The organism is Vibrio sp. HS-50-1, assembly GCF_024747315.1.
Classification (GTDB): Bacteria; Pseudomonadota; Gammaproteobacteria; order Enterobacterales; family Vibrionaceae; genus Vibrio; species Vibrio diabolicus.
The window spans coordinates 115,344-173,014 of sequence record NZ_JAMPZF010000042.1; the positions used below are offsets into that span (position 1 = coordinate 115,344).

Annotated in this window: 48 protein-coding genes, 5 tRNA genes and 1 pseudogene (2 of these 54 cut by a window edge); 19 read left to right on the forward strand and 35 right to left on the reverse strand. The window is 45.4% G+C overall.

Annotation, left to right across the window (positions count from 1 at the left end):
• The 3 genes and pseudogenes from NDJ01_RS18080 to istB form a co-directional block, all read left to right on the forward strand.
• Positions 1–305, forward strand: the end of a protein-coding gene (locus NDJ01_RS18080; protein WP_048624593.1) for a sigma-54-dependent Fis family transcriptional regulator. The gene continues 1,039 nt to the left of window position 1, outside the view; the window shows 305 of its 1,344 coding nt (coding positions 1,040–1,344); its start codon lies off the left edge, out of view; it ends in the stop codon at positions 303–305.
• A 256-nt stretch (positions 306–561) separates the two neighbouring features.
• A pseudogene (gene istA, locus NDJ01_RS18085) lies at positions 562–1,581 on the forward strand (IS21 family transposase).
• The gene (istB, locus tag NDJ01_RS18090) at positions 1,578–2,372 is read left to right on the forward strand and encodes an IS21-like element helper ATPase IstB (RefSeq protein WP_258587087.1); all 795 of its coding nucleotides are present in this window, start codon (positions 1,578–1,580) and stop codon (positions 2,370–2,372) included. Before istA ends, istB begins: the two are co-directional and overlap by 4 nt.
• Before the next feature lie 69 nt (positions 2,373–2,441).
• Here istB and NDJ01_RS18095 read toward each other — a convergent pair whose 3' ends face one another.
• The 14 genes from NDJ01_RS18095 to ftnA form a co-directional block, all read right to left on the reverse strand.
• Positions 2,442–3,824, reverse strand: a complete 1,383-nt coding sequence (locus tag NDJ01_RS18095; RefSeq protein ID WP_258587088.1) for a DUF4071 domain-containing protein — start codon at positions 3,822–3,824, stop codon at positions 2,442–2,444.
• Between the two features lie 63 nt (positions 3,825–3,887).
• Positions 3,888–4,352 carry a TIR domain-containing protein gene (locus tag NDJ01_RS18100; RefSeq protein WP_258587089.1) on the reverse strand — a complete coding sequence of 155 codons (465 nt, stop codon included), beginning with the start codon at positions 4,350–4,352 and terminating at the stop codon, positions 3,888–3,890.
• Between the two features lie 2 nt (positions 4,353–4,354).
• Entirely contained in the window at positions 4,355–4,945 is a 591-nt protein-coding gene (locus NDJ01_RS18105) for a 7-cyano-7-deazaguanine synthase (RefSeq protein WP_258587090.1), read from the reverse strand.
• Positions 4,942–5,574: a hypothetical protein gene (locus NDJ01_RS18110; RefSeq protein ID WP_258587091.1), complete on the reverse strand. Its 633-nt coding sequence runs from the start codon at positions 5,572–5,574 to the stop codon at positions 4,942–4,944. The genes NDJ01_RS18105 and NDJ01_RS18110 overlap by 4 nt, the downstream gene beginning before the upstream one ends.
• Before the next feature lie 68 nt (positions 5,575–5,642).
• Complete coding sequence (locus NDJ01_RS18115) at positions 5,643–7,004, reverse strand: toll/interleukin-1 receptor domain-containing protein (protein WP_258587092.1); 1,362 nt, start codon at positions 7,002–7,004, stop codon at positions 5,643–5,645.
• Positions 7,005–7,064: 60 nt separating this feature from the next.
• Positions 7,065–8,198, reverse strand: coding sequence for a PfkB family carbohydrate kinase (locus tag NDJ01_RS18120; protein ID WP_258587093.1), 1,134 nt, complete (start codon positions 8,196–8,198; stop codon positions 7,065–7,067).
• Positions 8,199–8,332: 134 nt separating this feature from the next.
• Positions 8,333–9,388 (reverse strand): hypothetical protein, encoded by a 1,056-nt coding sequence (locus NDJ01_RS18125; protein ID WP_258587094.1) that lies wholly within the window; start codon positions 9,386–9,388, stop codon positions 8,333–8,335.
• 89 nt (positions 9,389–9,477) lie between these two features.
• Complete coding sequence (locus tag NDJ01_RS18130) at positions 9,478–11,031, reverse strand: TnsD family Tn7-like transposition protein (RefSeq protein WP_258587095.1); 1,554 nt, start codon at positions 11,029–11,031, stop codon at positions 9,478–9,480.
• A gap of 37 nt (positions 11,032–11,068) precedes the next feature.
• Positions 11,069–12,490 carry an ATP-binding protein gene (locus tag NDJ01_RS18135; protein ID WP_258587096.1) on the reverse strand — a complete coding sequence of 474 codons (1,422 nt, stop codon included), beginning with the start codon at positions 12,488–12,490 and terminating at the stop codon, positions 11,069–11,071.
• On the reverse strand, positions 12,487–14,622 hold the full coding sequence (locus tag NDJ01_RS18140; protein WP_258587097.1) for a Mu transposase C-terminal domain-containing protein: 2,136 nt from the start codon (positions 14,620–14,622) through the stop codon (positions 12,487–12,489). Before NDJ01_RS18140 ends, NDJ01_RS18135 begins: the two co-directional genes overlap by 4 nt.
• Positions 14,609–15,436, reverse strand: a complete 828-nt coding sequence (locus NDJ01_RS18145; RefSeq protein WP_258587098.1) for a TnsA endonuclease N-terminal domain-containing protein — start codon at positions 15,434–15,436, stop codon at positions 14,609–14,611. The genes NDJ01_RS18140 and NDJ01_RS18145 overlap by 14 nt, the downstream gene beginning before the upstream one ends.
• Positions 15,437–15,569: 133 nt before the next feature.
• A complete protein-coding gene (locus NDJ01_RS18150; protein ID WP_258587099.1) occupies positions 15,570–16,763 on the reverse strand; it encodes an NAD(P)/FAD-dependent oxidoreductase in 1,194 nt (397 codons plus the stop codon).
• A 180-nt stretch (positions 16,764–16,943) separates the two neighbouring features.
• Positions 16,944–17,267: a universal stress protein UspB gene (gene uspB, locus NDJ01_RS18155; protein WP_005394407.1), complete on the reverse strand. Its 324-nt coding sequence runs from the start codon at positions 17,265–17,267 to the stop codon at positions 16,944–16,946.
• Between the two features lie 91 nt (positions 17,268–17,358).
• Positions 17,359–17,886 (reverse strand): non-heme ferritin, encoded by a 528-nt coding sequence (gene ftnA / locus NDJ01_RS18160; RefSeq protein WP_005379167.1) that lies wholly within the window; start codon positions 17,884–17,886, stop codon positions 17,359–17,361.
• Between the two features lie 281 nt (positions 17,887–18,167).
• Here ftnA and uspA point away from each other — a divergent pair, with 281 nt between their 5' ends.
• Together uspA and NDJ01_RS18170 are read left to right on the forward strand one after the other, a co-directional pair.
• Positions 18,168–18,593, forward strand: a complete 426-nt coding sequence (uspA, locus tag NDJ01_RS18165) for a universal stress protein UspA (protein WP_005379165.1) — start codon at positions 18,168–18,170, stop codon at positions 18,591–18,593.
• A 64-nt stretch (positions 18,594–18,657) separates the two neighbouring features.
• Positions 18,658–19,536: a carboxylate/amino acid/amine transporter gene (locus NDJ01_RS18170; RefSeq protein ID WP_258587100.1), complete on the forward strand. Its 879-nt coding sequence runs from the start codon at positions 18,658–18,660 to the stop codon at positions 19,534–19,536.
• A gap of 72 nt (positions 19,537–19,608) precedes the next feature.
• Here NDJ01_RS18170 and NDJ01_RS18175 read toward each other — a convergent pair whose 3' ends face one another.
• The 3 genes from NDJ01_RS18175 to NDJ01_RS18185 form a co-directional block, all read right to left on the reverse strand.
• Positions 19,609–20,181 (reverse strand): hypothetical protein, encoded by a 573-nt coding sequence (locus NDJ01_RS18175; protein ID WP_258587101.1) that lies wholly within the window; start codon positions 20,179–20,181, stop codon positions 19,609–19,611.
• Positions 20,182–20,367: 186 nt separating this feature from the next.
• Complete coding sequence (locus tag NDJ01_RS18180) at positions 20,368–21,147, reverse strand: class I SAM-dependent methyltransferase (RefSeq protein ID WP_005394395.1); 780 nt, start codon at positions 21,145–21,147, stop codon at positions 20,368–20,370.
• Positions 21,148–21,237: 90 nt separating this feature from the next.
• Positions 21,238–24,363, reverse strand: a complete 3,126-nt coding sequence (locus NDJ01_RS18185) for an EAL domain-containing protein (protein WP_258587102.1) — start codon at positions 24,361–24,363, stop codon at positions 21,238–21,240.
• Between the two features lie 113 nt (positions 24,364–24,476).
• Here NDJ01_RS18185 and asnC point away from each other — a divergent pair, with 113 nt between their 5' ends.
• A complete protein-coding gene (gene asnC / locus NDJ01_RS18190; protein ID WP_005394393.1) occupies positions 24,477–24,941 on the forward strand; it encodes a transcriptional regulator AsnC in 465 nt (154 codons plus the stop codon).
• A gap of 74 nt (positions 24,942–25,015) precedes the next feature.
• Here asnC and prlC read toward each other — a convergent pair whose 3' ends face one another.
• Positions 25,016–27,058 carry an oligopeptidase A gene (gene prlC / locus NDJ01_RS18195; RefSeq protein ID WP_257082790.1) on the reverse strand — a complete coding sequence of 681 codons (2,043 nt, stop codon included), beginning with the start codon at positions 27,056–27,058 and terminating at the stop codon, positions 25,016–25,018.
• 395 nt (positions 27,059–27,453) lie between these two features.
• Between prlC and NDJ01_RS18200 the strand changes: the two genes are divergently transcribed.
• Positions 27,454–28,293 (forward strand): 23S rRNA (adenine(2030)-N(6))-methyltransferase RlmJ, encoded by an 840-nt coding sequence (locus NDJ01_RS18200; RefSeq protein WP_005394390.1) that lies wholly within the window; start codon positions 27,454–27,456, stop codon positions 28,291–28,293.
• A gap of 259 nt (positions 28,294–28,552) precedes the next feature.
• Positions 28,553–29,908 (forward strand): glutathione-disulfide reductase, encoded by a 1,356-nt coding sequence (gene gorA, locus NDJ01_RS18205; RefSeq protein ID WP_005379157.1) that lies wholly within the window; start codon positions 28,553–28,555, stop codon positions 29,906–29,908.
• A gap of 81 nt (positions 29,909–29,989) precedes the next feature.
• On the opposite strand, the gene NDJ01_RS18210 is transcribed toward gorA, so the two are convergent.
• Positions 29,990–30,895, reverse strand: coding sequence for a LysR family transcriptional regulator (locus tag NDJ01_RS18210; RefSeq protein WP_031849948.1), 906 nt, complete (start codon positions 30,893–30,895; stop codon positions 29,990–29,992).
• A gap of 121 nt (positions 30,896–31,016) precedes the next feature.
• On the opposite strand from NDJ01_RS18210, the gene xapA reads away from it, so the two are divergent.
• A complete protein-coding gene (xapA, locus tag NDJ01_RS18215) occupies positions 31,017–31,841 on the forward strand; it encodes a xanthosine phosphorylase (RefSeq protein WP_069487972.1) in 825 nt (274 codons plus the stop codon).
• Positions 31,842–31,935: 94 nt separating this feature from the next.
• Here xapA and NDJ01_RS18220 read toward each other — a convergent pair whose 3' ends face one another.
• Both NDJ01_RS18220 and NDJ01_RS18225 read right to left on the reverse strand, forming a co-directional pair.
• A complete protein-coding gene (locus NDJ01_RS18220) occupies positions 31,936–32,547 on the reverse strand; it encodes a bifunctional 4-hydroxy-2-oxoglutarate aldolase/2-dehydro-3-deoxy-phosphogluconate aldolase (protein ID WP_005394384.1) in 612 nt (203 codons plus the stop codon).
• A gap of 9 nt (positions 32,548–32,556) precedes the next feature.
• Positions 32,557–33,933 carry a GntP family permease gene (locus NDJ01_RS18225; RefSeq protein ID WP_005478622.1) on the reverse strand — a complete coding sequence of 459 codons (1,377 nt, stop codon included), beginning with the start codon at positions 33,931–33,933 and terminating at the stop codon, positions 32,557–32,559.
• Positions 33,934–34,086: 153 nt separating this feature from the next.
• Between NDJ01_RS18225 and NDJ01_RS18230 the strand changes: the two genes are divergently transcribed.
• Together NDJ01_RS18230 and edd are read left to right on the forward strand one after the other, a co-directional pair.
• Positions 34,087–34,611 (forward strand): gluconokinase, encoded by a 525-nt coding sequence (locus NDJ01_RS18230; RefSeq protein WP_046874172.1) that lies wholly within the window; start codon positions 34,087–34,089, stop codon positions 34,609–34,611.
• Positions 34,611–36,407: a phosphogluconate dehydratase gene (gene edd / locus NDJ01_RS18235; protein WP_258587103.1), complete on the forward strand. Its 1,797-nt coding sequence runs from the start codon at positions 34,611–34,613 to the stop codon at positions 36,405–36,407. Before NDJ01_RS18230 ends, edd begins: the two co-directional genes overlap by 1 nt.
• Positions 36,408–37,307: 900 nt before the next feature.
• Here the strand turns inward: edd and NDJ01_RS18240 are convergent.
• The 4 genes from NDJ01_RS18240 to NDJ01_RS18255 all read right to left on the reverse strand — a co-directional run bounded on the left by NDJ01_RS18240 (position 37,308) and on the right by NDJ01_RS18255 (position 40,308).
• Complete coding sequence (locus tag NDJ01_RS18240) at positions 37,308–37,637, reverse strand: SMR family transporter (RefSeq protein WP_005478614.1); 330 nt, start codon at positions 37,635–37,637, stop codon at positions 37,308–37,310.
• Positions 37,634–38,038 carry an SMR family transporter gene (locus NDJ01_RS18245; protein ID WP_258587104.1) on the reverse strand — a complete coding sequence of 135 codons (405 nt, stop codon included), beginning with the start codon at positions 38,036–38,038 and terminating at the stop codon, positions 37,634–37,636. The genes NDJ01_RS18240 and NDJ01_RS18245 overlap by 4 nt, the downstream gene beginning before the upstream one ends.
• A gap of 271 nt (positions 38,039–38,309) precedes the next feature.
• Positions 38,310–39,245: a LysR family transcriptional regulator gene (locus NDJ01_RS18250; protein ID WP_182019122.1), complete on the reverse strand. Its 936-nt coding sequence runs from the start codon at positions 39,243–39,245 to the stop codon at positions 38,310–38,312.
• Positions 39,246–39,300: 55 nt separating this feature from the next.
• The gene (locus NDJ01_RS18255; protein WP_005394370.1) at positions 39,301–40,308 is read right to left on the reverse strand and encodes a LacI family DNA-binding transcriptional regulator; all 1,008 of its coding nucleotides are present in this window, start codon (positions 40,306–40,308) and stop codon (positions 39,301–39,303) included.
• Positions 40,309–40,527: 219 nt separating this feature from the next.
• Here NDJ01_RS18255 and NDJ01_RS18260 point away from each other — a divergent pair, with 219 nt between their 5' ends.
• The 6 genes from NDJ01_RS18260 to NDJ01_RS18285 all read left to right on the forward strand — a co-directional run bounded on the left by NDJ01_RS18260 (position 40,528) and on the right by NDJ01_RS18285 (position 48,220).
• The gene (locus NDJ01_RS18260) at positions 40,528–41,880 is read left to right on the forward strand and encodes a serine/threonine-protein kinase (RefSeq protein WP_085343348.1); all 1,353 of its coding nucleotides are present in this window, start codon (positions 40,528–40,530) and stop codon (positions 41,878–41,880) included.
• A gap of 13 nt (positions 41,881–41,893) precedes the next feature.
• Positions 41,894–43,366 carry a chromosome partitioning protein ParA gene (locus NDJ01_RS18265; RefSeq protein ID WP_258587105.1) on the forward strand — a complete coding sequence of 491 codons (1,473 nt, stop codon included), beginning with the start codon at positions 41,894–41,896 and terminating at the stop codon, positions 43,364–43,366.
• 2 nt (positions 43,367–43,368) lie between these two features.
• A complete protein-coding gene (locus NDJ01_RS18270) occupies positions 43,369–43,941 on the forward strand; it encodes a sigma-70 family RNA polymerase sigma factor (RefSeq protein WP_258587106.1) in 573 nt (190 codons plus the stop codon).
• A 2-nt stretch (positions 43,942–43,943) separates the two neighbouring features.
• Positions 43,944–45,503 carry a hypothetical protein gene (locus NDJ01_RS18275; protein WP_258587113.1) on the forward strand — a complete coding sequence of 520 codons (1,560 nt, stop codon included), beginning with the start codon at positions 43,944–43,946 and terminating at the stop codon, positions 45,501–45,503.
• Positions 45,504–45,765: 262 nt separating this feature from the next.
• Positions 45,766–48,087 (forward strand): acid phosphatase, encoded by a 2,322-nt coding sequence (locus tag NDJ01_RS18280; protein WP_258587107.1) that lies wholly within the window; start codon positions 45,766–45,768, stop codon positions 48,085–48,087.
• The gene (locus tag NDJ01_RS18285; protein WP_012841245.1) at positions 48,077–48,220 is read left to right on the forward strand and encodes a hypothetical protein; all 144 of its coding nucleotides are present in this window, start codon (positions 48,077–48,079) and stop codon (positions 48,218–48,220) included. The genes NDJ01_RS18280 and NDJ01_RS18285 overlap by 11 nt, the downstream gene beginning before the upstream one ends.
• A gap of 75 nt (positions 48,221–48,295) precedes the next feature.
• Here the strand turns inward: NDJ01_RS18285 and NDJ01_RS18290 are convergent, their stop codons facing one another.
• The 5 genes from NDJ01_RS18290 to NDJ01_RS18310 all read right to left on the reverse strand — a co-directional run bounded on the left by NDJ01_RS18290 (position 48,296) and on the right by NDJ01_RS18310 (position 54,909).
• Positions 48,296–49,309, reverse strand: coding sequence for an SPOR domain-containing protein (locus tag NDJ01_RS18290; RefSeq protein WP_258587108.1), 1,014 nt, complete (start codon positions 49,307–49,309; stop codon positions 48,296–48,298).
• A gap of 156 nt (positions 49,310–49,465) precedes the next feature.
• Positions 49,466–50,422: an ABC transporter permease gene (locus NDJ01_RS18295; protein WP_005394358.1), complete on the reverse strand. Its 957-nt coding sequence runs from the start codon at positions 50,420–50,422 to the stop codon at positions 49,466–49,468.
• Positions 50,423–50,424: 2 nt separating this feature from the next.
• Positions 50,425–51,402: an ABC transporter permease gene (locus tag NDJ01_RS18300; RefSeq protein ID WP_031780394.1), complete on the reverse strand. Its 978-nt coding sequence runs from the start codon at positions 51,400–51,402 to the stop codon at positions 50,425–50,427.
• 145 nt (positions 51,403–51,547) lie between these two features.
• On the reverse strand, positions 51,548–53,101 hold the full coding sequence (locus NDJ01_RS18305) for an ABC transporter substrate-binding protein (protein WP_104971109.1): 1,554 nt from the start codon (positions 53,099–53,101) through the stop codon (positions 51,548–51,550).
• A 92-nt stretch (positions 53,102–53,193) separates the two neighbouring features.
• On the reverse strand, positions 53,194–54,909 hold the full coding sequence (locus NDJ01_RS18310; RefSeq protein ID WP_258587109.1) for an ABC transporter ATP-binding protein: 1,716 nt from the start codon (positions 54,907–54,909) through the stop codon (positions 53,194–53,196).
• Between the two features lie 662 nt (positions 54,910–55,571).
• Here NDJ01_RS18310 and NDJ01_RS18315 point away from each other — a divergent pair.
• A complete protein-coding gene (locus NDJ01_RS18315; RefSeq protein WP_258587110.1) occupies positions 55,572–56,297 on the forward strand; it encodes an HAD family hydrolase in 726 nt (241 codons plus the stop codon).
• Between the two features lie 339 nt (positions 56,298–56,636).
• Here the strand turns inward: NDJ01_RS18315 and NDJ01_RS18320 are convergent.
• The 5 genes from NDJ01_RS18320 to NDJ01_RS18340 all read right to left on the reverse strand — a co-directional run bounded on the left by NDJ01_RS18320 (position 56,637) and on the right by NDJ01_RS18340 (position 57,192).
• Positions 56,637–56,713, reverse strand: a tRNA-Pro gene (locus tag NDJ01_RS18320).
• A 24-nt stretch (positions 56,714–56,737) separates the two neighbouring features.
• Positions 56,738–56,813 (reverse strand) — tRNA-His (locus NDJ01_RS18325).
• Positions 56,814–56,859: 46 nt separating this feature from the next.
• Positions 56,860–56,936 (reverse strand) — tRNA-Pro (locus NDJ01_RS18330).
• A gap of 69 nt (positions 56,937–57,005) precedes the next feature.
• Positions 57,006–57,081: transfer RNA gene (locus NDJ01_RS18335), tRNA-His, on the reverse strand.
• A gap of 34 nt (positions 57,082–57,115) precedes the next feature.
• A tRNA-Arg gene (locus tag NDJ01_RS18340) sits at positions 57,116–57,192 on the reverse strand.
• Between the two features lie 335 nt (positions 57,193–57,527).
• On the opposite strand from NDJ01_RS18340, the gene NDJ01_RS18345 reads away from it, so the two are divergent.
• Positions 57,528–57,671, forward strand: partial view of a cytochrome c5 family protein gene (locus tag NDJ01_RS18345; protein ID WP_012841248.1) — the 5' end (the start) only. Its footprint extends 270 nt past the window's final position; the window shows 144 of its 414 coding nt (coding positions 1–144); it begins with the start codon at positions 57,528–57,530; its stop codon lies off the right edge, out of view.

The following is a 57,671-nucleotide window of genomic DNA, read 5'->3' on the forward strand; positions in this document are numbered from 1 at the left end:
AAAAAATCGCTGCACACGATTGGCCAGGTAATGTCCGTGAGCTCAAACACACGATCGAGCGTGCATTTATTTTGGCTGATGACACCATCCGAGATGAACACCTGATATTCGATACACCGCCATTGGAAACAGGCACAAGCATCGAAGACCTTGTTCCAGCGGGCGTTTCGCTAGAAGAGCTAGAAAAAGCCGCCATTCTCAATACGCTTGAAGAGAATCAAGGCAATAAAACGGAATCTGCGCAAGAGTTAGGCATTAGCGTTAAAACGCTCTACAACAAACTCGAAAAGTATCAAGACGAGTAACTCGCTGTGGGAATACAATGAGAATATAAAAAGAGCACGGAATACGATTCAGTGCTCTTTTTTATCTTATCTTTTATGCGGATGTGTAGCGTTTGATTTGTGAAGGAACAATAAAATTTGCCTATATGAAAATGCTCAGACAATAAAGTTTGCCCGTAGTGTCAGCGCCGATGTAAAAATGACCCACTAACGCCGATTTAAAATTGACCCACCTGAGTCAAACTATCCGTTCGTAACATGGACAAAGCGGCGGATTATGATCAATCAGGAGCAACTAGTGGAAATACACGTTTTACATCAGCAAGGGGGCAACATCCGCCGTATCGCAAAGGAGCTGGGGATCTCAAGGAATACCGTTCGTACTTATCTGCGAGATAGAAGCAAAGCACCCGTGTACCCCGAGCGTCAGTCCCGACCAACTAAACTTCAGCCCTACCATGGCTACTTGTGTACGCGGATTGAAGCCGCAAAGCCTTATTGGATACCCGCAACCGTCTTACTACGTGAGTTAAAATCACTTGGTTATGAAGGCGGTATAACGATGCTCAAGGAGTACATCAAACAGTACAAACCAAGTACGCCTGTCGACCCTGTCGTTCGATTCGAGACATTGCCAGGTGAGTAGATGCAAGTGGACTTTACGACCATCACCCATTACGGCGTCCGTGTTAAAGCCTTCGTGGCAACGCTTGGTTATAGCAGAGCGACGTTCGTTCGCTTTAGTGAACGAGAGCGCCAAGAAGACTGGATAAAAGGTCTTGAAGAAGCGTTTGAATACTTCGGTGGCGTCCCCAAAGAAGTTCTGTTCGATAATGCGAAAGCCATCATGATAGAGCGTGATGCATACGGTGAAGGAGAGCACCGTTGGAACCCTGCACTGCTCACCGCAGCCAAGAAGTACAATTTTAAACCAAGAGCCTGTCGTCCATATCGCGCAAAGACCAAAGGAAAAGTGGAGCGATTTAACTCCTACTTGAAGAATAGTTTCGTCACTCCGCTTGCTGCGACACTCAAGCAACACGGACTTAAAATCACCGTCGATGTTCTTAATGGACATATCGGCGCATGGCTAGAAACCGTCGCTCACCAACGAACTCATGGTACGACAGGTGCAAAGCCTCAGGTTCTCTTAGATGAAGAGCGCTTTACACTTCAGTCGCTACCATCGCCGACACGCCCAGTCACACCGCTAACAATAAGCGATAGTGTGATGCCACTTGAGAGCTTCCAGTACCCACTCTCGACGTATGATGCGTTGTTGGAGGTACGACCATGAACCTTCAAATGAGTCGTATCGAGGCTGCCTGTGCAACGCTGAAGTTACAAGCTATCGGTCAGGAGTGGCCGAGACTGGCAGAAGCAGCCAACAGTCGTGAACTGAGTCTAGCCGATTACTTAGAGTCACTTCTGAACGCTGAACTGGAAGCGCGAGCAGAACGCACAAGAGCCACACTGACTAAGTTCGCCAGCTTCCCAATGGAAAAAACGTTCGATGACTATGACTTCAAGTTCGCAACGGGTGCCCCAAGAAAACAGCTCAAGGAGTTAATAGGGTTAACCTTCATTGAGCGAAAGGAAAACGTGGTATTACTCGGCCCAAGTGGCGTTGGTAAGAGCCACCTTGCGGTGAGCCTTGGCCAAATAGCGGTTCAAAAGGGCCTAAAGACACGGTTCATCACCGCAGCAGACTTGATGCTTCAGCTATCTACAGCGAAAGCTCAGGGTAAGCTTGAAAGCTACTTGAGACGAAGTGTACTCGCACCTAAGCTACTTATCGTCGATGAAATCGGCTACTTACCGTTCGGCAGAGAAGAGGCCAACTTGTTCTTTAACGTCATCGCCAAACGTTATGAGCAAGGCAGCATTATCGTGACCAGTAATTTGCCGTTCTCTCAATGGTCAAATGCGTTCGCCGATGATACAACGTTGACGGCGGCGTTACTCGATAGACTTCTTCATCACTCGCACATCGTACAAATCAGCGGTGAAAGCTATCGATTAAGAGGAAAGAAAGCGGCTGGAACCATACCAGCGGTTCTAGAAAGTCTATCTGAAGGCAAAAGTTAATTGTATGGGTGGGTCAATTTTACTTCGTCGATAAGTGGGTCAATTTTAAACTGGCGTTGACAGTAGTAGCTAAAGACTTTGCATCTGACCTTCAAGTTCATCTATTATCTGTGACAGCAAATCTGATTTTTCATCTTCAAATCTCTGTTGTTGAATGAATCTCAGATTATTCGCTGTTGTTTCAAGTTGCCATGATTCCTTCCCAAGAACTAATGCTCTTGGAAGGTACTCAAGACCAAGTTCATAGTCATGACTAATGCAAGCAAGCTCTAATAAGGTTGCAACAATCCAATAGTTATTTGAGTTTCGTCCACCCTGACGTTCAGCAGCAAATATCACTAATGGCAACAACCTCTTAATTTCAGCTAAAGATTCCTCGTCACCTTTAGCCTGTAGAAGAGTAATAGCATTTACACCTGGATAGTAGTCTGTTGGTTCAAGCTCAAAGCCATTTTTGTACGAGTCTATGGCCATACCTAACCAACCACCGGCCTTAACGTCGCTTTTTTCCTGAGCTTCCTTATATTTATCTTTATATATACGCCCTAAAATTCCAGACGATTCAGCACTATTACCACTATCATCAATGATGCCTTTTATTACCTGAATAGCTTCTTCCCTATCCCTACCTTCATTTCGACGGTTTAAAGCTAGTGCAAACTGTTGTCTTGTAAATACCATTCCCTTTATATCAGCTGGCATTTTGTTGTATAAGTCGATCATTTTATCCCAAGCACTCATTGCTCTATAATTCAGGTAGATATCGATTACTATCCCTCTATCTAAAGAGCGTAGCTCGCCCAACTGTTCAATAATCTCATCAATTGATTCAAGAGCATCTGATCTAGATGTTTGAGTTCGAGCAGCAGCCAAGTCTTTCTTCACCTTTCTTGAGTACTCAATACGATCTCGAAACACCTCAGCCATCTCCGGCTTCATTTCAATACCAGGAAAGTCCTTAAACAGGCCAAATAAAGGACTATCTTGAACAGGAGGCCCAGCTAGCACCCGTTCGATTCTACGAGTCAACTGTTCTTTAAGTTCCTCAGCCGACTCTGTACAGATACTTCCATCAGTTAACTTGTAAGGTATGGCACGAACCATATTCACATCAAAAGGAGGGGCACTCGTAGTGGCAAATATGGGAATTGTCGTGTAAGGCTTAGCTGTATGCCTCACTCCCAGCTCATAAAAAACGTTGGGATTAGCCGTTGTCATATCTGCCACAACAAAGTCAGAAAGCAAAAGTCTAGCAAACATAGCTGTATGAATTATGCCGCCGGTCTCCTCCCTATCTCCTCGGATCGGTGTCAGTCCTGCGGCTACAATGGCTGGTTCAATACCTTCCTGGTATACCTGATCAAAGTCGATTTCTATGCCTGATTTCTCATCAACTTTCTTTCCAAATGGCATATCTACAAAACACAATTGCGTACCCAGAGACTTTGTCACGTTAATGTCCTTTCTTTTCCAATATTCATACAATTAGAGCTAACTTAATGGGCTTGAAACCAATCAAAGCGAGTCAGACAAATCCCTCCATGCCATCTTCTCTATACTAGTGTTAGATAGCCAACTCGGAGGTGAGCCCTCAAAGCTAGAGCCTGAATGAACTGCGATAACACGCTTACCTAGCTGTAAACTCTTTTCAACTTCCCATTTAACCCAATCACTTTGTGCCGTATTTGGTGATACATACACAACAGTAACGGAAGCCCTAGATATTCTCTCTGTGATTTTTCTCTTGATATACTCGGCTTGCTCACTGTTATATGGCTCCTTAACAGAGTGATCGTTGAACTCGATATCACTTTTATCGTTCTTTGCCTGTGCACGAAGCAAATTAACAGTATCAATATCCTCTGTGGCAAAACTAATGAAGACGTTTCGCCTCCCTCCCTGAAGAGCTGCTTTTGCCTTTTCTTCTAAGGACCTAATATCACCCAGACGACTCCATCCTCCGCTGCTACTACCACCCATTTTTACACTTCCTCATGTTTAAACTCATTACAAGCAATACAGTTTCCGCATGGATATTCATCACCTTGGTGACATGAATATGTACCAGATATACCTTTAGTTTTAGCTAGACTAACTACGTCTTGTTTTGTGAATTCAGAGAGAGGAGCAAGCACCTTAATATCTTTACCTAAACTGAGAGAAATTAGAGCTTCTGCCTTTTTTATAAATTGAGGAGTTTGATCTGGGAAAAGGCTTGTACTTTCATGAAGCAAACCTATGGATACGGCATCAGCATTAAGTTGGTGTGCATACGCAGCAGCTGTGAGTAAAAACAGTAGATTTCTTCCTGGGGTGAAAGCATCATCTACGATGTCCAAACTCTTGTCAGTAAGCCCTGTTCTTATGAGCTTTCCATATCCGGGAAGTTCTGCAACCTGTGGTTCTGGCAACATTAATTCGGCCATTGACTTCCGACATGCTTCAAGTTCTCTATTATAGGCTCTTTGACCGTAATTTATGAATAGCGGGTAAATTTCCAACCCTTCTTCTTTGGCTAGTTTTGCCACAAGAGTCGAATCTAAACCTCCTGATACTAGAGTCACAATACTCATACTATTATCTCCTTTGGGTTTCTAGCAGCTACACGCATAACAATCCATATGGCCCAGTCCAACAAACCTACAGGGCAATTCAACTCTTGGGCATGCTTTTTTAGAGCTTTTTCATGTCTACCATATTGATTCATACCAGAAATTGATAAGTGGCGACCGTTATATATACCAATCAAGGACATATAGTTGAGGACATGCCTATCTAGTATCGCTAAATCATATGTAAAACCACAATTACGCAAAAACATACTGGCCTGTTTTGGGCCAAACCCAGGAGCTTTATCAACGAACCATTGCCTTGCGATATTTACGTCAGAAAAACTACCAATCAATGATTGCAATGTCTTTGACTCCGAGTATACCTGTTTATAGGTTGACGCAAGCTGCTCTGCCTTAGCTTTAGGAAACCTATACTTCCTTTCATTACCATCGACCAAAAAAGTCTTACTTAGTAACTTATAAAGTAAATCAGTTAGCTCCTCCTCACTTCGATTTTGACACAATAGAGTACCACTTTCGGATATACGGTCTGCAGCAGCTATTGCTAGAGGATATGGAACCTGGCTACTTAATATACAGCAACTTAGCTCCCACCAAAGCTGACGTTCATCAAAAATAATATCACTCATTGCTCGAGATCGAATATCGGAGCATACAGCTGTGATAGCTCTAGATAAGGCCTCAGGAGTATAAGTAGTCATCGGAAAATTCTCGGAAAAATAGTTATGAGTTCATGGAGCTTCATATCTGTAACTCCAACCGCAAACGAATCAATACGATCAGAAGAGAACATTGATTGCATCACATCGTTTAGCTCTCGATAGTAAAATAGATTATGGAACAAAACTCTTGCTCCATAAGGCAAATCATTAAATTGAGATGGAGTTTTATGACTTTTGAGTAAGTCAAAGTTTTGAAAGTGATGCAAACTCTCAGTATCTGCATCAATAGCAAACCTGCACCATTCTAAACCATCAAAAGTATCCGCTCCAGATGCTGCTAAAATTGCTATGCTACGAGGATTTCCAGTTCCAAGTAAGTGAACAGGTTGGTAATAGGGAAGTTTGTTCAGTTCATCTCGCACTCTCCTCATTGCATCAGCACGATCCTGCATTCCTGCTCCTAGCTCTCTCTCAGGAATTGCTATAATTGGAGGACTTAGCGCTTCAGAAACTCTTCGAACCAATTCAGGTAACATAGTGATTCCATTTTCATCTTGTGGAACATGGACAATTGGCAGAACAGGCTTATCTGTAAACTTGGAATCCCGTTCAACAGAATCAACGATATCATTGAGTATCGTATCAAGATCATCGCTAGGCTCTAAGTTATCAAAACAAAAAGCTAGATCATGTGGAATATTTCGTAAGACATCCTCTAGTGCCTCTGCTTTCCAATCTTTATCATCCTTTCTATGTGCCTCATAGTTTCCAGAATCGATTAAAACAAGACCTCCGTTCTGGTGATATTGCCTAATTCCATCGATCAGCTCTTCCTTATCTTCATCACGACACAAATCGTAAGCAGACACAAGAATAGCTGGTGTTTCACTAATCTTCAGAACAATTAAAGCTTCAGCGGGAGAGACATGTGTTTCATGCGAAGACACAGACATAAATAGACTAGGTAGTGGCAATTTATTACCTAAAATGCTCTGAAGCCTCTTTGGGGATTGTTTCGGCTCAACAATACTTCCTACCTTTCTCAATAGTTGCTGATACCCTTGATGAGATATATCCCCATCCCAACTTTGAAAATCAATGCTACTATAGGCGCCAAAAGGATAAGGAGAGTCGCTACTATCTATTTTTAAGGGAATTATGTTCTTTGTATGTTTCTCACCGATTTTCAGTTCTTCAGTAACTGTAGGTTTATCTGAAAAAGATGAAAAAATGGCTAATATGCATTTCGTTCCTGCAATATTTTTGTTTATTTCGGGAGCATATTGCCCAACAATCTTATCATCCCACCAAACAGTCCATTGCTCGGAAAGTAGTTGATATAATTTTTCCGCAATATCAAAATTTTCTTTTGGGTAAACTATATATATATCATTCATTAAACAACCCATTAATTTAAGTTGTAATTAAGTGTAGCGATTGGACATAAACATGAATATTCATACCCAAAAAGTCGAGTAAATGGAGGTTGTTAAATCAGTTGTCAACTTATCGTAGTTGTAATCTATATCTAGACCTAAACCTCTTTCATCAAGAACAACTATTTTGCTTCCCGAATGACAAAAATCATTAACTTTTCTTATTTGACCGCTGGTTAAATTATCATTAACAACCAAAACAACATCTGGTCTGATATCTATATGTTTGTCTAGATCCAGTACAGGACAATAAGCTTTTTGGCCAAGTTCATTTAACAGAAACTTGATTTCTTCAAGGACATATCGTTGTCCGATGGTATCTAATGAACCTTCGACACAAACACTCCTTGATAGACGAGTTTTTAGAGGCTCCCTTTGTTCCAATTGGCTTTGAGAGAAACTAAATAATCTATTTTCAGAGTAAATAGATACGGCACGGGAAGCTTTGTCTGCTGCAACTACTGGTGGTAGCTTCATTTTCGCCCAATAAAACGCAAACAAGGCACTGAAAACATCTCCTGTTCCTAGCTTAAAAACTAGTTCAGATTCGTATGCAGGAATAAAACTAACGTTGCCATTATCTTCAAATACAGTAGAACCAACTGGCCCCTGTTTAACTATTACAATGGAAGCACGCTCTTCTCTCAGTACCTTCTGGGCGGTTTCATGTACATTGTTCCCATACCCTTTGTGCAACAGTTCGAGTTCATTTAAAACAATAGCAAGCTCTTTTGCTGTAGAACCGTTTGAGTAGTATGACTCTTGATTCTGCCAAGTTTGCGGATCAAACACGACACGCTCACCTTGAACTTTTGCACTTCCCTCTAAAAAACCAAAACGAAGTACCGCATCCCCAACAACTTCGATGAGGGGGTGCTCCACCAAAGATGATCGCTCTGGCTGAATACATGGTGTGGAAAGTGGATGAAAATATGAAAATGCTATAGGGCATAACCTAGTTACTAGATTTAGACAAACCCCCATATTTTCAATGTGTTTTAATGAATTTAGCTCTTCTTCCGCAAGATATGTGTACAGTGTAACCTCTGAAGTAAGGCCAGATAAGGCTGCTGCTGCTCTTCCCCCTGAGCCAAACAAAGTATTCCAGACCGGAACGCTACAAAGCTCTCGATAAACACCTCCGGCAATATGCATCTTTCATCCTGAACAATATTTACTCTAGGCGAAATAATGCAACATACAGCATATAAATTCTCATTTAGGCATCACAAAAATGGTGTGTACTAGAGGTTTCTAGAAAACAACAGCTATGTCTCTACTACTACTACTTACGACCAAAAGAACCGCTGACGATATTTTCGGGGCCTCTTAGATTGTACTAAAACGAAGTCACAATAATTGTCTGTACCATCTACACAATAATTGTATTCCTTAGAGTGTAAGCGAGTATGCGCGATCACGAGGCTTTTATCGCAATACTTGCTACTATACTGATATAGAGTGCATCGCATACAATCTTTACTTTTTAACTTTATCACATCTATATTTACTGTCTTCTCAGGTATCAATCTCACTGGTATTTTAGTGAAAAAGGCCTTTTCATTTAAAAAGTTGTCTAAATGATTTGAGTGGTAGATGCTCACCTGCTGAAATGCAAACTCCCAGCATTCATCGTCCCAGTCCATAGGTAAGAAAAAGCCCGACTCTGAATATAGAAAGTTCAAACTAAAACCAGAGTTACCGCTAGGGGCACTTCTTTGAAAAGGCTTTGCATAATTGTGTATCCATATTCGAAACTCTCTTTTTATGCAAGGCATTAGGGGACCTACAACTCCATATTTACCTAAAAAGTTTCTATTTCTCGGCTTGTGATTGGTAGGTATACACCATTCTCTCTGACTCGCTATAGCAGAAAACTTACCTGCAAATACTAGCCTTAATTGTTTAATTGCATTGCCACGTGAGGTATCAACAACCTTTCTTAAGTTGGTATGATGTGTTTCACATATTGATGAGTAAAGCCAAGAAGAGTGCAGATAAGCAAATCCATTTTCTACAATAGACTTTTTTATGCATTCCTCGCAGTATCTAATGGGTATATCACCTTTCTTACCAGGTGAGTTGCTGCCCCATAACTCTTGCAGTTCAATGGATATTGTTTTGGGCGAATCGAACAAGCTCAAGGAGGAAATAAGATCGCTATTATCGATAGTGTTTAATAGTTCTTGAGCTGAAAGGTGTCCTAGTAGCGAAAGTTTACATTCTGGCCAAGAAGGATATTTATGCCAGCGCCCATTTTTTCCTATAAGACCACATTGCTCGTTAGACAATGAATAAATCTCAGAAATACGAAACAGCAAACTGTGAAAAGATTCTTGATCCACCCTATACATAAAATGCCCAGAACGTTAAAGGTATGTAAGTGAGTACATTTATCTTCCAAAATCGAGGTCTAGTAAATAGTTTTGAACTACTAAAGTAGCCCTCTTTCACGAAGGAATTCTCGTGTTTTAGGTAGTTTTTCGATCCTGGACGTAAGCCAGCCATGTGAACCCATAATCCGATCCATCTCTGTACGGGATAACTTTATGCTTGAAGAGAATAGGAGATTTCGAACTATAGCAATAACTTCATTATCTCTTTGATTCCAGTCAATCTTTTCAACATGCAATGTCTGAGAGGCAGCTGGAAGAACGGATTCAAGCCAATGAACCTCATGGTTGTATAACCAATAAAATGCAGCTTCGTTGGCTTTCTTGATAGTTTGTCGATTAGCGTTTGGATGAGAATCCACGAAACGTAATATTTTGCAACGATGCCTGCGCCTTAAAGACTCCGCTTTACATTGCTTCCTTCTCTCAACAAGACCTTTCGTAGTAGAAATTATTAATTCGACGCTCCCTGCAGAAATGCCATAACGTTTGGCAACAACATTTCTATGAAAACCTTTCTTTGCTAGCTCTACTACTGATTCTCTTAGTTTCCTAGTTATAGTCTTGGGTTTAAGGTTTACTGGAATATCATTCTTCAATGCTATACCTTTCACGTAGCATCTGCTTTTATCAATTTTTCGACTTACCGCTGCCATCGAAAGTCCTAATATTAACAAGTCGCAGCACTGTTTTTCTTTGCCTAAATCTTCTTCGTCATGAACAAAGTTTTTTGTATTACTAGATTGGCAACGAGATAAGTAAAACTCCAATAACAGATGCTTAAAAGGGTGCTGGGAATTCAAACCAGTAAAGAGAGAAGAAAAGTAACGATAGTCGTCTACTGACCTTGGTAATAGTTCAGCATTTGTTGAAGATAGCTCTTTTGATAAATAAAACAGTTCCCTTGCCATTTTTTTCCGTTTGATTCTTCCCTTTTGGGTTAGACCTCCAGTAAGCAATAACTTTCTTAAATAGCTATCACTAAAAGATTCAAGGTTTGATACTTCGAACTGTAACCTCTTAACTTTATGCTCGACGAACTCTGAGAATTCTTTGGTTAAATAACCACAGCTTCGCGATTGCCACCTACTATCAGGAAGTAAGTGGCCACCGGCATGGTTGCGACTCGTAAACTCAACATGAACCAACCATATTGTATGTCTAGAGCAAATATTGAGGCCAGGCACTTGGTGAAGTAGATGCCAATAGGCTACACCAAAATTTTGCATATCTTCTTTTGCACATTGAGGACAATACTTCACGGATAAACGTTCGCAATCACGAAAGGTCGACAATTGACATGCTCTCACTATGTCATTAGAAGCAGCCGTGACATCATTAATCACGGAACGATACTTCGGTAAATAGTGTGAAAATATAGGCCGTAAAGTTTGTTGCGATAAAAGCTGCGATGCCGTCTCATCTGTAAACTTGCAAATTAAGTGTAAATTGGAAGTTAGATAGGGGTGAATTACTGCTCTACCATCGCCTACAAGTCGTTTTAGAACTTGAGTTGGGGAAACTCCACAAGTAGCCAAATGGCGACATATACGACTAAATAAAGATTCATCCGGAAGCACTTTAGGTAGCTGCATGAAGAATTCCCATCTAACTAATCCGAATTTCTAAGTATTAAGATAGTTCTTTGAGCGGGTCGTCAAGGACGATGCTTCGAGCTCTTAGGTAACGCATAGGATTTTTTAAACCAGCAGCTTGTTGGAAAAGAGCTGGGTCGTCAATTCTACTGCTCAAATCAACGGCCCCAACCAATTCGATCAGCCTAGAAGCAAACTCAGGGTGCTGCGGTTTAGTGATATCACCTGTTGTATCAACAGCCTTAACAATTAACTCCTCCTTGCGCTGGGAGTTACGCTGCTTACCTTTGGGCAAAGAAGTAATAGAAGCTTTTAAGCTATCCACTTCTTCGGTTTGCCTCGAAAGGCCACAAGCAACAGCATTACCTGCGGACAAAGTTGCAGGGGTGATGCGTTCATCATCCGAGCCAATAACTAAGCGTTGAGCTTCTCTATAGGTTCTACTGGCCATATCTATGTTACCAACAGACAAAGAATGAAGAACATCATTTAGCTCTTCAGTAAGATCTGTATATACGTTGGTCCATTGGTACTGCCAAAGCTGATCTATAAACGCATTCCACGAGATGCTATCCCTTGTTAAAACAGACATTGTATGGTGATAACCACTTTCAGCTCGACGAGCAGCTTTAAGCTCCTTGATTAAAGATTGGTCAAACGGAGGATTTGCGACGAAGAAAAGCGGAACTCCTAACTTGTTCATTAGTCGATGCAAAAACTTTAAAAGGTTATTCTCTCCACCGGTTCTTTTAAACTTTAGGTTTTGCATTTCATCAATCACTAGAATACCAAGAAAGCTTGATTTTATTGACTGCTCTAGCTGCCTGATTAAAGAACCAATCGTCCCTGCAGGCTTTGTTCTTTCTCTATCGAGAGTTAAATCTAGTGCTGAAAGTATCTCTTCACACAGATCCCTAACACTAGAATTGCTAGGGCAGTCCACTTTTATCCAGACAACTTGTTTTCTTAGATCGAGTGGCATGCCTTTATAAGACTCGTGCACAATTACAGTCGGAAAATATTCTAGAACTTGCTCAACCATCGAGGTTTTACCAACACCACTCTCACCGATTAGCGTAAGCCCGTCTCCTTTTGGTTGAAAGTACCCTGTTCTCGGCTCAATATCTGGTCGTTCATCAACCAAATAATGTAAAAATTGAGCAGTTGTAGGACTCAGCGGATTCTTGGTCGAATAGCCCTTTTTTATGGCTCTTTCTACAGCTCGGAAGCAGGCTTCATAATCAGTAAGAGGTTGCCTGATTTCTTCAATGCGATTTAGGTACTCATCACGTACTAATGGATCTTCATGGTCAGCAATCTCTTCTGAGTAATCAGGATAATTACTAAAGTCTTCCATAACATTTACCCATGACTTTTTAGCTGGAAGGGCTTCTATGATTGGGTTACCTCGATGCTCAGGAAGAATTGCATCTTGGTACACTGCAGACTCAATTCTCATGACTCACCTCTAGTTCTTCTTTTTCTACCTCTTGGTAATGGAACTACTTTATCGTTAAAGGATGCTTCATCAACAGTACCATTATCGACTGAAGCTACCGATTTTGGTGTAATCATATTTGTTGTCGCTTCTAACTCGTCTTTACGTCTTTGGCGGGTATTCTTCGTTCTATCCTTTAAAGAAGATTTTTCAGTCTGTTGGTTTCTGTGTTTAGCCTGTCGAGTAACATCCTGTAGATGCTTATGATCATCAATTGAGGCTACTGATATAGGTGTGAGTTCTTTCTTATAATCGAGCCAATCCTGAACAAAAATCGATTCAAACATAGACTTATCACTTAGCATACGGCTTCTAGACAAAAGGTCACATCGAATAAATTCTTTGTTCTTATCCAAGCGAACATAAATATAATTCGTTGTATTTTCGTCAATTCTTGCCTCAAGCTTCCAGCGACCTGACGACCTAGCGACAGATGCTAAGTTTAGCTCTTCTACTTCTGCACATGAGTAGTACATGCCATTAAAATATATTCCACTTCGAGTCATACTTACTTCTGCAGAAGGCAACAATCTAGCGATCACTTCATCACTGTTAGCAAACTGAAGATCGTGTCTATGTTTTGCAAGATGTACTTTCCAGTAGTTTAGAGGTGTTGGGGATAGATCATGCTCAATGAGTAGAGGACTAGTAAAAGCCAAATCATCAAAAATGGATCGGTTATGCTCTAGTACTGTTTTAATTATCTCAGCAGTTACTTCTTTTAGCGTATAGAGTGCCACTTTTCTTGGATCTTCATTACCTCTTACAACTGGACCACCTCTTGTTGAACCTAATAGATCATGAAGTGACTCTTTATTAAGAATATCAAAGCGTTTCTCCACAACCCCTTTGCAATCTGGTCGGTATGGTGGAGTAAATGATAATTGCGTCATTGGTGTCAGTGCTTTTCTGGGCTGCACTCCTATCATTTCACCATTATCGCAGACCAGCTCTTTAGGGATATGAGCACAGGGCCAGTCTGAGTCTTCTATATCGATACCAAAGCTCTTACAGTAATCAGATTTGGGCAAGAAAGCATTGGTTAATGCCTGTCGAGCAGCACGCCATGAAGCATGATATAGAGATACATGCATACCAACTATCATTCGACTTGCTCTATCCGCTACGATGTAAATCGTCGGTCGCCCTAAGACCTCTTCTGGCCTAAATTCAGATACGATATGTACGTCAGCAACAGTTGCATCTATTTCAAAGTGAGTACCAAGCAAATAGCTTCGGTCTGTAATACTGCCTAGGACTCCTCTTTTATTTCTGAGGTAATCATTTTCTGACGTTCGTTGTTTGATTATCTGCTCTTTACTAAATAGCTTTGTACGCCAATAGCTAAACTGTTTCTCAGTTGGTACCAAAGGAGGCAGCCCCCAAACCTCTGCCAGCCTAATTTCTTTTGAATAGCTATCTTTAAGCAGGTTTTTATAGGTTTTTGCCAACGTAAGTCCAGATTCTTTGAGGTAGTACTTCTTTAGCGCTTTCTTAAATTTCTTCTTGTCATCATCATAAATTATATACTTCGCAGCTCTGTCAACAGCTATCGTTCTTGGCTGTTTCGGTGCACCTAATGGCTTCGTTGTTGGAGTTCGTTCTCGACCAGCTCCTCCACTATTTGCAAATGCTGGCAAAAGAGCCATCTTATCCTGTCCATTTCGCCAATATAGGGTGAGCAACCTAGCTAAAGATTTACGATCTACACCCACTTTCCTAGCATGTTCGCTTAACTGGGTAAAACGCTTCTTAGTCGCATAATCAAATACAAAACTCTGATCGAATATTACACCTTTGATCAGTTCATAATTTTTTTCTCTTCGATCAATGCGCTCTTCTGGAATTCTATCTTCATCAACCAATAGATAAGCAGGTAATTTATAGTGTGTTTTTTCCGCTTTGCGACTAGAAACAGACTCAATGAAACCTTCCAAGGACACTGCCATCGGTCTAATTATCGTTGAAGAGTCATCTAACGAGAATAAAATAACAATTTCAACATCATGTAAAATATCTAACAAACGATAGAGACCATCTTCAAGTAAATTTGAATGGCTTACTCTCCAGACACTGTTTTTAGGAAGCTCCATATAAGATACCTCCTTGTTGTTCAGCCACAGACTTAACATCAATTAATCCCGATTCAACAATATTTGTAGACAGGTCTACACCAATATATCTATCAGCAATTAGAAAACGAATTAGCAGTAGGGCATCTTCATGAGTAGTAACGTTCAATAAAATTAGTTGATTACAAAGGTCTTCTATAAAGTACTGCCTAACAGAAAAAATAGAGAGAGCATAGCCAATTTGATCAGATGAAAAACTCACAGGGTTATGACGAAAAGGGGATGTAACCCACTGAAGGTTACAGCTTTGAACTTGAGTTAATTCATTTCCAGTAAAGTAACTGAACTTGACTCCTATTAGTTCCCAGAAAACTCGTTCGATATCTATTTTTTCTAGCACCCTTAAATCACTAGAGTCATCTTCGGGTTTAACAGAAACAGCGTGATATACCGTACCTTTTGGGGAACCTATCGTGAGTAGCTGATCTGTTGTAATAATAACTGGTTCTTTTGTTTTCGGGTGTGTGGGATGTTCGACACCAAGGGTCTTAGCAATTTTCTGAGTGAGATTGAGAGGAAAAAGGGGAAACTGCTCCCTAATGTCGATTACTTGAGTAGAAAACTCAGCGAGGTGAAAGAACTCACTTTCTATTGAAGACATCATATGGTGCTCTCTTTGAGACTTTCTACCATAAATGAGAGAGCGTGTACCTTTCGATTTTACATCCTGAATGTTGAGCCAAGGCTTATACTGAGAACCTTGGCCTATCCCATATTTGTTCCTTAAGTGCCGCTGATAATCATCCAACGACTCGATTTTTCGACCACGTCCCATACTAAATCCAATAAGGCTTACCTGCATAAAGCATAGTAATAACGCATTACTATGGGCAAACTTTATTGTCTAAAAGTATACTTGTGGGCGAGCTTTAATGCTTATGGGTGAACTTTATTGTCTCTGCACATGATTACACCCACTGACCCGCGACAAAGCCGCTCGACCAGCACCACTGAAAATTATAGCCCCCTAACCAGCCAGTCACGTCCATGACTTCACCAATGAAGTAAAGCCCTTTGATGTCTTTGCATTCCATGGTTTTCGAAGATAAGTGATCGGTATCCACACCGCCGAGTGTCACTTCCGCGGTTCGGTAGCCTTCAGTGCCATTCGGGGCGATATCCCAATGTTCTAAACGCGCCACAATCGCCGCAAGCTCCTTTTGATTGAACTGCTTTAACGGTTTATCGACCAGCTCTTTACGTTCAATCAAGACTTCAACCAAGCGCTTTGGTAGCACTTTAGCGAGCGTATTTTTGAGCGACTGATTCGGATGCTTTTCACGGCTGCGTTCTAATAACTCGGCAACATCATCATTTGGCACCAGATTAATCGACACCTTTTGCCCCGCTCGCCAGAATGATGAAATCTGTAAAACGGCTGGGCCAGATAAACCACGATGTGTGAACAACAGGGCTTCTTTGAACATGGTGCCATCTTCAGCTGTAATTTCCGCAGGTACCGCGATACCAGATAACTCAGCAAAGTCTTCTTTGTCTTCTTTATGCAACGTAAATGGCACCAGCCCTGCCGTAGTTGGGATAACTCGAAGACCAAATTGTTCCGCGATTTTATAACCAAATGGTGTCGCCCCCAGTTTTGGCATCGACAAGCCACCTGTTGCGATAACTAAAGACTCACACTCAACTGGCTCGGTACCCGCGTGCAAACGAAAACCTTCATCGATTTTCTCAATTGAGTGAACATCGCATTGGTAACGCTGCTCGATATTCGGCATGTCACACTCAGCCAACAGCATCTTCACGATGTCTTTCGCCGTAAACGCATCGACACAAAACAGCTGACCGTGATCGCGCTCTTCAAATTCAATACCATGCTTACACACCATCGAGATAAAATCCCAGTTGGTGTATTGAGAAAGCGCCGACTTAACGAAATGCGGGTTTTGGCATAGGTAGTTGCTGGCTGAGACGTCGTAATTAGTGAAGTTACAACGGCCACCGCCTGAGATAAGGATTTTACGTCCTGGCTTTTTAGCATGATCGAGCACCAAAACACGGCGGCCTCGCTTGCCGGCTTCTGCAGCACACATCAAACCCGCTGCGCCTGCGCCAATTACAACAACATCAAATTTCTTACTCATCGGTAGCTCTTAGACTGATTGGGATCGAATCGAAATAAAAAAGGATGTGCACATTGCACATCCTTGCTTTCTAGGCGCGACATTCTACCGACAAATCTCGAAGGGGAAAAGCGCTTAAACGGTAAGCGCTATGCATACCCGTACAATCCTAGGAGATTAACTCGCTAGATTATTGATTCTTTAAAGAATGAAGGCCGCGAGTAGGGTAACACCGAGCAAAGCGGTCGATAAAACAAATAGCTCACGCACCCTTTCGCACTTACCAGTAAAAATCTCATCGTGGTGATGGTGATATTCTTTACTTTTGATGTAGTGGAACAAACGCACCTGTTTGGTGACATTTCCATGGGTGGTAAAAAAGCCATTGCCATCAACTTGCTGATATAACAACGGATGCGCTTCACGCATGATGTAAATTAGAGAACGAAGAGCGGTGAGATACCGGATCATGTTGACTCCAGTTACCACCATTAGCGCAAATAAGATTGTGTCTCCACTGATCATCTTTTCCTCCCTACATCTTCAACAATGCTCAAGAGAAAAAGACGATCAATGCTTCGTCTTTACCCGCTACTTATAGCGTCAAAAAACGCGTTTACGCAGCTGGAGCATCCATGATTGAAGATGAACCTTCTTTCGCCATTTGTGCTAGATCTTTGTCGATGAAGAACAATGCTTTACCATCTTCACCTACTAATTCGATCTTATCTAAAATCCCTTTAAACAACTTCTCTTCTTCGTGCTGTTCAGACACGTACCACTGTAGGAAGTTAAACGTTGAGTAGTCTTGGCTAGTAAATGCAACATGTGCCAATTTATTGATTTTTTCCGTGATCATTTGCTCATGTTCGAAGGTCTCGCGGAAAACATCACCTAAGCTAGCAAAATCATGCTTTGGTGCATCAATAGCGCCCAAAATTGGCATTGAGCCAGTTTCACTTACGTAGGTGAATAGGCGTTGCATGTGCTCCATTTCTTCTACGGCGTGAGCGCGTAAAAATTCAGCCGCACCTTCAAAACCTTTGTCTTCACACCAAGCACTCATTTGTAAGTATAGATTGGATGAGAAAAATTCTAGGTTAATTTGCTCATTCAATTGTTCGACCATAGTTTGAGACAGCATGTTAACTCCTATTAATGTGCATGCAATATACCCAAGTAACCTCGAAATAAACGACGCCGCGAGATTGACTTACTCTACATCAGAGGCAAGGTTTTACTTGAACTATAGTCAGTAACGGAGCGCTGAACTCCGCATCTCAAAGTCACTTGGGTATAACGCCACTATAACATGATTACTGAGACAAGACTTTGTACCTACGACACTGATATGAGATCACTTCAGCAAATTTTTTTGGGGGTTAGTGCTAATCTAAAACTATGACCTTACAAGGAGATAGCAATATGAGTTACAAACACATACTTGTGGCAGTCGACCTGTCAGACGACAGTAAAGTGTTGATTAAAAAAGCCGTATCACTGGCTAAACCTCTGGATGCGAAAGTCTCTTTTATTCACATCGACGTGAACTACGCAGAGCTCTACACCGGGCTTATCGACATCAATATGGCAGAAGCGCAACATCAAGCAATGGAAGCGTCGCGCACACAATTGGCGAATTTCGCAGAATATGCGCAATACCCAATTGCCCATACTTTAGTCGGTAGTGGCGATTTGAGTAATGAGCTGTGCGATACCATTCAAGACTACAGTATCGATTTGGTGGTTTGTGGTCATCACCAAGATTTCTGGAGCAAGATTCTGTCTTCGACTCGACAACTGATTAACTGCTCTCCAGTCGATATGCTGGTCGTACCGCTAAAAGACTGATTGGCGCGACGTTAAAACTTGGTTAGACTGCGGGCACATTTGTTGTTGATAAAGATTCTCATCCATGGCTTATCTATCCGCAGTTACCCTACTTTGGGCATTCTCATTTAGCCTGATCGGCGTTTACCTCGCTGGTCAGGTTGATTCTTGGTTCTCGGTGTTCATGCGCGTGGCACTGGCGAGTCTGGTTTTCATTCCCTTTTTAAAATTCCGCGGCGTTAGCAAATCCTTAATCGCGAAACTGATGACGGTCGGTGGCTTTCAGCTCGGTCTGATGTACTGCTTCTACTACCAATCTTTTTTGCTCCTTTCCGTGCCAGAAGTATTGCTGTTCACCGTATTCACACCCATTTACGTCACGCTGATCTATGACTTCTTGAAAGGTCGCTTTTCACCTTGGTATTTGGTTACCGCGGCGATTGCTGTATTTGGCGCAGCCTGGATTAAGTTTGCAGGCATTAATGAAGACTTCCTGCTGGGCTTTTTGGTCGTACAAGGAGCAAACCTCTGTTTTGCCATTGGTCAGGTAGGCTACAAATACATCATGGAAAATGAGCCGGTTGATTTGCCACAACACACCGTGTTTGGTTACTTCTACTTAGGTGCGCTTTGTGTAGCAACCGTGGCTTTCGCTCTGATGGGCAACCTCGACAAACTACCCACCACCGCAACGCAATGGGGCATTCTGACGTACCTTGGTTTAATTGCTTCCGGTTTTGGTTACTTCGCGTGGAACAAAGGCGCAACCATGGTAAACGCAGGAGCACTTGCAGTAATGAACAACGCGTTAGTGCCAGCAGGTTTGATTGTGAACATTGTGATTTGGAACCGCGATGTTGATGTCATGCGACTCGCTATTGGCGGTGCGATCATCATGCTATCGCTATGGATTAACGAAACCTGGGTGAAAAAGCGCGTCGAAATGAGCTACGCCAAGAAGTAAAGCGACCGCTCCCAACACACATACCGACAATAAAAAACGCTCTCCAACTGGAGAGCGTTTTTTTGGATTAGATTAATGCACTTTGACTTGCGAGCTTGTGCTCATCAACGCATTAGGTGGCGTTGATAGCAACACCTCTAGCTTGGCATTGCGCGCTTCAAGCTTGCGCTGACGCTTAAGTAACTTTTGTTGTTTTTTCGCTACTTTTAACAACTTTTTCTGCTGCTTATAATGCTTTTTCAGTGCTTTTTTCGCTTTCTTAAGCGATTTTTTATCCGCTAAATCAAACCATACTGGTGCGTCGGTTCTTACTGGCTCTAGGGATTTTTCGGCTTGCTTTTTCTCTTTCACGCGCTCAACAACACGCTTCACAATCGCTGCTTTTTCGTTGCTTTGTTTTGTTGTCACAGGAATCGGTTGTACTGGCAGCGCTTCAGCCAATAAGCCACATGATTGTTGCTCGTTCAATGGCTTGTCTTGGCACTTTTGCGGCGGAATAGCGGCTGGTTTACACAGGGTACCTTTGGCCGCTGAAGAGCGTGCGCAAGAGCGACAAACAAACTTTGGTGCGACAACTAAACGATGGATGTCGCCAAGCTCCGCCGCGATCTGTTTACGACTCATTTTACATAAGCGTTTAGCCATTCTACTACTCCAGCTTCCCAATTATCGACCGCATCACAACAAGTGAAATAATAATAATTCTTAGTTAGATATACAGTCAGGGAGGAGAATTAGCAAGAGAAAACTATCAGTAACGGTTCAGAAAGAGAGGCTTGATCACAGCACGATACACCGTACTGTGACAAGAAAAGTTGAGCGGTCAGGAAGTTATGCCATTGAGGCTTTAACATAGACATCAAAGCGATTTTTTTTGGTTTCAATCGCCATAGTCGGCTTTTGCTCGTTCAGCCAGTTTGCATAGTCTGGGCGCTTCACCACCACGCGTTTTGTGGCTAACGCCATGGCAGGATCTAGCAAACCATCGGCGTCCAAATCGGCGCCAACCAACGATTGGAAAACGCGCATCTCTTTTTTTACGAGCGCCGATTTCTTCTTGTTTTCTGGGTGCGGATACATAGGGTCGAGATACACCACATCTGGCTGAACAAAGTCTTCATCTTGTGCCAGCTGTTCCAATGCATCATGACTGGAGGCATGGATCAGCGACATACGCTCTGATACCCAAGTTCCAATTTCAGGGTCTTGTTTCGCACGCGCTAAGCCGTCATCTAGCAACGCTGCGACTACCGGGTGTCGCTCCACCATCTGTACCTTACAGCCGAGCGAAGCCAAAACGAATGCGTCACGTCCCAGCCCCGCCGTGCCGTCTAGAACGGTTGGCGTTGCCCCTTTGTTCAAACCTGCGGCTTTTGCGATGGCTTGGCCCTTACCACCACCAAATTTTCGGCGATGTCCCACTGCGCCACCAATTAAATCGACAAAAATAGCGCCCAACTTTGGCTCATCCACTTTACGCAGCTCTAAACGCTCGGTGGTCAGCACCAAAGCAAAATCGCTCTCGTCAGTGTGAGAAAGCTGCCAGCGCGCAGCCAGTTCATCCAGATGAGGTTGTTGAGACGGGTCTTCACAGATCAATTGCAGTTGCAAAAGGAGGCTCCAATAAAAAATCGCGGTAACTGGCGCTGAGTGTATACCTAAGTTACCTCTCAATGCTAGGTTGAGCTTGATATGACAAGACTACTCAGCCGTCAGTCGCTCAACTAACTCAGAAAGCGGTTGAGGATGCCCAATACCGTAGCCTTGGCCATAATCCACACCAAGATCGATCAAATGCTGCATGACTTGTTCGTTTTCGACAAACTCCGCCACCGTCACTTTGCCTAGCTGTTTTGCCAAGTCATTGATCGAGCGAACCATTACACGGTCCATTTCATTTACGTTGATATCTCGCACGAAAAGGCCATCAATTTTCACAATATCAACGGGAAGTTTCTTTAAGTAACCAAATGAAGACAAGCCCGAACCAAAGTCATCCAATGCAATCATGCAACCCAGCGCTTTGAGCTTGGTGAAGAGCTCAATGGCTTGCTCAAGATTACTCATCACTGCTGTCTCGGTGATTTCTAGACAGATTTTTTCACACGGCATGGACGAACGTTCCAATCGCTCCAATAAGAAATCGATAAACTCTTGATTCCCCATAGGTTGACCTGAAAGGTTTATCGAACAACGACCGAGTTTTTCAACCACCTCCGGGCGTTGCTCAAACCATTCTAGCGTTTGAGTAATGACCTGTTTATCAATCCAATGCGCAATGTTGTAGCGCTCGGAGGCAGGAATAAACAATGCAGGAGAAACATAATCACCATATCCATTGCGAATGCGCACTAAAATCTCAAAATACATCTGAGCATCGTGCTGTTGTAAGCTTTTGATCGGTTGAGCAAACAACTCTAAACGCTGATTCGACAATGCCTCATGCACCAAATTGACGCTCTGCATTTCCATCTGGCGACGTTGTAGCTCTTCGTTATCTAAGCTGAACAGATTGTAGCGGTTACGGCCTTGCTCCTTGGCGGCATGACACGCCGAGTCTGCTTGAGCGTGCACCATTTGCGGCGTCTCTGCCGTATGATCGATGATACGAATACCAATAGAACAACTGATGAACAAGCGTGTATCTTCCCAAATAAAAAGATGTTCACTCAACGTCGAGATGATCAGTTTAGCGATATTAATGGCGCCGTATTCGTCGCAATCTTTGAGTAGTACCGCAAACTCATCGCCTCCCATTCGAGCCAAGATGGAATTGTATGGCAGCACTTCCTCTAACATGCTGGCGCAAAATTGAATCGCCGCGTCACCCGCATCATGCCCAACCGTATCATTAAGGACTTTTAGCTGATCTAAGTCGAGGTACAGCATGGCGTGGACGCGACGATGGCTGTCCACCTCACGCAGTGCGGTCTTGAGCTCTAGTTCAAAGTGGTTTCTGTTATAAGTCCCTGTCAGTAAGTCATAGCGCGCTTGATATTCCAGTTTCTCGGAAAGCTGTTTAGTTTCTGTAATATCTTCACCTACAATCAATAGCTGATCAGATTCATTCAGTGGACGAATGTTCTCGCGAACCCAAACACGATGACCATTTGCATGGCGATACTCGACTTCCCGTCGCCAGACCCCATGCACCTGTTGATTGGGTTGCAATAGCACTTGGCGAGGAAACAGTACCTTGTCATCAAAATAAAACTCCCTTAGGCGGTGTCCGAGCATGTCCATCGGTTTGTAGCCGAGGAGTAGCTGAGCAAATCGATTCACTTCTTGAATGCGGTTATTGCTGTCGAGTGTCACCATCATGACAGGCTGTTGTTCATAATAGTTACGCAGGGTTGATTCGCGTTGATAGAGCTTATCTTCCATCAACTTACGACTAGTGATATCGCGCGCTTCAAACAAGTATTGCTTTTGATTTCCTACTTGCTGAGAAAAAGGCTTGAGTGAAATTTCCAACACCAATGTACCGTGCTCTTTACTCCAAATTTCAGCCTCAAACGTCGACACTTGATGGTGAGGCGCGTGGAAATACGCCTCAAGCAACGCTTGTGCTTTCTCACTCCAATTGGGATGAAACCAAAGTGGTCGGTCTAAACGCAGCCCTTGGTGATACAGCAAAGATTGCAGGTGATCATTGCCCGATTTAAGTACACCGTTGGCATCCAAAATGCCCATATACTGCATGCTCTGATCAAAAATCGATTCTAAGATGGCTTGGCTTTCTCGCGCGGCACTCTCGCTGCGACGCATCCGCTGTAAATAGTAACCCATCAACAAAATGACCACCGACATCACTACAAACAGGCTACCAAACAAGCGAATTTCTTTGGCAAAACGCTCAGAAAACTTCATCGGTTTATTAAAAAATACCGCAGAGACCTCTTGCTCAGCACCCAGCCCCCAGCGCACTACAGCTTGATAATCGAGCTTGATTTCAGAATCACTTTTCTTCACGGCTGGCAGAGCTTGGTCAGGGTTATCCAACACAAACTCAAGTATCTCAGCGCTCTCTATGCCATGCCGATAACCACTTTGGATCACGCCACCAACCGCACCGTGCCCTAAGCCAATGTCGTGCACCATAAACAGCGGCGCATTTGAGGCTCTGTTAACGCCAATCCAGTCACGTTCACTGCCAACCACACCTTGTTTATCTCGGTAATAGGTCCAAAACAGGACGACTTTATCTTTATTCAGCTTCGCTACTTGTTGCTTTAAGTCAATGATACTATCGGGAATAACTTGCACGATTTTGTCGCGATATTGCGGATGTTCATGTACAAAATCGTCGATTTGATAGCGTAATACCTCTCCCGTTACGGAATGGTCACTGACAATAAGAATTTGGGTGTAATCAGGGTGTAGGCGCTCTATGAGGGCTAAATTTGCCTCCAAATCGACATCTTCTGTTACTCCTGTTGCATTCAGAGATTGGTGCAAAGAAGGATGATAATTGTTGATGCCGTTAAATATAACCGGGGTGTCTTTGATGATTGGCGCCAAACGCTGCATCAGTTCAAGCGCGTTGTTATCACTCACTAAAATGGCATCGAATCGTTCTTTGCTTAATTTCGTACGATATAAGGATTCAAGCTGAGCGAAAAACTGCTCACTCTGGTTACGTTTCGAGTCTAAATAGAGCACGCGCATATCCAGCGATCGATCACCCAATTGCTGCTCGATACCTCGCTGTATGGAATCCGTCCAGAAAAAACCTTGATGATAGGAGTGCACGACCAAAACTTTCGGATCTGAGGCCGCGGCAAACGCGCTCCAACATAGCGCGACAATAACCAGAAAACGCTGCACATTATCTCCATAGCTCGGAGTTAACCCGCAGTTACTCCTGCCAAACCTTGTGAATCCTATCCGCTATGAGTATAAAAGGGAGGTAAAACTCTATCCCTAACGGAAATAATAGTATGAATGCGAGCCTGCCGAAACTCGACGACCTTGACCGCGCAATATTAAAAACACTGATGGCTGACGCCAGAACGCCCTACGCAGAAATGGCAAAGCAGTTCGATGTCAGCCCTGCCACTATCCATGTGCGTATTGAGAAGATGAAATCGGCTGACATCATCGAAGGAACGGAGGTGATCGTAAATACCAAAAAGCTCGGCTACGATGTGTGCTGCTTCATTGGTATTAACCTAAACGCAGCTCGTGATTACCATTCCGCGCTAGAAAAACTCAACGCGCTCGACGAAGTCGTTGAAGCTTACTACACCACGGGCGCGTATAACATATTCGTCAAATTGATGTGCAAATCGATTGAAGAACTGCAATTTGTGTTGATCGACAAGCTGCAAGCCATTGATGAGGTTCAGTCTACGGAGACATTGATATCGCTGCAGAACCCAATTAACCGCAGTGTGAATCCGTGAATTTTTTATAAAAAATGGACAAAAAAGGCCAACCGAATGGTTGGCCTTAGTATTTTTGGAAAGACAGCGTGCGCTTACGCTGCAATACCAGAATGGCGCAATAGCGCATCAATTTGTGGTTCACGACCACGGAAGCGCTTAAACAGCTCCATTGGCTCTTCACTGCCACCCATTTCTAGGATGTTATTCAGGAAGCTTTGACCCGTTTCTTTGTTGAAGATACCTTCTTCTTCAAAGCGAGAATACGCGTCTGATGACAGCACTTCAGCCCACAGATAGCTGTAGTAGCCCGCGCTGTAACCACCAGCGAAGATGTGACCAAAGCTGTGCGAGAAGCGCGCCCACTCAACAGCTGGAACCACCGCGACTTTCTCTTTCACTTTCGCCAGCGTTTCTAAAACGCGTGCACCCACTTCTGGGTCGTATTCGGTGTGCAGAGTAAAGTCGAACAAACCGAATTCTAGCTGACGCAAAATGCCCATCGCCGACTGGAAGTTCTTCGCCGCGAGCATCTTATCTAGCATCGCTTTTGGCAACGGCTCGCCTGTCTCATAGTGACCAGAAATAAACGCAAGCGCGTCCTCTTCCCAACACCAGTTTTCCAGGAACTGACTTGGCAATTCAACCGCATCCCAAGGTACGCCATTAATCCCTGATACCGCGCCAGTTTCGACTTGCGTCAGCATGTGGTGGATACCGTGACCAAATTCATGGAAAAGTGTCACAACTTCATCGTGCGTAAACAGTGCTGGCTTGTCGCCCACTGGACGGTTGAAGTTACACGTTAGGTAAGCCACCGGCGTTTGCAGTTCGCCAGAGAGCGTAATACGACGACCACGACAGTCATCCATCCACGCGCCGCCACGTTTGTGCTCACGTGCGTAGAGATCTAAGTAGAAACTGCCACGCAGTGCGCCTTCAGCGTCAAAGATATCGAAGAAACGCACAGATTCGTGCCAAGTGTCCACGCCTTCGCGCTCAGTAACTGTCATGCCAAACACGCGGTTTAGCACTTCAAACAGACCACTGACAACCTTTGACTCTGGGAAGTACGGGCGCAGTTCTTCATCCGAGATTTGGAACAAGTACTGCTTTTGTTTCTCGCTGTAGTAAGCAATATCCCACACATTCAATTCTTCAACGCCAAACTCACTTTTCGCAAACTGACGCAACTCCTCGACTTCACGTTCACCTTGCGGTTTCGCACGTGTCGCTAGGTCATTCAAGAAGCCCAACACTTGATCTGGCGTTTCGGCCATTTTCGTTGCTAACGATTTCTCGCTGTAAGTATTGAAACCCAACATGCGTGAAATTTCGTGACGCAGTCTCAGTTGCTCAGTAATGATTTCTGAGTTGTCCCACTTACCAGCATTTGGACCGCGATCAGAAGCGCGCGTCACATACGCTTCGTACACTTCTTTACGCAACTCTTGGTTGTCGCAGTACGTCATGACAGGTAGGTAAGATGGGATATCCAGCGTAATGAGGTAACCATCGAGCTCTTTTGCTTCTGCCGCGGCTTTCGCTGCTGCCAGCGCCGATTCTGGCATGCCAGCAAGGTCTTTCTCATCCGTGATGTGCTTGGTCCAACCCATGGTGGCATCCAGTACATTGTTAGAGAATTTAGAGCTGAGCTCAGACATGCGCTTGCTGATTTCGCCGTAACGGTGCTGCTCATCGGATGGTAAACCAATACCCGATAGCTCAAAGTCTCGTAACGCATCGGTGATGGTTTTTTGTTGAGCGCGAGTCAGCGTTGCGAATGCATCACTGGCTTTAATCGCTTTGTACGCTTCGTACAGGCCTTTGTGCTGACCAACCCAAGTGCCGTATTCCGACAAAATTGGCAAACAACTTTCGTACGCTTCACGCAGATCTTCGCTGTTCACCACGGAGTTCATGTGACCCACTGGCGACCAAATGCGGCTTAAGCGGTCATCCGCTTCTTCAATTGGCGCAATCACACTGTCCCAAGTTGGGTGAGCATTATCTTTTAGAACTTCATCGATTTTCGCTCGGCAGTCAGCAATCGCTTGTTCAACGGCTGGCTTGATGTGTTCTGGTTTAATTTGAGAAAACGGAGGTAAGTCCGTAAACGTCAGAAGAGGATTAGACATGAATAATTCCTTTTGTGTTTTGACTCTGTGATTGCCTGTCTATTTTGTGTAGATAGGCCAACTCAATGTACAGACGAGCCAGCAACATGGATTGGGGGAGCTCCGTTCCCTTTCTCTATGCTGCGATGACCATATAGTCAACGAGCGCTACTCTGTCCTTGAGTCTTGTTATACCTAAATGAGATTTCACACTCTTTGAGCACGAGAAACTCACCTAGTTCAATTCGATTACCAATAGTAAGTGTGGGTGACTTAAAGAAATTTCAATAGCGTCCCCTTATCAGAGGAACAGATTTGATTGGAAGTTCTACATCTTTAAGTTACTTGAGTATAATACCGCCATAGAGTGAAAATCACAGACCACACTCAGCCAAAGAGTGTTTCGAGAGTTTAATTTGTTAAGTTACCGCCACAGCTTCCACGCCGGAAACCATGCCGACGTGGTCAAACACATCGTTCAAAGCCTCATTCTTGATGCGCTGAAACAAAAAGATAAACCATTCGTTTATCACGATACCCACTCGGGTGTGGGCCGTTACGATCTGACTCACGAATGGTCTGAAAAAACGGGCGAATACAAGCAAGGCATCGCTCGTATTTGGGATAACCCAAACATTCCTGAAGACATCAAAAGCTACATCGATGCCATCAAAGTGCTCAACAACGGCGAGAAGCTGCGTTACTACCCAGGCTCACCACGTGTGGCGCGCGCGCAAATCCGCCCACAAGATCGCATGGTGCTGACCGAGTTGCACCCAGCCGATCACCCATTGTTAGAGCAAGAATTCCATCGCGATCGCCAAGTGAGCATCTTCAAAGAGGACGGATTCCAACGCCTAAAAGCAAGCTTACCGCCACAAGAGCGTCGGGGTTTGGTGCTGATTGACCCACCATACGAGCTCGCGAAAGAGTACCGCGATGTGGTGCGCGCGATTCATCAGAGCCATAAGCGTTGGGCAACCGGTATCTACGCGATTTGGTACCCAGTGGTAAACCGTCACGACATCGAAGATATGATTGAGGGCCTGGAAGCACTGGGCATTCGTAAAATTCTGCAAATCGAGTTAGGTGTCGCACCCGATACCAACGAGCGCGGCATGACGGCATCCGGCATGATTGTGATTAACCCGCCGTGGAAACTGGAAAGCCAGATGAAAGAGATTCTGCCATTCCTGCAAGACGCGATCGCACCAGCCACCGGCCACTGGAAAGTGGACTGGATTGTGCCAGAGTAAGTACTTCTGCACCGAAACCTCTCAGCGCAACGACATTTTCGTTGCGCTTTTTTATACTCTCAACTTTGCTCTCTCATCGCGCTTATTCTTCTTTTTGTGCCTCTCATCGCTATTTGTCATAAGTAATGTCGCTTTTTCCCATTTAGGAATTCGTTACATTCGATTTATGATAGTGGGATAACGGTGGCATTGAGTTCGGGCAAGGTCATCCCAATCTATCTATGTACCAGATAAAATTTATAAGCTCTTGGAGAAAGTAATGGCGACTCATTTTGACTATATCTGTATCGGTGGCGGCAGTGGCGGCATCGCATCTGCAAACCGTGCGGCGATGTACGGCGCGAAAGTTGCGCTAATCGAAGCTCAAGACCTTGGCGGTACCTGTGTAAACGTAGGTTGTGTACCGAAAAAAGTGATGTGGCACGGCGCACAAATCGCAGAAGCAATGAACCTGTACGCAGAAGATTACGGTTTTGATGTCGACGTGAAAGGTTTCGACTGGAGCAAGCTGGTTGAGAGCCGTCAGGCGTACATTGGTCGTATTCACCAATCTTACGATCGCGTTCTTGGCAACAACAAAGTAAACGTGATTAAAGGCTTTGCTAAGTTTGTTGACGAAAAAACGGTCGAAGTAAACGGTGAACACTACACAGCAGATCACATCCTGATCGCGGTTGGTGGTCGTCCTACTATTCCAAACATTCCAGGCGCTGAATACGGCATCGATTCAAACGGCTTCTTCGACCTAGCAGAGCAACCAAAACGCGTTGCGGTTGTGGGCGCAGGCTACATCGCAGTTGAAATTGCTGGCGTACTGCACGCGCTAGGTACAGAAACGCACCTGTTCGTACGTAAAGAGTCTCCACTACGTAGCTTCGATCCAATGATCATCGATACGTTGGTTGAAGTGATGGACGCAGAAGGTCCAAAACTGCACACCCACTCTGTACCAAAAGAAGTGGTAAAAGAAGCCGATGGCAGCCTAACTCTGCACCTAGAAAACGGTGAAAGCCAAAACGTTGACCAACTGATCTGGGCAATCGGCCGTCACCCAGCGACAGACGCAATCAACCTAGCGTCAACCGGCGTGGCAACGAACGAAAAAGGCTACATCAAAGTAGACGAGTACCAAGAAACCAACGTGAAAGGCATCTACTGTGTGGGTGACATCATGGAAGGCGGTATCGAGCTAACGCCAGTAGCAGTGAAAGCGGGTCGTCAACTTTCTGAGCGTTTGTTCAACAATAAACCAAACGCGAAGATGGACTACGATTTGGTACCAACTGTGGTATTTAGCCACCCACCAATCGGCACTATCGGTCTTACAACGCAAGAAGCGGAAGAGAAGTACGGCAAAGACAACATCAAAGTCTACACATCTGGCTTTACTGCGATGTACACCGCCGTTACTAAGCACCGCCAACCATGTAAGATGAAGCTTGTATGTGCGGGCGAAGAAGAAACGGTTGTTGGTCTACACGGCATCGGTTTCACGGTAGATGAAATGATCCAAGGCTTCGGCGTAGCAATGAAGATGGGCGCAACCAAAGCAGACTTCGACTCTGTTGTGGCTATCCATCCAACGGGCTCTGAAGAGTTCGTAACGATGCGTTAATTACGCGCTAATCGCATCGCTGATTTCAGCGAATCATTTGAAAAGGTCATCTTAGGATGACCTTTTTTTGTTATCCCATGCTTAACTCGCATTCTCCAATAACGTGCGAATAAACTCGGCTTTGATAGCACTCTCCTGCTTACCGTCATGAATCAGACATAAGTCTGCACGCAGTGACTCTTTCAGTTTAATAAAACGAATCCCATGCCAATGATGCTGAGAAAACGTCGACGGCACCAACGTCACGGTATTGCTGTTTGCTACATACGCCATCAAGGTGCTTGGCTCCACCACTTGTTTGCCAATATGGGGTGAAAAGCCTTCTTGCAGACAGGCATTGATGATGAAGTTTGCCGAGGCAGAATTCGCCAAACTCATAAACGCAAACTCACACGTCTTTAAATCTTGGAGCCGCAGCAAAGATTTGCTGGCTAACTCATGTTGCTCCGACACTGCCACCACAAACACATCTTTGCCCAAAGACACCGACTGATACGGATAAATGTTGAGTGCATCGGCAAAACGCACAATGCCCACATCGATTTTCTTCTCGCTCAGATGCTTCTTTTGCGTCTCTGGGTTGAGGTCAAAAATGTCGGCGTGATAAGTGTCATGCTCAGCATGGAAGCGCTGTAACAGACGATCAAATCCGCCCCAAAATGCGCTACTTACCACACCGACTCGCAGGATGTTTCTCTGGTTCAACCCCACTTGCTGCACTTGATTGAGCGAGACATCCAAGGTCTGAAAAATCAGTTGGCATTTGGACTCCAACAATCGTCCGGCCTCCGTTAGCATGACGTTTCTTGAATCACGCTCAAACAGTTTGACGTTAAGCACTTCTTCCAACTCTTTGATGCGATTGCTCAACGGCGAATTGGTGATATTGAGGTTCTCGGCCGCCTTAGTGAAATGCTTGGTTTGTGCGACCTCGTAAAAGTAACGCAGCATCTTCAGCGTCACGCGCTCAAATGGTTCTAACTTCATACATTGAGTCCTAGCGAGTTTCATCATCCTCTTTTTAAGGATGATAGTAGCGAATAAAGCAAAGATAACCCGCGCAGAAAGTCACACAATGGAATCAACACACAACCAGAAGGTGACTAACATGAATCACGATCCAGTAATCGGCACGCTACAAACCATTCGCGAACGCAAACCAAACTTCCAACCTAAAGCGGCGTTTATTTTAGGCTCTGGCTTAGGCGTATTGGCAGACGAACTACAAGACAAAGTGGTCATTCCATACGAAGAGCTCGAAGGCTTTCCGGTTAGCACCGTGCAAGGCCACTCTGGTGAGTTGGTACTTGGTACCATGGGCGGCGTAGACGTAGTGTGCATGAAAGGTCGCGGTCACTACTACGAACACGGCTCAATGAAGGTCATGACCACGCCCGTGCGCACCTTTAAAAAACTGGGCTGTGAGTTTTTGCTCGTCACCAACGCGGCAGGCTCACTTCGCCCTGAGCGTATTGATGTCGGTTCTCTGGTGGTATTTCATGATCACATCAATACCATGCCTGAGTCGCCAATGATCGGTCCGAATGATGAAGAGTACGGCCCGAGGTTCTTCAGCCTCGCCAATGCGTACGACAAAGACCTGCGTGCAGAAGCGTTTGAAGTCGGCAAAGCCAATGGCATTCACCTGAATGAAGGTGTGTTTGTCTCTTACACAGGCCCCAACTTTGAGACCGCAGCCGAAATCCGCATGATGCAAATCATCGGTGGTGATGTAGTGGGCATGTCGGTCGTGCCAGAAGTGATTTCTGCGGCGCATTGCGGCTTACCCGTATTGGCAGTGTGCGCGATCACCAACATGGCAGAAGGCTTGGGAGATGTAGAACTGTCTCACGCCCAAACATTGAAGTGCGCGAAGCTAGCCGAAGCCGATTTCATTCGCTTTATTAAGCGCTTTATGAAGCATCACTTCTAAAGCCACTTCATTCCAAAAGCAAAAGGGTCATCAAGTAACTTGATGACCCTTTTTTTTCTAACGTTCGGGGGTATTTCGGAGCCGTTTGTGCGTTTTACTTAACTGCGCGAACCAATTCAGCAATGCCTTCCCAATCGCCGTTGTCCATCATTGCGGTTGGCACCATCCACGTACCGCCACAAGCCACAACCGATTTCAACGCTAGGTAATCTTCCACGTTAGATGGGCTTACGCCACCTGTTGGCATGAATTCCACTGGGTAAACCGCCGTGAGTGCTTTCAGCATGTTTACGCCGCCTGATGGCTCAGCAGGGAAGAACTTCAACGTACGCAGACCCATTTCCATCGCTTGCTCAACCAAGCTTGGGTTGTTTACACCCGGTACGATAGTCACACCACGTTGCTGACAGTATTTCACTGTAGTTGGGTTGAAGCCTGGACTAACGATAAAGTCCACGCCCGCTTCGATTGCGATATCCACTTGTTCTGTGGTCAGAACGGTGCCCGCGCCAATCAACAGTTCTGGGTACGCTTCACGCATGATGCGAATCGACTCCGCCGCCGCTTCGGTGCGGAATGTTACTTCAGCACATGGTAAACCGTTTTCTACCAACACTTTTGCCAGTGGCAGAGCGTGTGCTACGTCGTTGATTGCGATAACTGGGACGATTTTGATTTCTCTTAATCGTTGTTCAAGTGTTGTCATGGGGAACCTCTAAAGAATAAAGCTTAATGTTGCGACGATAATAAACGCGATACCGCCAAGTAACGTTTCCATTACCGTCCAAGTTTTTAATGTGGTTTTCTCATCCATCTCAAGCAGACGAGAGACCAACCAGAAACCAGAGTCATTGAAGTGAGACAGTACCGTTGCACCACCCGCAATCGCGATTACGATAAAGCAAAGGTCTAGTTCACTCAAACCTGTTGATGCTGCCACAACTGGCGCGATAAGAGCCGCCGTCGTGGTTAGCGCTACGGTTGCCGAGCCTTGAGCAACACGCAGACAGGTTGAAATCACAAACGCCGCCACAATCACAGGCATACCTGTGTCTGTAAGAACGTCAGCCAGTGCATCACCAATACCGCTTGAACGCAGTACGCCGCCAAACATGCCACCTGCACCCGTTACTAGGATAACGCCACAGATAGGAGCCAATGACTCACCACACAATTTTTCTAGTTTTGCCATGCCGTAGTCTTTGGCAAACACAGCCAGACAGACAATCAAAGTAATCAGCAACGCGACTGGAGTTTTACCTAGCATACGTAGGAACTCAACCAGTGCCGTTTTGCCATCAATCAAACCTGCAACCGCCAGTGTGTTCAATACCGTATCCAAACAGATTAGCAGGACTGGCAGCACAAGGATGGTCATAACCGTGCCAAATTTTGGTGCGTTGCGCTCATCCACCATCGCTTCGCCATTAAAGAAGGCTTTAGATAGTGGGATATCGAATTTTTTGCCCGCGTACAAACCAAATAGGTAAGCGCCAAGGTACCAAGTTGGAATAGCAACCAAAATACCCACCACCAATAGCAGACCGATGTTTGCGCCAAGAAATTCTGCCGCTGCAACCGGACCTGGGTGTGGTGGAACAAACGCATGCATAACCGCAAAAGCACCGGCAGCAGGCAACGCGTATTTAATTGGTGAGCCACCAAAACGAGCCGCCACACTTAGGATGATTGGCATCATCACTACAAGGCCAGCATCGAAGAAGATTGGGAAGCCAAACAGTAATGAAGCGACGCCCAAAGCAAATGGTGCGCGCTCTTTACCAAAGCGACCAATCAAAGTGTCTGCCAGCACTTTCGCACCGCCAGTCACTTCAAGAATTTTACCGATCATCGCACCAAGACCAACCAGCAATGCCACGGAAGCCAGTGTGCCGCCGAAGCCGCCCATCATGGTCGATACGACTTTCTCAGAAGGAACGCCAGTGGCGATTGCTGTGCCTAAACTCACCATAGTAAGGGAAGCAAAAGCATGGACTTTCAGTTTAATGATCAGAACGAGTAACGCTGCAATGGCAAGGCCTGCAATCGTCAGTAGGAACGTAGGATCTGGGGCTTGGGTTAATTGCTCCATAGGTTCACCTTTAAGAATTATTGTTTGTGTTATGGTTCACATTTATTTCAGTTACCGGTAACATGTTACCGATAACATGAATAAGATAAACCCATATTTTAAAGTGAATTCAAAAATTGAGATCACGCGCAAATTTGGTTATGAGGATAAGTTATGGCTGGTAGTAGTGTCATCGTTATGGGCGTTTGTGCTAGTGGTAAAAGCACAATTGGTGAGCATCTAGCGAAAAAGCTAGGGCGTAAATTCATTGATGGTGATGATCTTCATCCACGAGCGAACATTCAGAAAATGGCATCGGGCCAGCCTCTGAACGATGATGATCGCAAGCCATGGCTAGAACGCATTCGTGATGCGGCGTACAGCCTAGAAAGCAAAAACGAACACGGCATTATTGTCTGTTCAGCACTGAAAAAGATTTACCGCGATCAGATCCGCGAAGGCAACGACAACGTGACCTTCCTGTTCCTTGATGGCGATATGGAGTTGATCCTAAATCGCATGCGTATGCGCAAAGGCCACTTCATGAAAGAAAACATGGTGAAGAGCCAATTCGAGACGCTAGAGCGCCCAGACAACGAGCCTCAAACTCTGATCGTCAGTATCGACGGAGACATCAGCGACGTGGTGGAACGCTCTGCCGCTGAGCTAACCAAAATGCAAGCGATCGAGGTGGCGTAATGACTCACTCTGTTGTTCTTGAGGTCACACAACGTTTGACCGAGCGCAGCCGTGAAGCGCGCGCTGCGTTTCTTGCTCGCACCGAAGTGCAAGCCGAAGCTGGCAAAGGCCGTGTTGGTTTATCTTGTGGTAACTTAGCTCATGCAGTCGCCGCATCTTGCTCTTCTGAAAAGAAAAATATTCTCGATTTTACTCATGCCAATGTCGCGCTGATCAGCGCCTACAACGACATGTTGAGCGCCCACCAGCCGTACCAAGACTACCCAGCGCAAATCAAACAAGTGCTGGCGGACTACGGCCATACGGCGCAAGTCGCAGGTTGTGTGCCAGCGATGTGCGATGGGGTGACTCAAGGTCAAGCAGGCATGGATATGTCGCTGTTTTCGCGTGACTTAATTGCGCAATCAACGGCGTTGTCTTTGAGTCACAATGTCTTTGATGCCACATTACTGCTTGGTATCTGTGACAAAATCGCCCCGGGGCAACTGATGGGCGCGCTGTCTTACGCGCATCTACCGACTGCGTTTGTACCAGCGGGTCTGATGGCAACGGGCATCAGCAACGAAGAGAAAGTCGACGTGCGCCAAAAATACGCAGCGGGTGAAGTCGGCAAAGACGCCCTGCTGGATATGGAGTGTCGCGCTTACCACTCTGCGGGGACGTGTACGTTTTACGGCACCGCCAATACCAACCAGTTGGTGTTCGAAGCCATGGGCTTGATGCTGCCAGGTTCGGCATTCATTCATCCCCATACCCAACTGCGTAAAGCGTTAACCGATCACGCGGCTCTGAAAATCGCCTCAATGACGGCGGGTTCTGCACACTTCCGTCCGTTGGCAGAAGTGGTCACAGAAAAGAGCTTGGTCAACGGCATCATCGCTCTACTCGCATCTGGCGGCAGTACCAATCACACCATTCATATGATCGCCGTGGCGCGTGCTGCTGGCATCTTGCTCACGTGGCAAGACATCAGCGATCTGTCGGATGTGGTTCCTTTGTTAGCTCGCGTTTACCCGAACGGCCCAGCCGATATGAACGCGTTCCAAGATGCGGGTGGCGTGCCAGCGTTATTGTACCGCTTGAACGAATCCGAGCTTTTGCATCGCGATGTGAAACCCGTGTTTGGTGAATTTGAAGACCAAATGACGCTACCGAGTCTTGTCGATGGACAACTGACTTGGACACCGTGCCAAGGCAGCCAAGACGGTGACGTGATCGCCAAACCAGACGCCACGTTCCAAAACACTGGCGGCACTCGCGTGCTGACTGGCAACTTGGGCAAAGCCGTGGTGAAAGTGTCTGCGGTGAAAGAAGAGCAACGCGTGATTGTTGCACCAGCGATCGTATTCCAATGCCAACACGAAGTGGAAGCCGCGTACAAACGTGGTGAGCTGAACAAAGATTGCATCGTTGTGGTCACACACAACGGCCCAGCGGCAAACGGCATGCCTGAACTGCACAAGCTGATGCCAATTTTAGGTAACGTGCAAAAAGCGGGCTTTAAAGTGGCGCTGGTTACTGACGGTCGTTTATCTGGCGCGTCAGGTAAAATTCCGTCTGCGATTCATGTTTCTCCAGAAGCCATTCGTGGCGGCGCGATTGGTTTGGTGCGCAACGGCGATTTGATTCGCCTGGATTGCCAAGCGGGCGAACTGAACAACTTAAGCGATACCACTGGTCGCGAGTTGATTCATTTCGACACCGAATCTACCCAACAAACCTGGGGACGAGGCTTGTTTAGCGTGATCCGCCAAAACGTCTCTAGCGCAGAAGAAGGCGCAAGCTTCATTGTTTAAGGCGAGAAGAAAGACTCGTCATTTCGACGAGCCTAAGCAAGATCAGGAATTTAATATCAACGTGCTGTGAAACCAGAGAAAACACCTCTACCACAGCACTTTGTTGTCGGTAGATTCTGAATCACGCTCGTCCCTCGCTGTTCAGAATGACGAACTTTAGGGTTGGTCATTTTTCTTTTTCAATAAACGAATTAGTCCGTCATTCCGACGAGCCTAAGCGAGATCAGGAATCTAATAGCAAAATGCTGTGAAGCCAGAGAAAACCCCTCTGCCACAGCACTTTTTTGTTGGTAGGTTCTGAACCTTGCTCGTCCCTCGCGGTTCAGAATGACGAGATGTGGGATTGGTCACTGTTCTTTTTTAAATAAATGAATGAATCCGTTATTCCGACGAGCCTAAGCGAGATCAGGAATCTAATAGCAAAATGCTGTGAAGCCAGAGAAAACCCCTCTGCCACAGCACTTTTTGTTGGTAGATTCTGAATCACGCTCGTCCCTCGCGGTTCAGAATGACGAGATGTGGGATTGGTCATTTTTCTTTTTCAATAAACGAATTAGTCCGTCATTCCGACGAGCCTAAGCGAGATCAGGAATCTACTATCAACGTGCTGTGAAGCCAGATAAAATACCTCTACCACAGTACTTTTTTGTTGGTAGATTCTGAATCACGCTCGTCCCTCGCTGTTCAGAATGACGAGATGTGGGATTGGTCATTTTTCTTTTTCAATAAACTAATGAATCCGTCATTCCGACGAGCCTAAGCGAGATCAGGAATCTACTATCAACGTACTGTGAAGTAAGAGAAAACACCTCTTCCACAGCATTTTTTTGTTGGTAGATTCTGAATCACGCTCGTCTCTTGCTGCTCAGAATGACGATATCTAGCATTCAGTAAATTACATCAAGCGGTCTTCATCACTACGACCGCAGCAATCACCACAAAGATACCAAACCAGCCGATTGGCTTGAGTTTCTGCTTAAACAGCAAGGCACCACCCACTGCGGTACCCAAGATACCGATCGCGCCCCAAGAGGCGTAAGCAATGGCTAAATCGATCTCTTTAACCGCTTGTGCCAACAGCGTGAATGCTGTTAGTACCAACACAATCGCCGCAATGCCCCAGCCTTTGTATTTAAAACCTTTTGAGCGTGTCAGCGCCATATTGGCCATGATATCGACCAAGGCAGCCATCACGACAAATCCAAATGACATCGTAAAAAATTGACTCATGATTCACACCTTACACTTGTAGAAGATGAACGTTCTTTTGCCGGTTTATCGACGTTTTTCTTGGTGTTAGATTGACCGTGTGACTCACCTAAAGTCACACAAACGATGCCGATGACAGCTAACATCAAACCAAGCAGCTCTTGGGTATTTAAGTCAGAATCAAACAACACGATCGAAACGACCGTGATCAATGAGATACCCAACCCTTCCCAAACAGCGTATGCCACGCCGATAGAAATCTTTTTCGCTGCAATCGAGAGGAAGTAGTACGACACCGCAATCAATACGTACATCACGATGTAGCCCAACCATCCATGACCTTGTCCGATAAAAGACATGGTGCTGGTGCCTGCTACTTCGGCAACGATGGCGAGCAATAAAAATAGACGTGCAACTAGCATGATGAATCCTCCATCAGAAATTAAAAAACTGCATAACGGAGAATGGTGAATGTCACGCATCTGTATCGACATTCAAAAAGTTAAAAAGATAAAAATGAGCCACTTCTCCTGACTATTTGAGATAAGATTAGCGCTGAGCAGGAAAAAGAGACAGGTAATTGAGATATTCATTTTTGAATATCTATAGGATCGAGTTGTCTATGTAATCACATATTTTCTTCATGGTTATCTTATGTAGAGAATCTCGGTGACGCGAGACAATCATCAGTCGTCACTGTGCGAAAATTAATGGCGTCTTCAGAGTTTGGCGAACCACTTTATGTAAGTGTCGGTGCAAAGGATGGTTGCGATTGGTTTGTAAGAAACCGCCAGAGACGACAAACTGGCTAAACTCACGGTTGACCAAAGGCATAGCGTAAGAGTCCAGCTCCGGCATCAATACTGCTGAGCTTTGACTGGCATACATAATCGCGTCGGTTTCTTGCAACATTTGGCACGCCACACGCAAATTATAGGATTTAAGTAACACCACAGGCTCATAGCCCATACGACGATATTCGGACTCCACGGTACAAAGTGGTTTATACGAGGCGGGCGCAGGCAGAGACACCAGAGGCAGTTTGGAGACCGTGTCCCAATCATTGCTGACTTTCGACAAAGTCGGGTGGTTTTTACGTGCCAAAATCACCCGTTTTTCAACAAACAACGGACGCATATAAATGTCTTTCGACAGCTCGGTCTCTTGGTCTAGAATGCAGTAATCGTGCTCACCCTCTAACATTTCATCGTGCGAGTAACTGTTCCAACTGGAAAAGGCAAAGTGCGCTTTAGGGAACGCTCGATGGCAGCCAGTTAGCAATCGCTGCCCTTGTTCATCCATCAAATAAGGGTCGGTTACAATCGCGATCTGCCCTTGGTATTGCTGAGGGTCGAATACTTCAAACTCTTGCACCACTTTTTCCAGTGGTGCAATCATGTTATCGAATTCGGCAGCAAGGCGAATCGCCATGGGAGATGGCTCTACCCCATGCGCTTTACGCACAAATAGCGGGTCATCAAACACTTGCTTAAGCTTCATCACGCCGCGGCTGGCGCTCGGTTGAGAAATGCCCAACTGCATCGCGGCCAGCTTGATGCTGCGGTTTTCCACCACGGCCTTTAATAAACGCATTAAGTTGAGATCCAATGCATCCAGCTGATGTGCCATACCCTAACCTGCCAATACCATTGATGAGCGAATACAGAGAGCGGATAACTGCGAGTTAAACACTCTCTCCTGAGGTAATTTGATACCCCATATCAACCACTTTTTCTTCTTGCGCTTCACCTTTCAGACGCGCGATCAAAAGCTCTGCGCTCTTTTCACCGATTTTGAAACGCGGTGTATCGACGCTAGTCAGTTTCGGGCTGATGGTTTGACCAATATCCAGCGCGTTATAGCCCACAACCGCCAGCTGCTGCGGAACTTGAATGCCACGTTGTTGCGCGCTCAGCATGGTCCCTATCGCGATGTCGTCGTTGGTACAGAATACGCCATCAAGCGTTGGGTGAGTTTCTAGCGCGCGTTCAAGCAAATCATGCGCTAAAGAGAAGCTAGAGTGATCACCCGTCAATACGTGCTTAGGTTCTAGCCCTGCTTCCGTCATCGCGCGATCATAGCCTTGCATACGCAGCTTGGTTCGCGTATCCAAACGCGCCCCAAAATAAACGATTGTGCGCTTACCTGAATCTAGCATCTGCTTAACCGCCGTGTACGAGGCATCTTCATGATCGAGCCCAACCGCCATATCAATCGGCTTTGGTGGTAGTTCCATGGTTTCCACTACAGGGATCCCTGCATTTTTTATCATCTGCAATGTACGCGGCGTGTGATGGCTTTCGGTTAGAATAAGTCCATCGACCTGATAAGAGAGTAATGACGCGATCTTGCGTTCTTCTTCAAGCTCATCGTAGCTAAAATGCGCTAAAAGCGTCTCATAGCCATTGGCTTTGGTCACCATCTCGATGCCCTGAACAAAGGAAGCAAAAATTTGGTTGGACAATGAGGGCAGTAAAATACCAATGGCTTTACTGGACGACTTTGACAGCATAGCGGGGGCGCGGTTTTCGATGTATCCCATCTCTTCAATCGCAGTCGCAATCTTGGCCCGAGTCTTTTCTGCCACCGATTCAGGGTTACGCATATAACGTGAAACCGTCATCTTCGTGACGCCAACTTGGTCTGCGACATCCTGCAATGTCGTGCGAGTTTTCTTATTCTGTTGAGCCATAAATATGTGATTTATCAGTAATGTTACAAGTAACATTATGACGAATAGACTCTCTGTCGACAAGCTCAGTGAAAATAATTCGCAAAATCATGACGTTATTATTCTATTAGCCACCAAATTGCGTTTCATACATTGTGAGTCAAAGCCGAATAAATAAATGACATTTATATCAAAGTTCTTATAAAATGCCGTACCTAAAAGAATAAGACATTAGGCACAGTGCAGTTAGGCTCTAGCGAAACCCAGATTTACTATCACTTGCTTGATCTGGACGACTCCCAAAAGCAGCAATACCTCCAAGCATTGCAACAAAGTCAACCTGAGCTGTATCAACAACTCGTTCCTCTTTTAGCCCACGAGACACCTGAAGAACAACTAACGCAGTTACTTTACTTTGGTGCTCACCAGGCTACGAACCGAGACGTCGATCTAAGCGGAGAAGTCATCAGTAAGTATCGCCTAACTCATGAGTTGGGTCGCGGTGGCATGGGTGTCGTTTACGCCGCCCTACGTGCAGATGAAACGTTCGAACAAGATCTGGCCATCAAGTTTATTCAAAGCAATTTGAGTAATGTGCTGGGACAACGTGCACTCTTCGATGAGGCACAACTGCTCGCGCGCCTAAACCATCCATACATAGCGAAAGTGTTTGATGGCGGCCTTCATCAAGATTCAGTTTACATCGTGATGGAGCGGGTATTTGGTCAAACCTTAGATGAATACCTGTCAGAAAATAAGCTGGAAAAGACAGAAAAACTGCTGCTGTTTAAGCAGATTTGTCAGGCGATGGAGCACGCCCACCAGCATCATGTTTTGCATGCCGATCTAAAACCAGAAAATATACTGATTGATCGTAGCAAACGACCCAAACTGCTCGACTTCAACTTGACTCAAAAAGCGCACTCCACCCGAGAGGGAGCACCCTCGGCACTGATTGCGTTTAGCCAAAATTTTGCCAGCCCTGAGCAGCAGGCAGGACAAGTACTGACAGAGCAAAGCGATGTTTATTCATTGGGCAAAATCCTCGCGTTGATGTTTCCGTCACCAGCGGTTTGGTCTGATGTGTATTGGGTGATAAGACGGGCGACGCGTCCAGCCACCCAAGTGCGATACCCAGATGTGCGAGCGCTACGCATTGATATCGAGCGAATTATCGAACGTCGCCCTATCGAGCAGAAAAAACACTGGCCTTTGTATAGCGCCTTTCGCTTGGTGCAACGGCGCCCTCTTGCTTCTGCATTGTCAGGCATCATCGTGCTATCAGGTGTGCTATTTGGCAGCGCCATGATGCAAAAGAATATCCAACTGCAACAAGAGAAGAAGATTGCAGAAGATATGATGTACGAAATGACTCGCCTTATCTTCCACGCGAAGGGGCAGAATGTCGAACACCTCTCAGTGAGCTCCATGATGGAGTTAACACGAAGGCGGATACTCTCTAATCCAGATATCCCCAAACACATAAAACAAAAAATGTTGTTGGCGATGATGACACCGGTGCCAAAGAAGCACCTAACTACTCCAATGAGTTGTCAGCCAAATTGTGCGTCTGAGGACAGCACCAACCAATAAGGCTTAAAACAAGATGTATACACGTTCAGTGGTATTTTGGCTGTCTGCACTGACGGCTACCTCCACGTTAGCAGCAGACACTTCTGCTGCTACTTCACACCCGCCCACTTCAACCTTGAGGCAAGGCTACTTTATCGATGCGCCAGTGACTGGCTTGTATTACAAAACCAGTTCCAATATCACTGGCGTTACCCAACAAGGGGCATTTCACTACCAACCTGGTGATGTGATTAGCTTCTTCCTTGGCAACGATGATAAAGGTTATCTGCTGACAACCTTATCGAGCCAAGAAGTGCTTACACCGACGATGGCAACAACCAAACCCAGTCGTAGCATCAATATGACGCGCCTGCTGCTCTCTCTCGACAGCACACCTGAGAATCGTAAGGAAATTGTCTTAGCCAACCGCGTGTTGTCTGATGCTCGCTTTCAAAACCAGCTCAAGGGCCTTGACCTCAATTATCTGGATGACGCCAAACGTCACCTCAATCTCGACTGGGTGTCTGTCGATGAGGCAATTGAGCACTTAAACGAAAGCCAGCTGTACATTGAGAAAAACTTTGCCTCAGATGAGATCATCTTCGAACCTCGCGGCATGACATTCAAAAACATCGTGATCAAAAAGAAAGATTGGCAAGGCCGCGCTTGTGCTTACGATTTACGTTATCAACATCATCCTAAATATCGCCCTCCGTTTGGTGAAACTCGATTCACCATCACCAAAGATTCATTGATTGAGCACCCAAGCGTTGGCGACCATTTTCAAGGTTGCTTCCTCTCGATGAAGCACCCTATCACGGAAGATGTTGTCGAACCGATAAGCAAGTTTGCGGATTGGTTTAATATCGTCGGTTGCTCAATCACTGGGTGCACCCGCAACGACTTGAATGGTTTCTCTCTCGAAGACTTTGATGATGAAGGCGACTGGAAATACCGCTCCGTTGCACTCAACTTTGATCCAAGTACTGAGCTACTGATGGAAAAAGTACAAGGCCTTGGGCGTAAAAAAAACATCCACCACCACAATCGTACAGAAATGCTGTGGTTTACGTATCCCAATACTAGCGAACACGACATTGACTACCTCGGCGTGTGGCAGCAAACCGAATACCACCAGCAGTCCATGACACAATCGTGCCTATTGATGCGCCACCAACAAGTCATGCGACTGCCGCACAATGCAGACACCTGTCCAACCGACGCAAGCCTATACACCCAAGATGTCACCCATGAGTATGCGGACATGTGGTGGGTCAACAATGACGAACCCAAAGCCGAGCTTGCGCAAATGAATGTCATGGTACGTTGGTCAACGACCCCTGCCGAGATCAATTACACCACTTGGGAATATCTGCCCGCTGGCGCAACTTGGGAACAAGGCATTTTATATCGCTATCAACAAGATGTTCTCCGCAACCGAGACGGCTCTGATCGCATTGAAACCCACACCATTTCTGAATTTGTCAAAGTGAGCGAGGATGTATAACCATGGCAACAGCAGTAGCACTGACACAAATCATTCAACAATGGCAATCTGGTGATAAACAAGCTGAGAGTGAGCTCTACCAATTTGCGTATTTGCAGTTACGTAAGATCGCCCAACACGAGCGTGAACGAAACGCGGAAAAGTACGGCACCGATAACAAAGTATTGGCCGATAGCGTCAACAGCACCACGGCATTAATTCATGATGCTTACCTGAAGATGTCCAACTGCGACATGAGTAAAATTGAAACAAAACGTGATTTCTTTTTGATGGCCGCCAAAGTGATGCGTCAAATCTTGATCGATAACGCACGCTCGCACCAAGCACAAAAGCGTCAACACATCACATTGATGAGAGATGAAGAAGATCGCTTCGAACAATTGATCATCATGGATAAAGCTCTGGATAACTTTAGTAGCCGTTACCCACGCCAATCAAGTGCACTCAAACTCAAGTATTTAATGGGAATGAAAAACCAAGAAATCAGTGAACTGCTCGAGTGCAGCGCGAGCTTAATAGAGAAAGACCTAAAATTCTCTCGCAGTTGGTTGCAATCACGAATGGCGCTCGCGTAATGATAAGCAAAAAGTTTTGGATAATCGGCGCAATCTGCGTCGGTTTGCTCGGCGTATACTGCATGTCAGACGAATCCAGCTTGGCATCCGCGGCGGACTCATCAGACAGCACGAGCCAATCAACCACGCGAACACATCGTCAATATGAGCGCACATCTTTAGTTGAAGTAAAGCAAGCGTTGACAGGTTCTGCGTTGGATAACGCCCACAAAAAAGACGGTGATGACGCCTTCAACTCTGCCATTTTAGGACAACCAGGGCCAGTTACGAATCCATTTCATACTACAGAAGACGGCTCTTTTTACGACTCGTCTGTGGGTTATGAAGACAGCCGCTCAAAAGAGGACCCATCAGAGAACAATAAACCCATCATCAACCTCACGGTGGAACAACAGCTACAAACCATTATTTATGCTTGGGAGCTCAACCAAAACTCTCCGATTAGCTATTCGCTCAATCTTAACCAACTGTTTGAAGATCCGGATGGTGATCTCCTCACCACTCGGATTTGGCTCGAAAACGCCAATGGATTAAGGGTGCTAAACCAAGGACAAATGATGGTGCTAGGTGCACCAGAGAACATTAAAACCACCACATACCTGGCGGTAGCGGCGCGTGATGATTACCACGGCGACAGCGACCATGCGTGGGTCACAACACGTTTTGAGTTGCCTGTTGTCACTCCAGGTCACAATGACACGGAACACCCGTTAATTGGCGACACTGTCTATCGCTTGGAGACGACGCAAAATCTTGGCGGTACCGCGTACTCGTATGAAGTGGTGTATTGCGAAACGTTTCAGTTTGAGGATGACGAGGTACGTTATGCCGCCTCAAACAACAAACACCAGTGTCCTGAAAAGGGAGACTTAAAAAAGGTGGGTGAGTACAAAATCAGTGATGACTCGTTGATTGTTTATGTCCACGGCGTACGCCAAATTTGGACCACCAAAAAGGTATACGCATCTCAGGTTCATAAAGAGACTCAGAACTACTTCACTACCGTGTTTGATGGCAAACAATTCGAAAGCTACACCATGCAAAAAAACAAGCAATCGATGGAAAAACGCATCAATGTCCACACTGGTGAGTACGAATATCAAGGAACGTTGTTTGACTACCTCTTTCCCATTTCAGGAGGGGGTTACATAAACGGGACTGCTAGCAACTACATATTTGATAGAAGTGTTCAGGGTAACGAACCAGTGCACAAGCTGGACTCTGATCTCAATATGAAATCAAATCAACATGACCTATTTTGTCATGATTATTTATTTTATTGGTACAGCTCTATCGTAGCGGGGCGAGGAGAGTTTGCCGATATTATCTCTAGCTCAATGGATTTTGACGGCGTAACTCCAATACATTGTGCTGAATGGCCAGATGATTACTGGCAACGAACATTTATGTTTTACAACCTTGAATACACAGATTACGACATATTCATTCCAGGCGAAGTCTACAGTTATGTGCTTAAACCTCACCCTCAATTTGCTGATCGCGTTGAGGAATTTAAGATCAACATGATTTATCACGCCCCTGTCCTTAGCGACACCCAATAGACCTTTCTTTACAGGTGGTTATTTTGGCAAAACAATCATCCCCAAAATAAAACTGGAACCGTGATCAAATTATCAATTTTCCATCATAGACAAAAAATAGAAATAAATTTTACGGGTTTTATGCGGTTTTTCGTGTCTTGAACCTAGGCTCAATAGTCATTAAAAAGACACCACTCTCTTCAATCTCACTAGTGAGATTGAAAGATAAAAACAATAAAAAAGCGACTTTCTCATTCGGAAACGAAACAAGGACAAATGAATAATGAATAAGGTGAGTTTATTAGCAGCGTCAGTGGCTATCGCTCTTACTGGCTGTGGCGGTTCAGATGGTGGTTCAAACAGTGCTAACAACGGTGTTGTGATCACAGGCTTTGACGGCTACTTCAAACATGCAGTTGTTTTTGAAGATACGAACAACAACGGCCAATGGGACACTCAAGAAACATTCCTTGGTCTGACCGATGAGAAAGGTCAGCTTAAATTGGATGCAAAACCAGAAAAAACTCTAGCACTGCAGACCATTGCACCAAACGGTGCAAAGCAGAAACAGCTTATCGCTTTGGATGCTAAAGAGTACGCTGGCAAATACACGATTGATATGGATCATCCAGGCCAAGCCATGGCCCACGAAATCGTGTTCCGTGCACCAACATCGTCAAACGTGATTTCACCTATCACAGACCTTGTTGCGATTGAAATGGCAAAAGATCCATCCATTAGTGAAGAAGACGCAAAAGCCAAGGTAAACCAAGCGCTAGGAGGCTCAGAAGAAGCACCAATTGATCTGTACAGTGATTTTGTTGAAGGTGCGACAAAAAACGCCGAACTACATAAAACCGCTCAGATTCTGACCGACTCAAAAGCGCAAAACCCAGCTAACTACGAGAAAAAGGCCACTGAATTTGCTCAAGCGGCAAACCAAGAAGTCGATCGTCTTATCGCATCCGGCGAAAACATCAATGATGCAAGCCTACGCCCAATCATCACTGACACGACCCCAAATAGCGACAACTTAGCACCTGAAACGGCAATCAATAACAAGCTAACCGTAAACGAAACCGTCGAAGAGGCTGCTAAAGATAAGCTTGGCAAATTACCAAAAATCGTACAAGGCGCAGGCTTTGATGGCGTTGAACTAAACATTGAAGGTCTTTTCACAGACAAAGACCAAAACCTTGTGACAACCAAACTGACGCACAACTTAGCAGGCACAGGCATTGAAGTTGCGCAAACTGGCAACCTGATTGTTCTATATCCGACTGCTATCGTAGAAAAAGCTGGTGATTTTGAGATCGTCCTAACGGCGCAAGACATTGATTCTTCAGGTAAGGTTTTGGGTACGGTAAGCACCGTATTTAAGTTCGAAATCGAATCGGCAAACTTACCACCAACGGTTGTAGAAACAGAACAAGCGCATCTACAGTCCATCGTTGATGGTTGGTACCTACAACAAGGTGAAGTATTTGAACAAACGCTCGATATTTCTAGCTTGTTCCAAGATAAAGACGGTCATATCACCGACTACTCAGCGGACTATGTGGACATTGAAGGTCTAACAGTATCTGAGGATGGTAATGCGATTGTCACCATTAAAGGCACACCGACAAAAGCGAGCGAAGCTGGTGCAGCACTTGCGATTAGCGCAACAGATGGCCATACCGCGGTACAGATTGCGCTTAGCATGCCAACGGTTATCGAAGGCGTAACGCCACCACCAGTAGTACCGACTTTGGGCTTCACTCACGAGCACTTCAACGGTCAAGAATGGAAAATGGGTAGCTTCGCTCAAAAAGACGGTGAAATCGGCTATGCCATGTTGATGCAAGACTCTGAAGGCCTACTATTCTGCTGGGGCTCAAACCATGATGAGATGAATCAAGAGTACAAAGCGAGCATCAGCGACTTCCTAGAAAACACATGGGAACACGATGCCTACGCTATTCTTGCCGATCTGGACCAACAAACTGGTTACGCGGAATACCACAATAAAGACTGTGAAGACGTCGAGCTGAAAGACGGCAAGCTATACAACAGCTACGGCGAAGAGTATGAAATGCTGTACCAGCACACAACCGAGCATAACGGCACTCAGATGATCGTTAAAATCTCAGATGATGAGCTGTTCTGGATGGATTCAAGCAATACACCATTCGCAGAATCACTTTCGGTTGCAGAACACATCAAACACGGCACGGTAGAGCATGACTTGATGGTAGAAAGTAAAGGCTCGGGCGACGACAAAGTCCTGAAATACTCGTCAGGTACGTACGAGTACAACGCTGATACTTACAACTACACGTCGTTCATGCCAACAGGATTCCAAACTCCAGGTAATTGGGAAATCCAGAATGATGAAGGCCGTGAGCTGCTGATTCTAAAAGAAACAGGCTCAGAGTCAGATTACAAAACTCGTCATCGTTACATCAACCGTGATTTTGGTGACTTCTACATCGGTATTCGTTGGAGTAAAGAGCAAAACGGTCATGAATCCGCGCCGGAATATGGTCTGTACTCTCACAACAAAGAAGCCATGACAAGCATCGCGAGTTCACTCCCGATTTTGGAGCCTGGCGATGATGACTAAAGCAACCATCGTTAACCCTTGCTGTGATAGCGTGCATTTGCGTAGAAGACGCAGAACGCTTTGGGAACGCTTGGTCGGCATCAAAGAAGTGTATATCTGCTCCAACTGTCACAAAGAAACGCCACTCAAATAGCGATAATATTTGAGACCGCAAAAAAGCCCCGAACTCGGGGCTTTCTTCTATCTTTTGACCGCAATATTTGAGTCGTTATTTCACGCACACTACGTTCAATAATGAGGTTCCGGTGAGCTGGTTTGGCTCACGATCTGCGAACAAACCTTTCTTATCTTTGCCCCAATACGGCAGTTGCAGTGGCCATTGATTTTTTTCCATCACACCAGACGCCCTCAACACTTTGAATTCTGCAGGGCTGGCTAAGCTCATACCCAGTTGCTGACATACTTTTTGCGAGTTTTCGTAGTTGAGACGATTCCACGGCTTGCCGTATTCCATGTAAAACTGATTGTGGTGATCGAGTAAATATGGCACCACGTACGTTTTGCCTTGTAAGGAGGTTCTCAACCGAACTTCAATGTCATCATTCCCGCTCACAACTGGCTTCGCTTTGGTCTTAGCAACAGGCTTGGACGAAGAATTATCACGTGTATTTTTTGCCTTGGTCTTTGACTTCTCTGCCGGCGCTGTAAAGGCGTCGGTATCAGCTCGCACGGCAGGAACTGGCGCGGATTTCGGGGTCACCGTCGGTGTTGGCTTAACCGAAGATGCGGCTGATTTCGACGGCACAGCGGGTTTAGATGGTGTCGTAGACTGTTTATTCTCTTTTCCAACCACGCGGATGAAAGCCTCTTTGTAATTCGACAAGGTTTTGACTCCCCGCAAATCTCCCCTCGCATCAGACAGATCTTTATAAGGCCCAATCAAACAGCGATAACCTTTGGACTCCGGCTTCATCCACACGTCGGTCGTAATCTTGCTGTAAAGCGGCTTTGCTTTCGCGAGTGACATTGGCTTTGGTAGTAATCCGCATTGAATCCAGTAGAGGTAGTTGCCTCCTTGCGGCACTTTCTTTCCCCATACTCCGTTACCAATTGGGCACGTTTTCTCAAGCATCGGCAGTTCTTTCTCGCTCGCTTGAGTAGCTTGACAAAGGAACTCCTCCGCCGATACTGGGCTAGAAAACTGGGCGCATACCAGCAACAAGCCGAAAGCTAGGCTTGCTTGGAAGATACGAGATGGGTGTTGTGCCTTCTTCATTTCCATACACTTCACTCTAAATTAGTGGGTAAGGTCATTATGGCGGCAAAGCGCCAAAAAATGTGAACAAAGAATAACTAGCAAAAAAAGAGCCGGAATTTGCATCCGGCTCTCAGTTTAGGAAGGAATTAAGCGAATTTACAACGCTTGGCGGGAAAATTCTTAACCTTTGTACAGTTTCGGGTTGAATACATCTCGTAACCAGTCACCCAATAAGTTGATAACCAGAACCAGTGTAACCAACACGATGCCTGGGAAGGCAGTAATCCACCATGCACCTGAGAAGATGTAGTTAAAGCCGATGCTGATCAGCGCACCTAGTGACGGCTGATCAACAGGAAGACCCAAACCTAGGAATGACAGTGCCGCTTCCGACATGATCGCATTCGCTACCTGTACCGTCGAGATAACCAAGATTGGTGATAGACAGTTCGGCAGGATGTGACGGAACATGATTCGCGGAGCTTTAAAGCCCATCACACGCGCCGCTTCTACGTATTCTTTCTTCTTCTCAGCCAGTACTGAAGCACGAATGGTACGTGCGTATTGCGGCCATTCAGCCACACCGATGATCACCACCAGCATCACCACCGCGTATTGGCTGTAAAAATCACTGCCAAAGCTGGCTTTGAAGATAGCTGACACGATGATCGCGACCATCATGGTCGAAAATGACAACTGTACGTCTGCAAAACGCATCAAGAAGCTATCGATACGACCACCGAAGTAACCCGCCGACAAACCAATGATGATACCCAAAATCAACTGAAGACCGACGGCTAAAAAGCCGATCGTCAAAGACAGACGAGAACCGTAAAGAATGGTCGATAAAATATCACGGCCTTGCTCATCAGTACCAAGAACAAAACGCTCATCGCCCTCTTCCATCCAAGACGGTGGTAGCTCTGAATCCATGATGTCGATAGACGTCAGATCATACGGGTCAGTCGGAGCTAGAATTGGCGCAGCTAATGCCAACACTAAGAACATCATAAAGACCGTAAAACTTGCCATCGCCACTTTGTCGCGCTTGAAGTAATACAAGAAGTCCGACTCTTTAAAACGCTGCCATGCAGATGGAGCGGCTTCAGGAGCTGGTGTTACATTTGATTGGCTCATGATTAAGCTCCTTTTCCAGTTAAGTTCACAGTTGGGTTGATGATGCCGTACAGCAAATCAACGATGGTATTGGTTACCACGAAAATCAGACCAACAAAGATAACGTAAGCTGTGATCAACGGTGTATCGACACGGTTGATTGCTTCTAGGAAAAGAAAGCCTGTACCCGGCCACTGGAATACGGTTTCGGTTAGGATGGTGTAAGCCACCATGGTACCAATCTGCACGCCACCTACCGTCAGTACTGGCAGCATGGTGTTCTTAAGTGCATGTTGGTAGTAAATTTTTTGTAAGTTCAAACCTTTTGCTTTGGCGAACTTAATGTATTCCGAGCTCAGTACTTCCAGCATTTCTGAACGTACCAGACGGATGAACAACGGCAGCATGATAGACGCTAGCGCAATACACGGCAGGATAAGGTGCTTAATACCATCGATGGTAAAGAAGCCAGATTCCCAACCGAGCACGTTAGCGGTTTCACCTCGCCCGTAGGAAGGCAGCCAGCCAAGTTCGATGGAGAAAACGTACATAAGCATGATTGCGGTTAGGAACACCGGAATCGAGATGCCGACACTACTCATCGCCATAACAAATTTGGTAAAGACACTCTTCGGGTGAATCGCGGAATACACCCCGAGTGGTATAGAGAAAACGATAATGATGAGCGTCGCGCCAAACACGAGCTCTAATGTTGCCACCAGCTTATCGAGGATCACCTCAACCGCAGGTCGCTTGAAAAAGTATGATGTACCCAAATCACCTTGCAGTGCATTACCCACAAAGCGCGTGTACTTTGTGATAAAGGGATCGTTCAGGCCCAATTCGTCACGTAGCGCTTGGCGCTCCGACTCCGAAACCGACTGACCTACAAGCTCACGCAGCGGATCACCCAGGTTGTCCTGAATGGCAAACGCCACCAAACTGATCACAAACATCACTATCAGTGCCTGAAACAGGCGCTTGACCAGAAACGAAAACATTCCTTGCCCCTTAACTATCCATAGATCTCTAAACTTAGAGAGAAAATTCAGTCTGTAAAACTGGCTCAATCCGACTGAAATAAACCGAGCCAAGTGTCGAAAACAGAGAAGGACTGGCGCCCCTCTCTGTCATGACTAAGTATGATTACTCGACAACTAGGTCGCCAAAGTAAGGCATTACCATTGGGTTCACGATGTCTGCGGCTTTCACGTTAGACTTCGCACCCCACGCTTCACTTTGCCAGTGTAGCGGTACGAATGCAGCATCGTTGTATAGCGTCGCTTCGACACCTTTCAGCATTGCTGCACGTTTCGCAGGGTCCGTCTCTACGTTTGCAGCTTCAACCACTTTGTCCATTTCTGGGTTTGAGTAGTGACCACAGTTGTACTGACCACGACCGGTTTCTTCGTTACGAGTCATGGTTAGGAACTCGTTGAAGTTTGCCGAGTCCTCTGTATCCGAGTGCCAACCAATCATCAGCATGTCTGCCGCACACTTATCAAACTCAGGCCAGTATTGCGCTTTTGGCATAGTTTTCAGATCAACCTTGATGCCAATCTTAGACAACATTGCCGCCGCCGCTTGCGCTACTTTCGCATCGTTTACGTAGCGGTTGTTTGGCGCAATCATAGTTAGCGTCAGGCCGTTCTCGTAACCCGCTTCTTTCATCAGTTGTTTTGCTTTCTTCAGATCGTAGCGAGGTACTAGCTTGTCATCGTGACCAACGTAGCCAGTTGGACTCTGCTGGCCAGCTGCTGTCGCGAAGCCTTTCATGATTTTCTTCACGATGCCTTCGTTGTTGATTGCGTGAACAATCGCTTGGCGAACGCGAACGTCTTTCAGTGCTTCGTTGCTGTTTTGGTTTAGTTGGAACGTGATGATACGAGTACCTGGTAGCGTTACTAGATCGATGCCGTCTGCGTCTTTCACACGTTTGTGATCGTTTGGTGCTACCGGGTGAATCATGTCAACGCCGCCAGAAAGTAGCGCAGCTACACGAGTCGCATCTTCTTTGATTGGAACAAGCGTTAGCTTATCAACGTTACCTTTCGACTCTTTGTCCCAGTAATCTGTAAAGCGTTCAAATTCCACTTTTACGCCCTGCTCACGTGATGTCACGATGAACGGACCCGTGCCAGAAACGTTAGTCGATGCGAATGAGTTACCGTGCTTCACTAGTTCAGACTTGTCTTTGCCGTCTGCGGTTTTACCCGTGTAGAACTTGCTATCCATAGGGAAAATGTACGTTGCAGTTTGCAGCACTAGTGGGTAAGGACCTTTGGTTACAAGATCGAACGTGTTGTCGTCCACTTTGACGATTTTCTCGTACGGGTCGAAAATGTTTTTAAAATCAGGAGAACTTTGTAGACGCTCAAACGTCCATACAACGTCGTCAGCCGTTAGGGTATTACCAGAGTGGAATTTCACACCTTCACGCAGTTTGAAACGAACAGTAGTATCGTTAATGCGTTCCCAACTTTCCGCTAGGCGAGGTTCGAAATCCATTTTTTGAGTAAAGCGAACTAACGGATCAAATACCATGTGTGACATTTGCAGTGTGCCACCTGATAGCTGCTCATGTGGGTCAAGCGATACTGGGTCAGCTGCGTAGCCAACTTTGATATCTGCTGCCAGTGCATTAAAGCTTAGGCCCGCCGCCATTAGCGCCACTGCTAATTTGCTTTTCATGGTTTTCATTTGCATAACTCCTTCATGCGGGGATACGGATCCCTTGTTGTTGTGTTTGCGTCTTTGTTATGACTAAAGGTTAGCCAAGCGAGGTGCTTGGTTTATGCCGTTTCGATCTCTTCTCGTAAGCCTGTAAATTCAGGCATCAGAGAAATCAATTTTTTGCTGTATTCGTGTTGAGGTGCCGTGAATAACTGTTCTGTTGGTGCCACTTCTAACAGTGTACCCATTTGCATCACACCTACTCGGTCACACATCTGGCGAATAACAGGTAAATCGTGGCTGATAAACAACATAGTCAAGTTCAGCTCACTTTGCAGATCTTTCAGCAAGTTTAGAATTTGTGCCTGTACCGATACGTCCAGTGCTGAGGTCGGTTCATCACAAATCAAAAGTCGAGGACGAGTCGCCAACGCACGCGCAATAGAAATACGCTGACGCTGACCACCGGAGAATTCATGAGGGTACTTAAGCCCAGCCATGCGACCCAAACCAACATGATCGAGAAGGTCATTCACGATTTGGCGAGTTTCCGACTCGTTTTTCGTCAGTTTATGAAAACGGATTGGCTCAGCAATAATATCGAATACCTTCATACGAGGGTTCATTGAGGTATACGGGTTTTGGAACACCATCTGCATTTGACGACGCATTGGGCGGCGTTCTTTCTCAGAGGTTAAAGCTGTCAGGTCAATACCCTCAAACTTCACCTGACCAGAGTTAGGTTGATATAAACCAGCAATAACTCGCGCAATGGTTGATTTACCAGAGCCAGACTCACCCACTAAACCAAAGGTTTCGCCTTCATGCACTTCAAAGCTCACATTATTGGATGCCTGCACGTATTCGCGACGGCTTTCAAATAAAGAGTCTTTGGTGACAAAACGTTGATTAACGTTCTTCACGTCTAAAAGCGGGCCTGTGTACTCGCGCTCATCCTGGCTTTGTCCTAGCCAGTGATTCTTAATGTCGAGAGGCTCCATTTCTGCCGCTTCTTCGATGTAGCTGACCAAAGGGAAGCGATCTAGCTTTCTATCTGAACGTGGAACGGCTGAAATTAGGCTGCGAGTGTAGGAGTGATCAGGATCGCCCAACACTTTGGCTGTTGGCCCAAACTCCACCAAGTCACCACGATACATTACCGCGACGCGGTCGGTGACGTTGGAGACCACACCCATATCGTGAGTAACCAGCATACAGCCGACATTATTCTTGATACACAATTCTCGGATCAAGTTGAGGATTTGGTCTTGGATTGATACGTCCAGTGCCGTGGTTGGCTCATCGGCGATGATCAGATCTGGCTCACCTGCCAAAGCAATCGCAATGACGACACGCTGACGCATACCACCAGAGAATTGGTGTGGGTATTGTTTTAAGCGGTTTTCTGGCTGCGGGATGCCAACTTGCTGCATCAGAGAAAGCGCACGCTGATACGCCTCTTCATCAGAGACTTTCATGTTGGCGTGGATCGTCTCTTTCAGCTGCTGCTCAACCGTAAAAAGTGGGTTAAGTGAGGTCATTGGATCTTGGAAAATAAAACCAATCTTCGATCCGCGAACCTTACGCATCGCTTCTGGTGATAAACCAGAAATTTTTTCTCCATCCAAGAAAACATCGCCGCTAGCAACGCGACCTGGAGGGCTAAGCAAATCAATAACGGCGTTACCAACGGTGGATTTACCCGCACCTGATTCGCCAACAACACCCACGATTTCACCACGTTCAATATGAAAAGAAAGTGACTTCACGGCAGCGTGAACGCCGTGTCGGGATGGGTATTCAATACGAAGGTTTTTCACTTCTAATAGTGACATTTCAGACCTCTACTGCCTTGTCTGTGGTATCGAATCGCGCCAAAGGCACCATTCATCACCTGAATGAATCCGTTCAAATTCAGAATAATACTCTGAAATCTTAATGCGGAAACAATTTGGCAAAAATCACACAAAAAAGCAACAATTAAAGTATATTCCGCCGAGAAAACATTAAATAAACGCACAATGAGCGAATAAAAATGCATTAACAAGTATTTAACCATTTTCATATCACACTATTTTTGTGCGCCATGCACCAATAAAACTAGAAAAATGCTCTAAAAATAAGCACGAGCCAACCGGGACCATTAACCATACTATTCATGTGTAATTATTAACATTTAACAAACAATATCGTATGCGAAAAGCAATTTTTCAACATAAAAAACTATTAATAAAATAGTCGGCAAATATAAAAAGCCAAACTTAGAAAGAGAAAGGATAGGCTAAAACGTGAACACAACAGCAAAACCACACAAATCCTCTGTCGACGACGATTATGCGCCGCTTAAGCGGTTTGTTGACTAAACAAAAGAAAGTGCGGTTACCATCAATCTCCCATTGTAGGTGAAACACGTCGGTTTTAACCCTTTACGGAACAATTCAGAGTGGGATAATAGATAATCAATGTTAGAGCCAAGCTGTAAATGAAAGGAGCCCCTGTGCTTAAAGCGATTTTTTTTGATATGGACGAGACTTTATGTGCGACGTCACAAGCCGATAAAGTTGCAGGACAAAAGTTTACGACTTGGATTCATAAGACCTACCCGCAAGTTACCGAACCACAAGCTTTTTTACAGCGCTACTTACAGGGTGTGTACAAGAAGCTGAATGCGGAATTCCCTCACCTTGTGGCTCTGCTACCTGATGAAAACGCGTTCCGTTGTGGACTGATCCAAAGCATATTGGCGGAGCACGGAGTCAGCATTAATGCCGAAGAGGCTCAACAGGCTCAAGACTACTTTGACTCTGCACGTATGGGCGCGTTCACTTTCTTCCCTGGTGTAAAAGAAATGCTCAGCGACCTTCGTCAGCATTATAAACTCGTCGTGATCACTAACGGCCCGATTTTTTCTCAACACCCAAAACTCAACGCGACACAGATGAGCGACTGGGTGGACCATATTATTGTGGGGGGAGAAGAGCCTGAGGAAAAGCCCGCTGCGAGCATTTTTCAAAAAGCGCTCGACTTGGTCGAAGTAAAACCAGAAGAAGCCCTACACATTGGCGACTCTTTACCAGCAGATATAGCAGGCGCTAACAATATGGGCATTTTGAGTGTGTGGGTAAATGCGACAGGCGCAAGTAACTCAACAGATATAACGCCAAATTTTGAAATCCAAGAAACGGTAGAGCTGAGAGAAATCCTTAAAACACTCGCCCAATAAAAGTAGCGGATTAGAAAAACACAAAACCCCAGACGTCGTTCTGGGGTTTATTTTGTCAGCTCGAAAAGCATTTGGATCATAGGTGGTCAAAAGCCCCTAGAGCTGTACACTTTTGGTGAAATTGAAATCGAATGCAGATGCTTTTAAGAGGATAGATGCAAAAAAGCCCCAGTCTTTCGACTGGGGCTCTAAATAGCGGTCGGTGAAGAGCCGAATTCTAACTTCAGGCGAACCCCACTTGGGTTCAAATCCATTGATACATTACCGACTAATACAGTCCAAGCGAGATCATAAACTCTAAAACGACGAAAGCCTGCTAAAAAGCAGGCTTTCTAATAGTGGTCGGTGAAGAGGGATTCGAACCCCCGACCCTCTGGTCCCAAACCAGATGCGCTACCAAACTGCGCTATTCACCGAGCATATATTCTTTAAATAAAGAATGGGGTGGCTAACGAGACTTGAACTCGCGACAACCGGAATCACAATCCGGGGCTCTACCAACTGAGCTATAGCCACCATCAAATTGTCATGTTTACCGCTATCTCAGCCATAAACTAAATGGTGGTCGGTGAAGAGGGATTCGAACCCCCGACCCTCTGGTCCCAAACCAGATGCGCTACCAAACTGCGCTATTCACCGACGATGTTTTATCTTGATTTAATCAAGATTGGAAGCAATGCTACCGCATTCAATCTAAAAAAGAAAGAATGGGGTGGCTAACGAGACTTGAACTCGCGACAACCGGAATCACAATCCGGGGCTCTACCAACTGAGCTATAGCCACCACTGATTTTTTACCGATGTATCCTCCGAGGCAATGGTACGCCCGAAAGGATTCGAACCTTCGACCTTTGGCTCCGGAGGCCAACGCTCTATCCAACTGAGCTACGGGCGCATGCCCTATCGGCGGAGTGGAATAATACGGATATCACACTATGCCGTCTAGTACTTTTTTTACTTTTTTTATCGTTTGGTCTCTTTTTCGACAGTTATCTTCCTTTAAACTGAATTTTTGATGTGATTCACGCCCTGTCATGGATAACTTGTTGTTTATTGCAACAAGTTATCGGGATATAATCACCCATTATTTACATTGATTTAACAGCTGCAACCAAGTTGTCTAATCATTCTATGCCATTCAGTGGAATTTAGTGATTTCTCTGCTCGGCATTAATACTCTAACTATATAAATAGGTAAGTCACTTACCTCGGGAATGTGAAGTGGGTTTAATGGATATGTCTCGACAAATGATTAGCGTTTTGTTCGCTGCCTTAACATTTTCTACGGCAGCTTTAGCTTCTGACATCAGCCAAACTGAATACGATGCGATCGCAGAACGCATCCAACCTGTCGGTGATGTTTATCTAGCGGGT

Excerpts from the sequence above, each read along its gene's own strand:
- NDJ01_RS18230 (WP_046874172.1), top strand. The coding sequence starts at position 34,087 with ATGGCTGGTAGTAGTGTCATCGTTATGGGCGTTTGTGCTAGTGGTAAA.
- NDJ01_RS18245 (WP_258587104.1), bottom strand. The coding sequence starts at position 38,038 with ATGCTAGTTGCACGTCTATTTTTATTGCTCGCCATCGTTGCCGAAGTA.
- istB (WP_258587087.1), top strand. The coding sequence starts at position 1,578 with ATGAACCTTCAAATGAGTCGTATCGAGGCTGCCTGTGCAACGCTGAAG.
- NDJ01_RS18135 (WP_258587096.1), bottom strand. The coding sequence starts at position 12,490 with ATGAGAATTGAGTCTGCAGTGTACCAAGATGCAATTCTTCCTGAGCAT.
- xapA (WP_069487972.1), top strand. The coding sequence starts at position 31,017 with ATGAATCACGATCCAGTAATCGGCACGCTACAAACCATTCGCGAACGC.
- uspA (WP_005379165.1), top strand. The coding sequence starts at position 18,168 with ATGAGTTACAAACACATACTTGTGGCAGTCGACCTGTCAGACGACAGT.
- NDJ01_RS18290 (WP_258587108.1), bottom strand. The coding sequence starts at position 49,309 with ATGGAAATGAAGAAGGCACAACACCCATCTCGTATCTTCCAAGCAAGC.
- NDJ01_RS18140 (WP_258587097.1), bottom strand. The coding sequence starts at position 14,622 with ATGGAGCTTCCTAAAAACAGTGTCTGGAGAGTAAGCCATTCAAATTTA.
- NDJ01_RS18105 (WP_258587090.1), bottom strand. The coding sequence starts at position 4,945 with ATGAGTATTGTGACTCTAGTATCAGGAGGTTTAGATTCGACTCTTGTG.
- NDJ01_RS18280 (WP_258587107.1), top strand. The coding sequence starts at position 45,766 with ATGAATAAGGTGAGTTTATTAGCAGCGTCAGTGGCTATCGCTCTTACT.
- NDJ01_RS18250 (WP_182019122.1), bottom strand. The coding sequence starts at position 39,245 with ATGGCACATCAGCTGGATGCATTGGATCTCAACTTAATGCGTTTATTA.
- NDJ01_RS18295 (WP_005394358.1), bottom strand. The coding sequence starts at position 50,422 with ATGAGCCAATCAAATGTAACACCAGCTCCTGAAGCCGCTCCATCTGCA.
- NDJ01_RS18100 (WP_258587089.1), bottom strand. The coding sequence starts at position 4,352 with ATGGGTGGTAGTAGCAGCGGAGGATGGAGTCGTCTGGGTGATATTAGG.
- NDJ01_RS18120 (WP_258587093.1), bottom strand. The coding sequence starts at position 8,198 with ATGCATATTGCCGGAGGTGTTTATCGAGAGCTTTGTAGCGTTCCGGTC.
- NDJ01_RS18265 (WP_258587105.1), top strand. The coding sequence starts at position 41,894 with ATGTATACACGTTCAGTGGTATTTTGGCTGTCTGCACTGACGGCTACC.
- NDJ01_RS18220 (WP_005394384.1), bottom strand. The coding sequence starts at position 32,547 with ATGACAACACTTGAACAACGATTAAGAGAAATCAAAATCGTCCCAGTT.
- NDJ01_RS18150 (WP_258587099.1), bottom strand. The coding sequence starts at position 16,763 with ATGAGTAAGAAATTTGATGTTGTTGTAATTGGCGCAGGCGCAGCGGGT.
- NDJ01_RS18225 (WP_005478622.1), bottom strand. The coding sequence starts at position 33,933 with ATGGAGCAATTAACCCAAGCCCCAGATCCTACGTTCCTACTGACGATT.
- prlC (WP_257082790.1), bottom strand. The coding sequence starts at position 27,058 with ATGTCTAATCCTCTTCTGACGTTTACGGACTTACCTCCGTTTTCTCAA.
- NDJ01_RS18255 (WP_005394370.1), bottom strand. The coding sequence starts at position 40,308 with ATGGCTCAACAGAATAAGAAAACTCGCACGACATTGCAGGATGTCGCA.
- gorA (WP_005379157.1), top strand. The coding sequence starts at position 28,553 with ATGGCGACTCATTTTGACTATATCTGTATCGGTGGCGGCAGTGGCGGC.
- ftnA (WP_005379167.1), bottom strand. The coding sequence starts at position 17,886 with ATGCTGTCTCAAACTATGGTCGAACAATTGAATGAGCAAATTAACCTA.
- NDJ01_RS18170 (WP_258587100.1), top strand. The coding sequence starts at position 18,658 with ATGGCTTATCTATCCGCAGTTACCCTACTTTGGGCATTCTCATTTAGC.
- uspB (WP_005394407.1), bottom strand. The coding sequence starts at position 17,267 with ATGATCAGTGGAGACACAATCTTATTTGCGCTAATGGTGGTAACTGGA.
- NDJ01_RS18300 (WP_031780394.1), bottom strand. The coding sequence starts at position 51,402 with ATGTTTTCGTTTCTGGTCAAGCGCCTGTTTCAGGCACTGATAGTGATG.
- NDJ01_RS18270 (WP_258587106.1), top strand. The coding sequence starts at position 43,369 with ATGGCAACAGCAGTAGCACTGACACAAATCATTCAACAATGGCAATCT.
- NDJ01_RS18130 (WP_258587095.1), bottom strand. The coding sequence starts at position 11,031 with ATGCAGCTACCTAAAGTGCTTCCGGATGAATCTTTATTTAGTCGTATA.
- NDJ01_RS18115 (WP_258587092.1), bottom strand. The coding sequence starts at position 7,004 with ATGAATGATATATATATAGTTTACCCAAAAGAAAATTTTGATATTGCG.
- NDJ01_RS18210 (WP_031849948.1), bottom strand. The coding sequence starts at position 30,895 with ATGAAGTTAGAACCATTTGAGCGCGTGACGCTGAAGATGCTGCGTTAC.
- NDJ01_RS18310 (WP_258587109.1), bottom strand. The coding sequence starts at position 54,909 with ATGTCACTATTAGAAGTGAAAAACCTTCGTATTGAATACCCATCCCGA.
- NDJ01_RS18175 (WP_258587101.1), bottom strand. The coding sequence starts at position 20,181 with ATGGCTAAACGCTTATGTAAAATGAGTCGTAAACAGATCGCGGCGGAG.
- NDJ01_RS18305 (WP_104971109.1), bottom strand. The coding sequence starts at position 53,101 with ATGAAAACCATGAAAAGCAAATTAGCAGTGGCGCTAATGGCGGCGGGC.
- NDJ01_RS18110 (WP_258587091.1), bottom strand. The coding sequence starts at position 5,574 with ATGAGTGATATTATTTTTGATGAACGTCAGCTTTGGTGGGAGCTAAGT.
- NDJ01_RS18285 (WP_012841245.1), top strand. The coding sequence starts at position 48,077 with ATGATGACTAAAGCAACCATCGTTAACCCTTGCTGTGATAGCGTGCAT.
- NDJ01_RS18240 (WP_005478614.1), bottom strand. The coding sequence starts at position 37,637 with ATGAGTCAATTTTTTACGATGTCATTTGGATTTGTCGTGATGGCTGCC.
- NDJ01_RS18145 (WP_258587098.1), bottom strand. The coding sequence starts at position 15,436 with ATGGGACGTGGTCGAAAAATCGAGTCGTTGGATGATTATCAGCGGCAC.
- asnC (WP_005394393.1), top strand. The coding sequence starts at position 24,477 with ATGAATGCGAGCCTGCCGAAACTCGACGACCTTGACCGCGCAATATTA.
- edd (WP_258587103.1), top strand. The coding sequence starts at position 34,611 with ATGACTCACTCTGTTGTTCTTGAGGTCACACAACGTTTGACCGAGCGC.